The organism is Bradyrhizobium sp. MI1.11 (genome assembly GCF_055811255.1).
Genome location: NZ_JBVVPM010000008.1, coordinates 167566 through 224066, shown reverse-complemented (window position 1 = coordinate 224066; position 56501 = coordinate 167566). Strand labels below are relative to the sequence as shown.

53 protein-coding genes and 1 tRNA gene (2 of these 54 only partly in view) are annotated in these 56501 nt (G+C 63.6%); 18 read left to right on the top strand and 36 right to left on the bottom strand.

Annotated elements, in window-relative coordinates; genetic code table 11:
* From AC0L30_RS11420 to AC0L30_RS11370, 11 genes are all read right to left on the bottom strand, one after another.
* A protein-coding gene (locus AC0L30_RS11420) for a thiolase family protein (protein ID WP_219684653.1) crosses the window boundary here: on the bottom strand, positions 1–991 show its 5' portion. It extends 146 nt beyond the left edge of the window; the window shows 991 of its 1137 coding nt (coding positions 1–991); it begins with the start codon at positions 989–991; its stop codon lies beyond the left edge, outside the window.
* Positions 988–2211, bottom strand: a complete 1224-nt coding sequence (locus AC0L30_RS11415) for a CaiB/BaiF CoA transferase family protein (protein WP_007592310.1) — start codon at positions 2209–2211, stop codon at positions 988–990. The genes AC0L30_RS11420 and AC0L30_RS11415 overlap by 4 nt, the downstream gene beginning before the upstream one ends.
* Before the next feature lie 118 nt (positions 2212–2329).
* Complete coding sequence (locus tag AC0L30_RS11410; RefSeq protein WP_007592312.1) at positions 2330–2536, bottom strand: hypothetical protein; 207 nt, start codon at positions 2534–2536, stop codon at positions 2330–2332.
* Positions 2537–2665: 129 nt separating this feature from the next.
* Positions 2666–3835: an acetyl-CoA acetyltransferase gene (locus tag AC0L30_RS11405; RefSeq protein ID WP_007592314.1), complete on the bottom strand. Its 1170-nt coding sequence runs from the start codon at positions 3833–3835 to the stop codon at positions 2666–2668.
* A 59-nt stretch (positions 3836–3894) separates the two neighbouring features.
* Positions 3895–4545 carry a bifunctional 4-hydroxy-2-oxoglutarate aldolase/2-dehydro-3-deoxy-phosphogluconate aldolase gene (gene eda / locus AC0L30_RS11400; protein WP_007592316.1) on the bottom strand — a complete coding sequence of 217 codons (651 nt, stop codon included), beginning with the start codon at positions 4543–4545 and terminating at the stop codon, positions 3895–3897.
* A 13-nt stretch (positions 4546–4558) separates the two neighbouring features.
* Entirely contained in the window at positions 4559–5527 is a 969-nt protein-coding gene (locus AC0L30_RS11395; RefSeq protein ID WP_473404317.1) for a sugar kinase, read from the bottom strand.
* A 23-nt stretch (positions 5528–5550) separates the two neighbouring features.
* A complete protein-coding gene (gene denD / locus AC0L30_RS11390) occupies positions 5551–6537 on the bottom strand; it encodes a D-erythronate dehydrogenase (RefSeq protein ID WP_007592320.1) in 987 nt (328 codons plus the stop codon).
* 79 nt (positions 6538–6616) lie between these two features.
* On the bottom strand, positions 6617–7492 hold the full coding sequence (locus AC0L30_RS11385) for a carbohydrate ABC transporter permease (protein WP_007592322.1): 876 nt from the start codon (positions 7490–7492) through the stop codon (positions 6617–6619).
* 2 nt (positions 7493–7494) lie between these two features.
* Positions 7495–8442 carry a carbohydrate ABC transporter permease gene (locus tag AC0L30_RS11380; RefSeq protein ID WP_007592324.1) on the bottom strand — a complete coding sequence of 316 codons (948 nt, stop codon included), beginning with the start codon at positions 8440–8442 and terminating at the stop codon, positions 7495–7497.
* 66 nt (positions 8443–8508) lie between these two features.
* A complete protein-coding gene (locus tag AC0L30_RS11375) occupies positions 8509–9822 on the bottom strand; it encodes an ABC transporter substrate-binding protein (RefSeq protein ID WP_007592326.1) in 1314 nt (437 codons plus the stop codon).
* A gap of 64 nt (positions 9823–9886) precedes the next feature.
* Complete coding sequence (locus AC0L30_RS11370; RefSeq protein WP_007592328.1) at positions 9887–10948, bottom strand: ABC transporter ATP-binding protein; 1062 nt, start codon at positions 10946–10948, stop codon at positions 9887–9889.
* 202 nt (positions 10949–11150) lie between these two features.
* Here AC0L30_RS11370 and gntR point away from each other — a divergent pair, with 202 nt between their 5' ends.
* The 8 genes from gntR to AC0L30_RS11330 all read left to right on the top strand — a co-directional run bounded on the left by gntR (position 11151) and on the right by AC0L30_RS11330 (position 18817).
* Positions 11151–12251, top strand: coding sequence for an HTH-type transcriptional regulator GntR (gene gntR / locus AC0L30_RS11365; protein ID WP_007592329.1), 1101 nt, complete (start codon positions 11151–11153; stop codon positions 12249–12251).
* A 122-nt stretch (positions 12252–12373) separates the two neighbouring features.
* Positions 12374–14203 carry an IlvD/Edd family dehydratase gene (locus AC0L30_RS11360; RefSeq protein ID WP_473365598.1) on the top strand — a complete coding sequence of 610 codons (1830 nt, stop codon included), beginning with the start codon at positions 12374–12376 and terminating at the stop codon, positions 14201–14203.
* 116 nt (positions 14204–14319) lie between these two features.
* Positions 14320–15051, top strand: coding sequence for an SDR family oxidoreductase (locus tag AC0L30_RS11355; RefSeq protein WP_007592333.1), 732 nt, complete (start codon positions 14320–14322; stop codon positions 15049–15051).
* A 121-nt stretch (positions 15052–15172) separates the two neighbouring features.
* Entirely contained in the window at positions 15173–15919 is a 747-nt protein-coding gene (locus AC0L30_RS11350) for an SDR family NAD(P)-dependent oxidoreductase (protein ID WP_007592336.1), read from the top strand.
* A 27-nt stretch (positions 15920–15946) separates the two neighbouring features.
* Entirely contained in the window at positions 15947–17098 is a 1152-nt protein-coding gene (locus tag AC0L30_RS11345) for a serine hydrolase domain-containing protein (RefSeq protein WP_473404316.1), read from the top strand.
* Complete coding sequence (locus AC0L30_RS11340; RefSeq protein WP_473404315.1) at positions 17095–17487, top strand: GFA family protein; 393 nt, start codon at positions 17095–17097, stop codon at positions 17485–17487. The genes AC0L30_RS11345 and AC0L30_RS11340 overlap by 4 nt, the downstream gene beginning before the upstream one ends.
* Positions 17488–17648: 161 nt before the next feature.
* Entirely contained in the window at positions 17649–18329 is a 681-nt protein-coding gene (locus tag AC0L30_RS11335; protein WP_354127898.1) for a site-2 protease family protein, read from the top strand.
* A gap of 65 nt (positions 18330–18394) precedes the next feature.
* The gene (locus AC0L30_RS11330) at positions 18395–18817 is read left to right on the top strand and encodes a hypothetical protein (RefSeq protein WP_219684657.1); all 423 of its coding nucleotides are present in this window, start codon (positions 18395–18397) and stop codon (positions 18815–18817) included.
* Here AC0L30_RS11330 and AC0L30_RS11325 read toward each other — a convergent pair.
* The 6 genes from AC0L30_RS11325 to AC0L30_RS11300 all read right to left on the bottom strand — a co-directional run bounded on the left by AC0L30_RS11325 (position 18805) and on the right by AC0L30_RS11300 (position 24561).
* Positions 18805–19620 carry an energy transducer TonB gene (locus tag AC0L30_RS11325; RefSeq protein WP_007592345.1) on the bottom strand — a complete coding sequence of 272 codons (816 nt, stop codon included), beginning with the start codon at positions 19618–19620 and terminating at the stop codon, positions 18805–18807. The two genes, AC0L30_RS11330 and AC0L30_RS11325, sit on opposite strands and share 13 nt — an antisense overlap.
* Before the next feature lie 9 nt (positions 19621–19629).
* Complete coding sequence (gene exbD, locus AC0L30_RS11320; RefSeq protein ID WP_018459254.1) at positions 19630–20085, bottom strand: TonB system transport protein ExbD; 456 nt, start codon at positions 20083–20085, stop codon at positions 19630–19632.
* Between the two features lie 3 nt (positions 20086–20088).
* A complete protein-coding gene (gene exbB, locus AC0L30_RS11315; RefSeq protein WP_473404314.1) occupies positions 20089–21009 on the bottom strand; it encodes a tonB-system energizer ExbB in 921 nt (306 codons plus the stop codon).
* Positions 21006–21695, bottom strand: a complete 690-nt coding sequence (locus AC0L30_RS11310; RefSeq protein ID WP_473404313.1) for a Fe2+-dependent dioxygenase — start codon at positions 21693–21695, stop codon at positions 21006–21008. The genes exbB and AC0L30_RS11310 overlap by 4 nt, the downstream gene beginning before the upstream one ends.
* Positions 21696–21697: 2 nt before the next feature.
* Complete coding sequence (locus AC0L30_RS11305; RefSeq protein ID WP_035992874.1) at positions 21698–24094, bottom strand: TonB-dependent receptor; 2397 nt, start codon at positions 24092–24094, stop codon at positions 21698–21700.
* Positions 24095–24321: 227 nt separating this feature from the next.
* Entirely contained in the window at positions 24322–24561 is a 240-nt protein-coding gene (locus AC0L30_RS11300) for a hypothetical protein (RefSeq protein ID WP_007592354.1), read from the bottom strand.
* A gap of 364 nt (positions 24562–24925) precedes the next feature.
* On the opposite strand from AC0L30_RS11300, the gene AC0L30_RS11295 reads away from it, so the two are divergent.
* From AC0L30_RS11295 to AC0L30_RS11285, 3 genes are all read left to right on the top strand, one after another.
* Positions 24926–26098, top strand: a complete 1173-nt coding sequence (locus AC0L30_RS11295; RefSeq protein ID WP_007592356.1) for an efflux RND transporter periplasmic adaptor subunit — start codon at positions 24926–24928, stop codon at positions 26096–26098.
* Positions 26095–29241, top strand: a complete 3147-nt coding sequence (locus AC0L30_RS11290; RefSeq protein ID WP_007592357.1) for a multidrug efflux RND transporter permease subunit — start codon at positions 26095–26097, stop codon at positions 29239–29241. Before AC0L30_RS11295 ends, AC0L30_RS11290 begins: the two co-directional genes overlap by 4 nt.
* 66 nt (positions 29242–29307) lie before the next feature.
* Positions 29308–29880, top strand: coding sequence for an invasion associated locus B family protein (locus tag AC0L30_RS11285; protein ID WP_035992875.1), 573 nt, complete (start codon positions 29308–29310; stop codon positions 29878–29880).
* A 315-nt stretch (positions 29881–30195) separates the two neighbouring features.
* On the opposite strand, the gene AC0L30_RS11280 is transcribed toward AC0L30_RS11285, so the two are convergent.
* Positions 30196–30558, bottom strand: coding sequence for a DUF1428 domain-containing protein (locus tag AC0L30_RS11280; RefSeq protein WP_007592362.1), 363 nt, complete (start codon positions 30556–30558; stop codon positions 30196–30198).
* Between the two features lie 299 nt (positions 30559–30857).
* Between AC0L30_RS11280 and AC0L30_RS11275 the strand changes: the two genes are divergently transcribed.
* Positions 30858–30931: transfer RNA gene (locus AC0L30_RS11275), tRNA-Gln, on the top strand.
* A 58-nt stretch (positions 30932–30989) separates the two neighbouring features.
* On the opposite strand, the gene rnz is transcribed toward AC0L30_RS11275, so the two are convergent.
* Positions 30990–31892 (bottom strand): ribonuclease Z, encoded by a 903-nt coding sequence (gene rnz / locus AC0L30_RS11270; RefSeq protein ID WP_007592364.1) that lies wholly within the window; start codon positions 31890–31892, stop codon positions 30990–30992.
* Between the two features lie 253 nt (positions 31893–32145).
* On the opposite strand from rnz, the gene AC0L30_RS11265 reads away from it, so the two are divergent.
* Entirely contained in the window at positions 32146–33636 is a 1491-nt protein-coding gene (locus tag AC0L30_RS11265; protein ID WP_473404312.1) for an amidase, read from the top strand.
* A 21-nt stretch (positions 33637–33657) separates the two neighbouring features.
* Here the strand turns inward: AC0L30_RS11265 and AC0L30_RS11260 are convergent, their stop codons facing one another.
* Positions 33658–34263 (bottom strand): TetR/AcrR family transcriptional regulator, encoded by a 606-nt coding sequence (locus AC0L30_RS11260; RefSeq protein ID WP_007592368.1) that lies wholly within the window; start codon positions 34261–34263, stop codon positions 33658–33660.
* A 200-nt stretch (positions 34264–34463) separates the two neighbouring features.
* Between AC0L30_RS11260 and AC0L30_RS11255 the strand changes: the two genes are divergently transcribed.
* The gene (locus tag AC0L30_RS11255; protein ID WP_473404311.1) at positions 34464–35705 is read left to right on the top strand and encodes an efflux RND transporter periplasmic adaptor subunit; all 1242 of its coding nucleotides are present in this window, start codon (positions 34464–34466) and stop codon (positions 35703–35705) included.
* A 151-nt stretch (positions 35706–35856) separates the two neighbouring features.
* Positions 35857–39045 carry an efflux RND transporter permease subunit gene (locus AC0L30_RS11250; protein ID WP_007592372.1) on the top strand — a complete coding sequence of 1063 codons (3189 nt, stop codon included), beginning with the start codon at positions 35857–35859 and terminating at the stop codon, positions 39043–39045.
* Here the strand turns inward: AC0L30_RS11250 and AC0L30_RS11245 are convergent.
* From AC0L30_RS11245 to AC0L30_RS11180, 14 genes are all read right to left on the bottom strand, one after another.
* Positions 39042–39770 carry a sulfite exporter TauE/SafE family protein gene (locus AC0L30_RS11245; RefSeq protein ID WP_473404310.1) on the bottom strand — a complete coding sequence of 243 codons (729 nt, stop codon included), beginning with the start codon at positions 39768–39770 and terminating at the stop codon, positions 39042–39044. The two genes, AC0L30_RS11250 and AC0L30_RS11245, sit on opposite strands and share 4 nt — an antisense overlap.
* A gap of 14 nt (positions 39771–39784) precedes the next feature.
* A complete protein-coding gene (locus tag AC0L30_RS11240) occupies positions 39785–39961 on the bottom strand; it encodes a hypothetical protein (protein ID WP_354127888.1) in 177 nt (58 codons plus the stop codon).
* Positions 39954–40211 (bottom strand): hypothetical protein, encoded by a 258-nt coding sequence (locus AC0L30_RS11235; protein ID WP_007592378.1) that lies wholly within the window; start codon positions 40209–40211, stop codon positions 39954–39956. The genes AC0L30_RS11240 and AC0L30_RS11235 overlap by 8 nt, the downstream gene beginning before the upstream one ends.
* A 230-nt stretch (positions 40212–40441) precedes the next feature.
* Positions 40442–41560 (bottom strand): helix-turn-helix transcriptional regulator, encoded by a 1119-nt coding sequence (locus AC0L30_RS11230; protein ID WP_007592380.1) that lies wholly within the window; start codon positions 41558–41560, stop codon positions 40442–40444.
* Between the two features lie 111 nt (positions 41561–41671).
* Positions 41672–42790, bottom strand: coding sequence for a helix-turn-helix transcriptional regulator (locus AC0L30_RS11225; RefSeq protein WP_473404309.1), 1119 nt, complete (start codon positions 42788–42790; stop codon positions 41672–41674).
* A 151-nt stretch (positions 42791–42941) separates the two neighbouring features.
* Positions 42942–43190 (bottom strand): DUF6894 family protein, encoded by a 249-nt coding sequence (locus tag AC0L30_RS11220; protein WP_354127885.1) that lies wholly within the window; start codon positions 43188–43190, stop codon positions 42942–42944.
* 76 nt (positions 43191–43266) lie between these two features.
* Positions 43267–44238 (bottom strand): helix-turn-helix transcriptional regulator, encoded by a 972-nt coding sequence (locus tag AC0L30_RS11215; protein WP_219684629.1) that lies wholly within the window; start codon positions 44236–44238, stop codon positions 43267–43269.
* Positions 44239–44469: 231 nt separating this feature from the next.
* Positions 44470–45627: a helix-turn-helix transcriptional regulator gene (locus tag AC0L30_RS11210; protein WP_473404308.1), complete on the bottom strand. Its 1158-nt coding sequence runs from the start codon at positions 45625–45627 to the stop codon at positions 44470–44472.
* 320 nt (positions 45628–45947) lie between these two features.
* Positions 45948–46460, bottom strand: a complete 513-nt coding sequence (locus AC0L30_RS11205) for a hypothetical protein (protein ID WP_473404307.1) — start codon at positions 46458–46460, stop codon at positions 45948–45950.
* A gap of 93 nt (positions 46461–46553) precedes the next feature.
* Entirely contained in the window at positions 46554–47000 is a 447-nt protein-coding gene (locus AC0L30_RS11200) for a MaoC family dehydratase (protein WP_007592393.1), read from the bottom strand.
* Between the two features lie 381 nt (positions 47001–47381).
* Positions 47382–47804 (bottom strand): hypothetical protein, encoded by a 423-nt coding sequence (locus tag AC0L30_RS11195; RefSeq protein WP_007592397.1) that lies wholly within the window; start codon positions 47802–47804, stop codon positions 47382–47384.
* Positions 47805–47816: 12 nt separating this feature from the next.
* A complete protein-coding gene (locus AC0L30_RS11190; protein WP_007592399.1) occupies positions 47817–48038 on the bottom strand; it encodes a hypothetical protein in 222 nt (73 codons plus the stop codon).
* Between the two features lie 196 nt (positions 48039–48234).
* Positions 48235–49053 (bottom strand): lytic murein transglycosylase, encoded by an 819-nt coding sequence (locus AC0L30_RS11185; protein WP_007592401.1) that lies wholly within the window; start codon positions 49051–49053, stop codon positions 48235–48237.
* Between the two features lie 39 nt (positions 49054–49092).
* Positions 49093–50946 (bottom strand): flavin-containing monooxygenase, encoded by a 1854-nt coding sequence (locus AC0L30_RS11180; RefSeq protein ID WP_007592403.1) that lies wholly within the window; start codon positions 50944–50946, stop codon positions 49093–49095.
* A gap of 177 nt (positions 50947–51123) precedes the next feature.
* Between AC0L30_RS11180 and AC0L30_RS11175 the strand changes: the two genes are divergently transcribed.
* Complete coding sequence (locus tag AC0L30_RS11175; RefSeq protein ID WP_007592405.1) at positions 51124–52749, top strand: long-chain fatty acid--CoA ligase; 1626 nt, start codon at positions 51124–51126, stop codon at positions 52747–52749.
* 43 nt (positions 52750–52792) lie between these two features.
* Positions 52793–54004, top strand: a complete 1212-nt coding sequence (locus AC0L30_RS11170; RefSeq protein ID WP_354127877.1) for an acyl-CoA dehydrogenase family protein — start codon at positions 52793–52795, stop codon at positions 54002–54004.
* A 211-nt stretch (positions 54005–54215) separates the two neighbouring features.
* On the opposite strand, the gene AC0L30_RS11165 is transcribed toward AC0L30_RS11170, so the two are convergent.
* Both AC0L30_RS11165 and AC0L30_RS11160 read right to left on the bottom strand, forming a co-directional pair.
* Complete coding sequence (locus tag AC0L30_RS11165) at positions 54216–55124, bottom strand: amino acid ABC transporter substrate-binding protein (protein ID WP_473404306.1); 909 nt, start codon at positions 55122–55124, stop codon at positions 54216–54218.
* A 178-nt stretch (positions 55125–55302) separates the two neighbouring features.
* Positions 55303–55722: a nuclear transport factor 2 family protein gene (locus AC0L30_RS11160; protein ID WP_007592408.1), complete on the bottom strand. Its 420-nt coding sequence runs from the start codon at positions 55720–55722 to the stop codon at positions 55303–55305.
* 142 nt (positions 55723–55864) lie between these two features.
* Between AC0L30_RS11160 and AC0L30_RS11155 the strand changes: the two genes are divergently transcribed.
* Positions 55865–56501 carry the 5' portion of an amidohydrolase family protein gene (locus AC0L30_RS11155; RefSeq protein WP_007592410.1) on the top strand. 605 nt of this gene lie beyond the right edge of the window, so the window shows 637 of its 1242 coding nt (coding positions 1–637); it begins with the start codon at positions 55865–55867; its stop codon lies off the right edge, out of view.

The following is a 56501-nucleotide window of genomic DNA, read 5'->3' as shown; positions in this document are numbered from 1 at the left end:
CGCCACCGACGCCGCAATGACCGTAGCTGAGCAGGCCGCCATGGGTGTTCAGCGGCATCGCGCCGTCGCGGCTGAAATGGCCTGCGCGCACGCGCGCGGCTGCCTCGCCCCGGCCAGCAAGGCCAAGGTCTTCCAGCAGCATCGCGAGCGTGATCGTAAAGCTGTCATAGATCGCGGCGTAGCGCACGTCGGAGATCGCAAGGCCGGTCGCCTCCTTGGCGCGGCCGACGGAGATCTCCGCGCCGAGCTCGCTCAGGGCGGGCGCTGCAGTGACGTGCTGATGGGTATGGGCCTGGGCACAGCCGCGAATGCGCACGCCGGCCTCTCCGGTCCGCTCGCGGCTAACGACGAAGGCTGCGCCGCCGTCGGACACCGGGCAGCAATCGAGCAGCTTCAGCGGCATCGCCACCGGCTTCGAGGCCATGACGTCGGCGACCTCGATGCGATCTTGGAATTGCGCACCGGGATGAGTGCAGGCGTGGGTGCGCATCAGCACCGCGAATTCGGCAAGGTCTTCTTCCGTCACGCCGTATTCGTGCATGTACCTGTTCGCGACCAGGCCGTAATAGGCGGGAATCGTCGGTCCGAGCGGCACTTCGTAATCGGGATGGCCGACCTGCGCCAGCGCCTGGATCGAGGCATCGCGGCTCTGCCCGGTGAGACGGTTCTCGCCTGCGACGACGAGCACATTGCGGGCGACGCCTGCTTCGACGAGATGATGGGCGAGCATGGTCATCGCGAGCCCGGTCGCGCCGCCGACCTGGACGGCATGGGCGTAACTGGGGCGGATGCCAAAATGCTCGGCAAAGACGGTCGCCAGCATGATGTGCGGCGAAACGGTGGAGTAGCCGCAGAGGATGCCGTCGATCTCGGCGCGCTCGAGCCCGGCATCGTCGAGCGCGGCCTGCGCGGCCTTACTCATCAGGTCCAGCGAGGACGAGCCTTCGTGCTTGCCGAAAGGCGTGAGGCCGACGCCGGTGATAAAGCTCATGGGCGCACCAGTGCATCGTCATTCCGGGGCGGCGAACGGGTGACGCCATCGCGGACCATGGCGTCGATCTCGTCGGCGGAATAGCCGATCTCACGCAGGATTTCCGCGCCGTGCTCGTTGAGCTGCGGCGCGAGCCGCACCGGTTCGGCCCCGGTCTCGGACCAGGTCGCCGTCACCCTCATGCTCCGGATCGGCCCTTCAGTTGGATGGTTCACCACCGGGAAAAAGTTGGTCGCCTCCAGATGCTCATCATGCAGCATCGACGCGAGGTCGTGCATCGGCATCACGGGCACATCGGCCTTGGTCAGCAGGTCGATCCATTCCTCGGTGCTGCGCGTCTCGAAGATGCGCGCGAGCTCGGCATAGACGACGTCGATATTGGCGGCGCGGCCGGCGAATGTCGCGAACATCGCGTCGGCCCGCAGGTCGTCGCGTCCCGTCGCCTTGAAGAAGTTCTCCCACTGCTTGTCGTTGTAGACGATGACGCTGAGATAACCGTCCGAGGTCTTGTAGGGCCGGCGATCGCGCGAGAGGTGGCGGGCGTAACCGCCCTTGTCGAGCGGGGGCTCGTAGGTGAGCCCGCCCATGTGGTCGCCCATGACGAAGCCGGCCATGGTCTCGAACATCGGGATGTCGACGCGCTGGCCGCGTCCGGTGCGGTCGCGATGCACGAGGCTGGCGCAGATCGCGCCCACGGCGGTGAGGCCGACGATGCGATCGACCAGTGCGTTCGGCACATAGCGCGGCACGCCGTCGCCCGTCTGCGCCATCAAGGCCGGCAGCGCGGTGGCGCCCTGGATCAGGTCGTCATAGGCGGGTTTTGCAGCATACGGCCCGTCCTGGCCGAAGCCGAACACGCCGGCATAGACCAGACGCGGATTGATCTTGGAAACAACGTCATAGCCCAGTTGAAGCCGCGCCATCGCCTGCGGGCGGACGTTGTAGACGAGAACGTCGGCGTCTTTCAGCAAGCGCAGCACGGCCTCGCGGCCGGCGGGCTTCTTCAGGTCGAGGCAGATCGAGCGTTTGCTGCGGTTGGTGTTGAGGAACACCGGGCCCATGCCGGCGTGCCGCATCGGACCGATCAGGCGGGTGACGTCACCGTCCAGAGACTCCACCTTGATGACGTCTGCGCCATAGTCGCCGAGCATCTGGGTCGCATAGGGACCCATCAACACGGTGGTCATGTCGACGACCTTGATGCCCTTCAGCGGCCCCATCGTTCACTCCCGATTGCGCGGGCTCAAGCGAGCCCTGCGATTTCGGTCCAGCTAACGGCAGCGGCGGCGCATGCGCAAGGGCGGCCGGCGTATGGCCGCATGCGCCGGCCGCTAAGGGCTATTTCTTCTGACGGGATTCGCGAACCTTGAGGAGACGGTCGAGCTCCTCGTTCTGCTGGTTGATGCGGTCTGCGATCCGCGACTCGTTCTGCTCACCCGAGGCGGCCGCGGCCTGCTCGATGAGCTGGCGGATATTGTCCTCGAGAATCGCGATGCGATCGTTGAGTGCGTCCATCGACAGCGAATCTTCGTAGTCATTGCTCATGATGCATGTCCCGCGAATCAATCAGTGCCGTAGGGTGGGCAAAGCGAAGCGTGCCCACCATGATCTAGCGCAAACAAGATGGTGGGCACGGCGCTGGCTGCGCCTTTGCCCACCCTACAAGGTCGGAGCTTACTTCAGCGGCTCCAGCACGGAGACGTAGTTGGCAACCGCCGCACCGCCCATGTTGAAGATGCCGCCGAGTTTTGCATTCTTGAGCTGCATGCCCTCGGGCGCTTGGCCGGCGAGCTGCATCGCGGTCATCACGTGCATGGAGACGCCGGTGGCGCCGATCGGATGGCCCTTGGCCTTCAGGCCGCCGGACGGATTGACCGGGAGCTTACCGTCCTTGAGCGTCCAGCCTTCCTTGATGGCGCGGGCGCCCTGCCCCCTCGGCGTCAGCCCCATCGCTTCGTACTCGATCAGCTCGGCGACGGTGAAGCAGTCATGGGTCTCGACGAAGGAGAGATCCGACAGTGTAACGCCCGCCTTCTCCAGCGCGCGCTGCCAGGCGACCGTGCAGCCCTCGAACTGGAGGATGTCGCGCTTGGACATCGGCAGGAAATCCTGGGCGTGCGCGGTGGCGCGGAAGCCGATCGACTTGCTCATGCCCTTGGCGGTTTCCGCGTCGGCCAGCACCAGGGCAGCGGCACCGTCCGAGACCAGCGAGCAATCGGTGCGCTTCAGGGGACCGGCAACGTAGGGGTTCTTCTCGCTCTCGGCGCGGCAGAACTCGAAGCCAAAGTCCTTGCGCATCTGGGCGAAGGGATTGGCGACACCGTTCTTGTGGTTCTTGGCCGCGATCAGCGCCAGTGCGTCGGACTGGTCGCCGTATTTCTGGAAATAGGAGCTGGCGATCTTGCCGAACACGCCGGCGAAGCCGCCGACGGTGTCGCCGTCCTCGGGCAGATAGGACGCCTTGAGCAGATTCTTGCCGATCTCCGGCCCCGGCGTGCGCGTCATCTGTTCGACGCCGACAACGAGGACAATCCTGGCCGCGCCGGCCGCGATCGCGCGCACGCCCTGATGGACGGCGGCGGAGCCGGTGGCGCAGGCGTTCTCGACCCGGGTCGCCGGCTTGAAACGCAGCTGCGGGTCGGCCTGGAGCACCAGCGAGGCGGTAAAATCCTGGGGCGAGAAGCCGGCGTTGAAATGGCCGAGCACGATCTCGTCGACATCGCCAGCCGAAATGCCGGCATCCGCCAGCGCCTCATTGGCGACCTTCACCACGAGGCTTTCCACGGTCTCGGTGTCGAACTTGCCGAACGGCGTATGCGCCCATCCGACGATGCTGGCGGTCATGGTCTTTCTCCCTGGCGGTCTCTTGCTGACCTAAGTCTTAGCTCAGGGATGGCAAGACTTCACGCGGGTTTAAGCGCCTGGAGGGTGCGCTGGCAGATGGCAGTTATGCCGGCCCAGTTCCCGGCCCTGATCTCCGCCGTCGGGCACAGCCAGGAACCGCCGACAGCGACCACATTGGGCTCCGCGAGCCAGGTTGCCGCATTGGCCTCGCCGACCCCGCCAGTGGGGCAGAACCGCACGTTCGGGAACGGCCCACCCAGAGAGCGCAGCCCCTTGATGCCGCCAGCCTGCTCGGCCGGGAAAAATTTTGCGATGTCGAAGCCGTAGGACAGCGCCATCATCAGCTCGGACGCCGTGGCGATACCGGGCGCAAACGGCAAGGAGCTATGGGTGGCGGCCTTCAACAGGTCCGGGGTCAAGCCGGGGCTGATGCCGAACGCAACACCGAGCTTCTCGACACGCGTGAAGTCGGCCGGATTGAGAATCGTGCCGATGCCGACGATCGCCTCGGGCACCTCGGCCATCATCGCCCTCGCCGCCTCGATCGCAACGGGGGTACGCATGGTCACCTCCAGCGTGCGGACGCCGCCGGCGACCAGCGCACGCGCCAGCGGCACAGCATCCTGGATACGCTCGATGGTGAGGACGGGAATGACGGTCGCGGCCTTGAACAGCGCGGCGAGGTGGTTCTGTTGGGCAGTCGTGGTCATCTTGGCTTTCGTTTCACTTGGTCGCTTGACGCGTGGTCGCCGGCCGGTGCCGTTTCTTCGGTGGCATGGCATAACCCGGAATGATGGCGCCGGAATAGCAGATCACGAGGCTGGCGAGGCGGTGCCCGGCCTGGGCGGCCTCGACCGGGTCGGAACCGGCGAGCCGTGCAGCGATATAGGCCGCCGCAAAGCTGTCGCCGGCCGCGGTGGTGTCGACCACGGGCTTGGTCATGGGCTCGGCGCGGATCTCGTAGGGGCCCCCGGGAAAGCGCAGCAGGCTGACCGGCTCCGCGAGCCGGAACACCAGCTCGGGGGTCGGGATGCGCGCCATCAACTGCTCGTGGCTCTCGCCGGGATAGAGAGCGAGCAGATCCTCGGTCGAGGTCAGCACGATGTCGGCAGCCGCGAAAGCAGCCGAAAACACCTCGCGCGCGACATCGCGATCCGGCCATCCCCGCGCGCGGAAATTGGTGTCGAACACGAAGCGGGTGCCGAGCAGGCGCGCACGCTTGATCGCCGCGAACAGGCGCTCGCGCCCGGCCGCGTCGTAGATCGAGAGCGTGATCGCAGAGAGATAGACGATGTCGTAGCTCATCAGGGAGTTGAGGAGATCGTCCGTCTCCGGCAGATTCATCAGCTGGCGCGCCGCCGCACTGTCGCGCCAGTGGAAGAACTGGCGCTCGCCCTTCGCGTCCAGCTGGATCATGTAGAGGCCGGGCAGCTTGCCCGGCAGCCACGCGACGCGCCTCGTGCCGACGCCCTCGGCTGTCCAGGCCGCGATCATCTCATCGCTCAGGGCATCGTCGCCAAGCGCGGTGAAATAGTCGACCTTGACCTCGAGCCGCGCGAGGTACACGGCCGTGTTGAGAGTGTCGCCGCCGAATCCACGCGAGTAGAGGCCCCCGCCCTGCCCGCCGGATTGTCCACCCTGGGCCTGCCGGAGCTCGACCATGCATTCGCCGATGCAAGCAACGCTCGCCATCACTTTACCCGCTCAGTCAGAGATCACGCGACGAAATTGCCGCCGAGCTCGTCTTCGATGTGAATGCGGATGATGTCGTCGAAAGTCTTTTCGGCGGTGGTGAAGCCGAGCTCGAGCGACCGCTTTGCATTGAAGTTGCGCGGCCAGCCGCCGACGATGCCGACGATGAAGGGATCGGGCTCCCGCTTGATGCGGGCGGCGACCTTGTCGCCGGCGACGCGTTTCAGCGCAGCGATCTGCTCGCCAACCGTCGCCGACAGGCCCGGCATGGTCAAATTACGGCGCGGCCCCACCGCGGCGAGGTCCATGGTGCCGGCATGCAGCAGGAAGCCGACGGCTGAGCGCGGCGTGGCATGCCAATGGCGGACGTCCTCGGACACGGGAAGGACCGCTTCCTTGCCGGCCAGCGGCTCGCGCAGAATATTGGAGAAGAACCCCGATGCCGCCTTGTTGGGCAGGCCGGGCCGAATGCAGATGGTCGGCAGGCGGATGCCGATGCCGTCGAGGAAGCCGCGGCGGGAATAGTCGGCCAGCAGCAGTTCGCCAATCGCCTTCTGCGTGCCGTAGCTCAGAAGCGGCGTGTGGAAGAACTCGTCGCCGATCGCATCGGGGAACGGCGCGCCGAACACCGCAATCGAGGACGTGAAGACCACGCGCGGCTTGTAGCTGCCGCCTGCGAGCCTGACGGCATCGAGCAGCATCCGCGTGCCGTCGAGATTGATGCGGTAGCCCTTGTCGAAATCGAGCTCGGCTTCGCCCGAGACGATCGCGGCGAGATGAAAGATCACGTCCGGACGGCCGGCGATCAGCTTTTCGGCCGCACCCGGCATGGCGAAATCGCTCGACACCGTCTCGATGGCAAAACCGGCTTTTTCCGGCGCCTTCGGCTCGACCACGTCATGCATGGTCAGCTTGGTGATGTCGCTCTTGCCAAGCCGGCCGTCGCGCAACAACCGTTCGCACAATTTGCGGCCGACCATGCCGGCGGCGCCCAGAACCAGAATGTGCAAGAGCCTACTCCTTTTTATTGGCCGGAACGCGCCGATTTCGGCGATTCGTCCTGGCGCGCTCTCAAGGCAGGCCCCGCGATCATTCCTTCACGGCGCCGGTCATCGCCGACACATAATACTCCACGAAGAAGGAATAAAGGATAACTACGGGAACCGAGCCGGTCAGGGCCGCCGCCATCAGCGCGCCCCAATGGTAGACGTCGCCATTGACGAGCTCGGTGATCGCGCCGACGGGGATCGTCTTGTTCTCGGACGACGAGATGAAGGTCAGCGCGTAGATGAACTCGTTCCAGGATAGCGTGAAGGCGAAGATGCCCGCCGAGATCACGCCCGGCAGCGACAGCGGCAGCGTGATCTTCATCAGAATCTGCAGCCGCGTCGCCCCGTCGATCAGCGCACACTCCTCCAGCTCATAGGGAATGGTGCGGAAATAACCCATCAGGAGCCAGGTGCAGAACGGGATCAGGAAGGTCGGATAGGTCAGGATCAGCGCCAGGTTGCCGTCGAACAGCCCGAGCTGAAACACGATCGCCGCCAGCGGAATGAACAGGATCGAGGGCGGCACGAGATAGCCGAGGAAGATCGCAAGGCCGACATAGCGCGAGCCTTTGTAGCGCAGGCGTTCGATCGCGTACGCGGCGCAGACGCTGGCGAACAGCGAGATGAAGGTCGAGGACACCGAGACGATCACGGTGTTCCACATCCAGAGCGGATAGTCGGTGTCGAAGAACAGCTTCTTGATGTGCTCCAGCGTCGGATGCACAATCCAGAACGGATTGTACTTTTCATAGTCGTACATCTCCGCGTCCGGCTTGAACGTCGCGACCGCCATCCAGTAGAACGGGAATAGCAGGAAGAAGATGATCAGGCCGAGCGGAAGGTAGACGCGAAAAAACTTCCGCGGAAAACTTTCCAGATAGTCCATTCCGACGCTTTGGTCGTCCGCTGTGGTCATGGTCAGTCCCTCCCGCCCTGCTGCCAGCGGGAACGCTGAAGCCCGAAAAAGCTGAGCAGGATCGCCGCGACCAGGAACGGAATCATCGCGTTCGAGATCGCCGCGCCCTCGCCCAGATTGCCGCCGGTGATGGCGCGCTGGAATGACAGCGTCGCCATCAGATGGGTGGAGTTGATCGGCCCGCCCCGCGTGATGGTGTAGATGAGCTGGAAGTCCGTGAAGGTCATCAGCACCGAGAACGTCATCACGACCGCGATGATCGGCGACAGCATCGGCAGCGTGATGTGGCGGAAGCGCTGCAGATTGGTGGCGCCGTCGAGATTGGCGGCCTCATAGAGCGAGGGCGAGATGGTCTGAAGTCCCGCCAGCAGCGTGATCGCCACGAAAGGAACGCCGCGCCAGATATTGGCGGCGACCACCGACCAGCGCGCATTCCAGGGATCGCCAAGGAAATCGATATAGCGTGTGATCAGGCCGGCCTTGATCAACACCCAGGAGATGATCGAGAACTGGCTGTCATAGATCCACCAGAACGCGATCGCAGAGAGCACCGTGGGCACGACGAAGGGCAACAGCACGATTGCCCGGATCATCGACTTCATCGGCAGCCGCTCGTTCAGCAGAAGCGCCAGGTAAAGGCCGATGGCGAATTTCACCGCGCTGGCGGCGACCGTGTAGAAGATGGTGTTGAACACCGACAGCCAGAACACCGAGTCCTTCGCCAGCGAGACGAAATTCTGGAAGCCGATGTAGCGTCCGGCACCGCCGATCTTGGTGTCGGTCATGCCGAGCCAGAAGCCGAGCGCCAGCGGGTAAGCCAGAAACAGAATGAGGATGGCGATCGCCGGCACCATGAACATCGCGCCGAGGAAATGCCGGCTCTCGAATGCTCTGGTCCACAAGCTGCTGCGCTTGGCCTGCGCGACAGTGGACTCGGCCATAACTGCCATGTCGGATTCCCCTCGACGAAAAGTCGCGGCGTCCGGCGAACCGGACGCCGTGCAGATTGGAGCTGATCAGACCTGGTAGTAGCGCTTGGCGCGCTCGGCTGCGCGTGCGGCTGCCGCCTTCGGCGTCACGGAGCCCGACGCCGCCTCGGCGAACATGTCGACGACGACGAAGTCGCCCATCACGGCGGCGGAGGCATAGCCGAGATCGCCGGCATAGCCGTTGTCGCGGCAGCGCTTCAGGCAGTCGCGATACGGCGTGATCTTCGGATCCGACGTCCACACCGGGTTGTCGTTGTAGGCCGGAAGCGGCGGCGACACGTAGCCGTTGGAGGAGACCTCCCAGGCGTCGTAGTTCGGCTTGTCCATCATGAACTTGATGTATTCCTTGACCGCCTTCGGATACTTCGAGTGCTTGTAGCCGTAATAGACGAGTACGTTCTGCTGCTCGGTCGACACGCCCACGGGCCCGATCGGCATCGGCGCGTGGTTCATGTCCTTGGCGATCTCCTGCTGCTTCGGATCGGTCGAGTTCTTTCCGACGGTCCAGATCGAAATGCCGTTCAGCGTCAGGCTGAGCTCGCCGTTGAGGAACGCCTTGTTGTTGTTCGAGTCATTCCACGACAGCACGCCGGGGATGAAGGTCTCGTAGAGCTGCTTGACGTATTCGAGCGCGGCGATCGTCTCCGGCGAGTCGATCACGACCTCGTTCTTCTCGTTGACGACCTTGCCGCCGAAGGCCCACAGCGCCCACTGGCACCAACCGTTGGCGTCACCCGTGGCGTGGCCGAGCGCGAAGCCGGCCGGCGTGTTGTTCTTCTTCAGCGCCTGGCAGAGCTTGAGGAAGCCGGCGGTGTCCTTGGGAAATTCATCGAAGCCGGCGGCCTTCACGTGACTGACGCGGTAGTTGAGGCAGCCGCCGGTCGCGCCCTGGGGAATGGCGATCCAGCTGTTGCCCTTCTTGCCGTAGCGTTCAGCAACCGGATACCAGCCGCCATATTGCGCGCCGAGATAGTCGGCGACGTCAGTCATGTCGATCAGCTTTTCCGGGAACTTGTGGGGATCATCGAGCGTGCCGATGATCAGGTCGGGACCGGCGCCGACATTGGCGGCGACCGCGGCTTTCGGGCGGATGTCCTCCCAGCTCTCGGCCTCGAGCTTGACCTTGACGCCGGTCTTCTCGGAAAACGCCTTGGTCTGCTCGGCGAATTTGTCGAACTCGGCCTGAATGAACTGCTTCCAGCGCAGCACGCGGATGGAGGCGTTCGCCTCGGGCGTGTTGGTCCACTCCGCCGCGCGCACCGGGACGATGCCCGGGCCGGCCAGCAGCGCCGCGCCGCCCAGACCGACTTTAAGCACACTTCGCCTGTCGAAATCGCTCATCGTTCTCTCCCTAAATTTTATATTTGTATTGGGTCGTCTTGTATTGGGCAGTTCTTCGGCGTCGCTACACGCGTTTGCCCGTCGCCTCGTCGAACAGATGAATTACGGAAGGATCGGGCTTCAGCTTGACCTTGTCACCCGGGTTGAACTGGTGACGTTCGCGGAAGACCGCGACGACCTGCTCACCGCCGAGCTTCGCAAACACCTGCGTTTCCGAGCCGGTCGGCTCGACCACGACGATCTCGGCATCGGCGCCGTCGTCAGCGATGGTGAAATGCTCTGGGCGTACGCCGTAAACGACAGGACGCCCGTCGGACGCCGCCGGCGCGTTCCTGAGCGGCAGCTTCACGCCATTCGGCCCCTCGAAGGTCGCAACGCCGTTGACGCGCACATGCCCCTTCAGGAAGTTCATGGACGGCGAGCCGATAAAGCCGGCGACGAACTGGTTCTCGGGCTTGTCGTAGAGCTCGAGCGGCGTACCCATCTGCTCGACGATGCCGTCATGCATGACGACGATCTTGTCGGCCATGGTCATGGCCTCGATCTGATCGTGGGTGACGTAGACCGTCGTGGTCTTCAGCCGCTGGTGCAGCTCCTTGATCTCGGTGCGCATCGCGACGCGCAGCTTGGCGTCGAGGTTCGACAAGGGCTCGTCGAACAGGAAGACCTGCGGGTCGCGCACGATGGCGCGGCCCATGGCGACGCGCTGGCGCTGGCCGCCGGAGAGCTGGCGCGGATAGCGTTCGAGCAGCGGCGACAGTGCCAGGATCTCGGCGGCGCGCTTGACGCGCTTGTTGATCTCTTCGGTGCTCTCGCCCCGCAGCTTCATCGAGAAGCCCATGTTCTCGCCGACCGTCATGTGCGGATAGAGCGCGTAGTTCTGGAACACCATCGCAATGTCCCGCTCCTTCGGCTGGACATTGTTGACGACGCGGTCGCCGATCGAGATCGTGCCTGAGGTGATATTCTCGAGACCGGCGAGCATGCGCAGAAGCGTCGACTTGCCGCAGCCGGAGGGACCAACCAGGACAACGAACTGGCCGTCCTCGATCGGAATCGAAACGCCGTGCAGGACTTCAAAATTGCCGAACGATTTCCGCACGTCGCGGATTTGCACAGACGACATCTAGCTCCCTCCTCGAAAGTCCACGACGCATCTCGCGCCGCGACCGTCTTGTTTTTTCAGACTTCACCGAACGAAGCCCAACCTTAGCGGGCGACATTGTCGGCAGTTTGTGCGGTTTTGGCAATTTGTCTTTGGTTAGTCCGTGCTGGTAGCGCTGTCAACGTTCCTTTGTTTGCGACAGTGAGTGTGTTAAGAGCAGCAAATGGGTCGAAACCGCACCAAGTCAGGCAAAATCCGGCTGGCGGAAGTCGCCGAGCTCGCCGGCGTAAGCCCGATCACAGCGTCCCGCTTCTTCCGCAATCCCGAGGCGCTGTCGCTCGCCAAACGGACACGGGTCGAGAGCGCGGCCAGGGAGCTCGGCTATGTGCCGAACCTGGCGGCGCGCGCGTTGGCTTCGCAGCGCACCGAGGTGATCGGTGTCTTGATTCCGTCACTGACCAATAACGTGTTCTCCGACGTGCTGCGCGGCATCTACGACGCCTCCGAAAACAGCCGTTACTCGATCCAGCTGTCCAACACACGCTACAGTATTCTCCAGGAGGAGAAGCTGCTGCGCCTGTTTCTCGCGCAGAAGCCGGCCGGGCTGATCGTCACCGGCATCGACCAGACCACGGAATCGCGCGCGATGCTCGATGCCGCCGACTGCCCGATCGTGCAAATCATGGAGATCGGGCCCCATCCGGTCGACATGATGATCGGCTTTTCGCACTATGACGCAGCCCGTGCGGCGGTTGCACATCTGTTCGCGCAAGGTCACCGCAAGATCGGCTTCGTCGGCGCGCGGATGGATCCGCGGGTACAGCGGCGGCTCGACGGATACGTCTCGGCCATGAAGGACGCAGGACTATTCGAGCAACGCCTCGTCGTCACGACGGCGACTCCGACCTCGGTGACGCTCGGAGGCGCCCTGTTCACCGATCTCCTGGCGCGGGAGCCAGGCATGGATGCGGTGTTCTGCGCCAATGACGACCTCGCGCTGGGTGTGCTGTTCGAATGCAGGCGCCGCGAGATCGCCATCCCCGAACAGATCGCGATCGTCGGCTTCAACGATCTGGAATTCATGGCCTCCGCGGTCCCGACTCTGACGAGCGTGCGCACCAACCGCTACGAGATGGGCAACACGGCCGCCAGCATGCTGATCGACGCGATCGACGGACGGCGCCCGGAACATCCGGTGCTCGATCTTGGCTTCAAGGTGATCGAGCGGCAAAGCTCGTCGGCCCGGCGGTCGGACAACCGGCCAGCCGCTTCAGGCACAGGCGCTGCGAACAAAATGGTAGCGTTACCAAGCGGCCATGACTAGTATCGGATTTGTGAGGAAACGACCCGCCAGCGGGCAGGCAAATCGTCGCTCGCGCCGTTGGGCATCGCACAAGCCGATACCATAAAACGGACGCCAGTGCGTTTGCATTGCAGGAGAAACCAATGACAAAAAGACCAACCAATGGGCATGCCCCCGCCGGCAACGGCGCTCGCCGCCACCTCCGCTCGCAGGAATGGTTCAACAATCCGCATAATCCGGGCATGACCGCGCTCTATATGGAGCGCTATCTGAACTATGGTCTCACCCGCACCGAGCTCCAGTCCGGCAAACCGATCATCGGCATCGCGCAGACCGGCAACGACCTCTCCCCTTGCAACCGACACCATATCGAGCTTGCCCACCGCGTCCGCGAAGGCATCCGCGAGGCCGGCGGCATTGCGATGGAATTCCCGACCCATCCGATCCAGGAGACCGGCAAGCGCCCGACCGCGGCGCTCGACCGCAACCTCGCTTATCTCGGCCTCGTCGAAATCCTCTACGGCTATCCGCTTGACGGCGTGGTGCTAACCACCGGCTGCGACAAGACTACGCCAGCCTGCATGATGGCGGCGGCGACCGTCAACCTGCCTGCGATCGTGCTGTCGGGCGGGCCGATGCTGAACGGCTGGCACAATGGCGAACGCACCGGCTCTGGCACCATCGTCTGGAAATCGCGCGAGCGGCTCGCCGCCGGCGAGATCGACTATGAAGAATTCATGGAGATCGTGGCGTCATCGGCGCCCTCAGTCGGCCATTGCAACACCATGGGCACCGCCTCCACCATGAACGGGCTCGCCGAAGCGCTCGGCTTCTCGCTTCCGGGCTGTGCGGCGATCCCCGCCCCCTATCGCGAGCGCGGCCAGATCGCCTACGAGACGGGAAAACGCATCGTCGACATGGTCTGGGAAGACCTCAAGCCTTCGGACATCCTGACCCGCAAGGCGTTCGAGAACTGTATCGTGATCAATTCGGCGATCGGCGGCTCGACCAACGCACCGATCCACATCAACGCGCTGGCGCGCCACATCGGCGTTGAGCTCTCCATCGACGATTGGCAGAAGGTCGGTCACGACGTGCCGCTGCTGGTCAACATGCAGCCGGCCGGCTTCTATCTCGGCGAGGAATTCCACCGCGCCGGCGGCGTGCCGGCCGTGGTGCGCGAGTTGATGAAGCACAAGCGCATCCACGAGGACGCGGTCACGGTCAACGGACGCGGCATCGGCGAGAATTGCGCCAATGCACCAAAGCCCGACAACGACGTGATCTGGGCTTACGACAAGCCGCTGGTGAAGGACGCCGGCTTCCTGGTGCTGAAGGGCAATCTGTTCGATTCCGCGATCATGAAGACCAGCGTGATCTCCAAGGAATTCCGCGATCGCTACCTCAGCAATCCGACCGATCTCAATGCCTTCGAGGGCCGCGCCGTCGTGTTCGAGGGGCCTGAGGACTATCACGAGCGGATCGACGATCCCTCGCTCGAGATCGACGAGCGCTGCGTGCTGTTCATCCGCGGCACCGGCCCGATCGGCTATCCCGGCGGCGCCGAGGTCGTGAACATGCAGCCGCCTGCGGCGCTGATCAAGCGCGGCATCATGTCCCTGCCCTGCATCGGCGACGGCCGGCAGTCAGGCACCTCGGGCTCACCTTCGATTCTCAATGCTTCGCCGGAAGCCGCCGCCAATGGCGGGCTCGCGATCCTCAGGAACGGCGACAAGGTGCGCGTCGATCTGAACAAGGGCAGCGCCAACATTCTCATCTCGGACGACGAGGTGAAGAAGCGCCACGCCGAGCTCAAGGCCAATGGCGGCTTCAAGCATCCGCCGAACCAGACGCCGTGGCAGGAGCTTTATCGCAACACCGTCGGCCAGCACGCGACCGGCGCCTGCATGGAGCTCGCCACGCGCTACCAGAACGTCGCCGGCAGCTTTGGTGTGGCGCGGGATAATCACTGAATTAGGAACACGTAGCCCGGGTGAGCGAAGCGACACCCGGGACATCGGCTCCCGGATATCGCGCTCGCGCGCTCATCCGGGCTACGGCACTGAGCACATCGAGGAGAAAGAAGAAAATGGCAGACCGCCTCAAGGGAAAGCGCGCCGTCGTCACGGCTGCAGCGGCAGGCATCGGACGCGCATGCGCCGTCGCCTTCGCGCGTGAAGGCGCAACCGTCATCGCCACCGACATCAACGAGAGCGGCATCGCGAGCCTGACCAAGGAAGGCATCGCCGAGGTCGCCAAGCTCGACGTGCGCAGCACCGCCGACGTCAACGCCTTCGCCAAGCGCGTCGGCAAGGTCGACATCCTGCTCAACGCGGCCGGCTTCGTGCACCACGGCACCATCCTCGAATGCTCGGAAGAGGATTTTGATTTCTCGTTCGACCTCAACGTCAAGTCGATGCACCGGACCATCAGGGCCTTCCTGCCGGACATGCTCGCGGGCGGCGGCGGCAGCATCGTCAACATCTCCTCCTGCGCGGCGCTGCGGCCGCCGGCCAACCGCTACGTCTACAGCGCCTCGAAGGCGGCCGTGTCGCTGCTGACGCGCGCGGTCGCGCTCGACTTCATCACCAAGGGCATCCGCTGCAACAGCATCTGCCCCGGCACCGTCGAGACGCCTTCGATGCTCGACCGCGCCGCGGCGCAAGGACCGCAGGGCAAGGAGATGTTCGTCTCCCGCCAGAAGATGGGCCGGCTCGGCACCGCCGACGAGATCGCGTCCATGGCGGTCTATCTCGGCAGTGACGAGAGCGCCTTCACTACCGGCGTCGACCTCGTGGTCGACGGCGGCTACATGCTCTGATCACTCCTCATCCCGAGCAAGCGCGTCAGCGCCGTCTCGAGGGATAGGCCACGGGCTCTATGGTTCGAGACGCGCGCAAGTGCGCGCTCCTCACCATGAGGGACAGATAAGGGGATTTGGCATGAACAAGATCGATCTCAACGGCCGTGTCGCCATCGTCACCGGCGGCGCGCAGGGCTTCGGCCGCGCCATCGTTCAGCGCTTCGTCGCCTCCGGCGCCAAGGTCGCGATCTGGGATTTCGACGCCGCGCTGGCCGAGAAGACGGCAAAGGAAATTGGCGGCGAAACAAAAGTCTTCAAGGTCGACGTCACCGATACCGCGGCCGTCGAGCAGGCCCGCGACGCGACGCTTGCCGCCTTCGGCAAGATCGACATCCTCGTCAACAATGCCGGCATTGCCGGGGTCAACAAGCCGGTCTGGGAGACCGACCTCGAGGAATGGCGCAAAGTTCTACGCATCAACCTCGACGGTCCTTTCATCGTCTGCAAGGCGATCGTGCCCGCGATGCTCAAGCAGAAATACGGGCGCATCGTCAACATCGCCTCGATCGCCGGCAAGGAAGGCAATCCGAACGCCTCGCACTATTCGGCCTCCAAGGCCGGCCTGATCGCGCTGACCAAGTCGCTCGGCAAGGAATTGGCCGCACATGACATCCTCGTCAATGCGGTCACGCCCGCGGCTGCGAAGACCGCGATCTTCGACCAGATGACGCAGCAGCATATCGACTTCATGCTGTCGAAGATTCCGAAAGCGCGCTTTGTGCTGGTGGAAGAGCTAGCCGCGATGGTGAGCTGGCTCGCATCCGAAGATTGCGCCTTCTCCACCGGCGCGGTGTTTGATATCTCCGGCGGACGGGCGACGTACTGAGGCAACGGCCGTCCGAAGGGGCGCACCATGCGGTTTGGGCGGCGTGATTTTGTGAAGCTCGCGGCGAGCGCGCTGCCGTTGCTTTCGCACGATGCGCTTGCGCAACTCACGCCCAACCCGGCGAGCATCCGCCCGCCGTCGCCGGCCGAGCGCGACGCCATGGCACGGCTCGCGCACGGCTTCATGGACAGATATGGCGTGTCGGCGCTGTCCTTTGCGATCGGCTATGCCGGCACTGTTATCCACGAGGACGCCTTCGGTGTTGCCGATATCGAGCGGAACGAGGCCCTGACGCCGCGGCATCTGTTCCGGATTGCCAGCGTCAGCAAGATGATCACGTCGGTCACGATCTTCCGCCTGATCGAGGCGGGCCGCCTCAAGCTGACGGACCGGGTGTTCGGCCCCGGCGCGCTGCTCGGCACCGAATACGGGCCGCCACCCTACTCTGCCGGTATCGACCAGATCACGCTCGAGCATCTCCTGACGCACACCGCCGGCGGCTGGAGCAACGACAACCGCGATCCCATGTTCACGCATACCCGGATGGATCATGCCGGGCTGATCACCTGGACGCTCGCCAACCGGCCGCTGGACCTCTTGCCGGGCCAACGCTACGCCTACTCGAATTTCGGCTATTGCGTGCTGGGGCGCGTCATCGAGAAGCTCACTGGCCAATCCTATGCCGAGCATGTCCGCAGCGAGGTGCTCGCACGCTGCGGCGTCACCGACATGACCATCGCGCGCGACACGCGCGAGCAGCGCCAGGACGGCGAAGTCGTCTATTACGGCCAGGGCGAAAATCCCTACGGCATGAACGTCCCGCGGATGGATTCCCACGGCGGCTGGATCGCGACGCCGGCGGACCTGGTTCAGTTTCTGATGCATGTCGACGGCTACACGAAGCCCGTGAACATCCTACGGCTGCGCACCATAGAGATCATGACCACCGCACCCGCTGACAGCCCCAACTACGCCAAAGGCTTCTGCGTCAACAAGTCAGACAATTGGTGGCACAATGGCAGCCTGCCGGGCACCAGCACGATTGCGGTACGGACCCATGGCGGCTTCTGCTGGGCCGCCTTCACCAACACCAGACGCAGGAGTTCCGACATGGATGGCGAACTCGACAAGCTAAACTGGAGCATGGCGCGTCAGGTCGCCGAGTGGCGGGTCGCATGATCCGGGAAGGCGGATGCCTGTGCGGCGCGGTGCGATTCAAGGCCGAGGGCGAGCCGCTCAACGTCCGCATCTGCCATTGCCGCCTCTGCCAGAAGGCGATGGGCTCGCCCTATTTCGCCCGTGCGCAATTCGACCAGCGCGCGTTGACCGTCGAGGGCGACACCGACCGCTATGCGTCGTCCGAGCACATCGACCGGGTGTTCTGCAAGCGCTGCGGCACGCGCCTGTTCGCCTGGCGGCGCAATGGCACACTGGCGGGCGTCGCGCTGGCGACCTTCGACGATCGCAACGTGTTTGTGCCGACCGAGCATATCTGGGTCAGCGAAAAGATGGGCTGGGTGACGATCGAGGACGGCATGATCCGATATGAGGGGACGATCCCGACGTAGCTCATCCGGCGCCAAGGCTCGACGTCATGGCCGCCGGTCTCGCCGATTATTTGCGGCGTGGCATTTCGGAACCGCCCACCCTATGTTGAGGTGAAGCGTTGCTGCACCACCGGTTGGCTGGGTCGGCTGCAAGACCGCAGGCAAATCGGGACGGACGAGCCGTGAACATTTCTTTGTATGACCTCTCGGTGTGGGTGCTGCCGCTGGTGCTCGCCATCACCTTCCACGAGGCTGCGCACGCCTTCGTCGCATATCGTCTCGGTGACGACACGGCATGGCAGCTCGGCCGTGTCAGCTTCAACCCTATCAGGCACATCGACCCGTTCGGCACGCTGATATTGCCGGCGATGCTGCTGTTCGCGCATTCGCCGTTCCTGTTCGGCTATGCCAAGCCTGTGCCGGTGAATTTCCGCAAGCTCAACGCCCCCAGGCTCGGCATGGTGTGGGTGGCGCTGGCCGGGCCCGCCACCAACATCCTGCTGGCGCTGGCCGCAGCTCTTGCCCTGCACGCCCTGCCCTGGGCTCCAGCCAACTCGGCGCAATGGATCTTCGACAATCTCAAGAACGCACTGCTGATCAACGCGGTGCTGGCGGTGTTCAACATGATGCCGATCCCGCCGCTCGACGGCGGACGCGTCGCGGTCGGGCTGCTGCCCCGGCCGCTCGCCCTGCCCCTGGCGCGGCTCGAGCCGTTCGGGATGCTGATCCTGATCGGTCTGCTGATCCTGCTACCGCTGGCGGGCTCCCAGTTCGGTCTAAATCTTGATGTTATTTCAGCAATACTGCGAACGTTGACCGGTTATGTGATTCAGGGTGTTCTCATTCTGACCGGCAATGCGTAGTTGAACAGCGACACACCCGAACACAAGCCGAAGGGCTCGAGGCCGACTTGGTCAAAGCTGCCGATATGCTGATCGCGCGACGCGCCGATACCCGCGCCCGCGCGGATTTCGCCACCTGGAAGATGATGGCCAAGCTCAACGGGTCGTCCGCGCTGCCTCCTGGGGCGCAGGAGTTCCTGGTGAGCTACAAGAACCTGCAGGCGCAGATGAACGAGGGTGAGGCGACCGAGGCCACCATCGGCGCCATCTACAAGGCCTACTATGCCGAGATGGGCGGCGCGGGAACCCCGCCTGACGTCCGCCCCCGTCCGGCCGAACCGGCGGCGGACAATGTTACCGCTTTCCGTCGCCCAGACCCGAAACCGAAGAAGGCCAGTTTCTTCGGGGCAGCGACCGCGGGCGCAAGCCAGAAACGGCCGCTCCCGGTGGCGCTGATCTTCGCCTGCCTGGTCGTGGTCTATGTCGGGATCAGGTTCTACTGGCGCTGAGCCGTCTTCTTCTTTTTCTTTGCGTCCGGCGGCGTGAAGATGATGTCGACGGTGCGCTCGAACCGGTCGTCGGTCAGGCTGGCAGGCGGCTGCGGGATGGGATCGGACTTGCGGACAATCGAGATCGCAGCCGCATCGTAAGCTGCATCCCCGGACGACTCGACAACGTCGACTGAAAGCACGTTACCCCGTCGGTTGATCGCGAAGCTGACCTTGACCTTCTGATTGTTGGGCTCCTTGCCCTCCGGGTTGACCTTGTGGGCCGTGAGATGCGCGCTGATCTTGCGATTCCAGTCTGCCGTGAGCTTCAGAATATCCTTACCGATGCCGAGCACAGGCGCCAGCGCCTTCTCGGCCTCGCGCGCGTCCTCGTCGAGCGTCTGCCGCGCCGTCGCAACGGACTTCGGCGAAGCTTCCGCAGCGGGCGTTTCGACCGCCGCAATCTTCGGATCCTCGTCCTGCGGCTTCTTCGAGATGTTCTCGGTGACGACCCGATCGGGATCGTCGACCTGTTGCGACTGATCCTTTGGAAGCTCGGTTTCCTTGGTCTCGGCCTTTTGCTCGGGAAGCGCCTGCTGCTCCTGCATCGCCTCACTATCCGGTCCCGGCGGAAGGTCGGTGTCAGGCGCCTTCGGCGAGGCCATCTCGACAGCGAACTCCGCGCCGGCCGCGCCGAGGCCATCGTCGCCGTCGTCGGCCCGCAGGTGCGCCAGCGCGAGCGCGGCACCACCGAGATGCAGCGCGAGCGCCGCCAGCGCTGCCAAAATCCAAAGCGTCCGGGCTGGTCTGGACTCATCCGACATCGCGGGCCTCTAAGGCTGAGCGGCGCCTGCCGCAGGCGCTCCCGGAGCGCCTTCCAGCGCAACCAGCTTCACCCGCGAATAGCCGCCGGAGCGCAACAGCTCCATGACGCCCATTAACTCGCCATACGGCACCGAGCGATCGGCGCGCAGGAAGACGTACTTGTCCTTGCTCATGTCGGACAGACCATCGAGCGTGCCGATCAACTCGGCGCGGTGGACCGGGTTCTCTCCGATGGCAAGCGTCAAATCGGGCTTGATGCTGAGATAGGTCGGCTTGTCCGGCTTCTTCTGCGGCGTCGCGCTCGACGTCGGCAGATCGATCGGCAGGTCGACGGTCGAGAGCGGCGCTGCGACCATGAAGATGATCAGCAGCACCAGGATGACGTCGATGAACGGCGTGACGTTGATTTCATGCGTTTCGCCGAAATCGTCGTCGTCATCATTGTCTGCGAGCGAAACGCCCATGGTTCACTCCGCCGCGCGCGAATGCACGCTGCCGTGGCTGCGGTCGAGATCGCGCGAGAGCAACCGCCCCGCAGCGCCCGAGGCACGGCTGACGAGCTCGAGATAGCTCTTCGTCACGCGCGAGAAGTAATTGTAGATGATGACGGCGGGAATGGCGGCGACCAGACCGATGGCTGTGGCGAGCAGCGCCTCGGCGATACCGGGCGCGACGACGGCGAGGTTCGTGGTCTGCGACTTCGAGATGCCGATGAAGCTGTTCATGATGCCCCACACGGTGCCGAACAGACCGACGAAGGGCGAGGTCGAGCCGATGGTCGCGAGCACGCCCATGCCGACGCGGATGCGCCGCGCCTCCGCGCGCATGATCTCGGAGAAGCTCGAAGCGGCCCGCTCCTTGATGCCGGTATCGCTGGACAGGCCGGCCGACATCCGCGCCTCGCGCAGCGCCGCCGCCAGGAAGGACGGCAGGATGCCCGCCTTGGCGCCGAGCGCCATCTGCGCTTCCGCGAGCGAGCGCGCCTCTGCGATCCTCTTCAGCGCCGAACGAAGCTTGGTCGCGGCGATCGACAATTCGATCGACTTGGCGATCAGCACCGTCCAGGTCATCAGCGATGCAAAAGCGAGCCCGATCATCACCGCCTTCACGATGATGTCCGCCGACATGAACATCACCCAGGGCGACAATTCCTTCATGGCGGGCGCGATACCGGCTGCCGTATCGGACTTTGCAGCCGCCGGCACGGCAGCTTGGGGCGCCGCAGGCGGAGCAACAACCGGGGCCGGGCTGACCGCTGACGGCTGAGCCGTCGATTGAACCGGTGCCGCGGGCGCGGCTTGCGTCTGGGCAGAAACAGGGGATGCAAGCCAGGCGGCCGCCAGCACCAGAGCTGCGGCAAGGCTTGCTTGGAAGGACATGATCTTCATACTTCGGCCCAGTAGCGAATGAGGTTGTGATAGATACCCGTCAATTTGACCGTTTCGGGATCGTCACGCCCGAGCCGTTCCACCAGCGCCTGTATCGCGGTGTCGAGGTCAAAGATCATGCTCCGGGCTTGATCGTCCCGTATCATGCTCTGAAGCCAGAAGAAAGATGCAACCCGCGTTCCCCTGGTCACCGGGGTCACGAGATGGAGGCTGGTCGAGGGATAGAGCACGCAGTCCCCGGCTTGCAACTTGACTTCGTGCGAACCGTAGCTGTCCTCGATCACAAGTTCGCCACCGTCGTACTCCTCCGGCTCGGCCAGGAACAGCGTCACCGAGAGGTCTGTGCGGATGCGAAGGCCGGTCAGGCGGTCGCCGCGGATGGCATTGTCGACATGCAGGCCGAAATGGTGGCCGCTGCTGGCTGCATAGCGGTTGAACAGCGGCGGGAAGATCTGAAGCGGGATCGCCGCCGCGACGAAGCGCGGATTCGACGTCAGCGCCGAGATGATGCGGTTGCCGAGTTTTCGCGCGATCTCGCTATCGGGCGGCAGTTGCTCGTTGCGCTTGACCATGGCCGATTGCGAGCCGGCGGTGGAGCGCCCGTCTTCCCAATTGCTGGCGTCCATGATGCGGCGGAAATCCGCCACATCATCTTTGCTCAGGACGCCAGGAAGGCAGGTCAACATGATCAGAACTTCGCCGTCGTGATGAGGTAGAACGCCCGCCCCGGCGCGACCGCGACGAAGGGAACCGCGCTGCGATAGAGCGTGTCGTAGTAGAGCTTGTTGGTGAGATTCTGGGCGTAGAACTTCATCGTCCAGTTCTTGTCGATCTTCTTCTCGACGAACGCGTCGAAGCGCCAGTAGCTCGGCAGCTCGTTGCCGGTGTTGGCGGCGAACGTGCCGCCATACACCTTCGAACGGTACACCGCCTGACCGCCCAGCTCCCAGCCGTCGTCGAACTTGTACTTGGTCAGCATGCTGAACGATTGATGAGCCACGTTGGCAAGCTGCAGGCCGAGATTTGAGGCGACACCGCTCTGCGTGACCTTCGATTGCATCAACACCAGGCCGCCGAAGATGCTCCAGCGATCGGTGATCTTGCCTTCGGCCTCGATATCGATGCCCTGGATCCTGTAGGCAGCGCCCGAAGTCAGCAGGCCGCTGACGGTTTCGCGCGCATTGTCCTTCGTGGTCTGGAACAGCGCGGCGCTGACCAGCAAATGGCGATCAGCTAGCTCCCATTTGGTGCCGAGCTCGGCTGCCTTATTGCGCTCCGGCCCGAGCAAGATAGCCGTGTTGGCAGGAATGCCGCCGTAATCGGTGGCGGTCGCATCAAGCTCCGATCCGAACGGATTGGCGGAGGTCGCATAGGCCGCATAGAGGCTGCCGATCGACATCGGCTTGTAGACCAGGCCGACGTTGTAATTGACGAGATCGGCGTTCTGCTTGAGATGGTCCGCGTTGGTCGACGAACTCTGGCTGTAGCCATCGTAGCGCACGCCACCATTGACGATGATCGTGTCCTGCCAGTTCGCGGTGTCCATGACGTAGACGCTGCTGGTGTTGACGCCATAGCGCGTCGGATTTCCAACCAGCGACGGCGTGTTGCTGAAGGGAATGTAGGTGTACTGCGGCGAGTAAAGGTTCACCCCCGTGACCGCCCCGCTGCTGGTCGAGCCGCCGCCGAACAGTTCCGACGAGAGGCCGGTGTAACGGTCGATCGAGATATTCTCGTTCGAATATTCGACGCCGAACACCGCCGTGTGCTTGACCCCGCCGGTGTCGAGCTTGAAGGTGGCCTCGTTCTGGTTGGCCCACACGTCCACGTTCTGGTAGCGGCTCTGCGCGCTCGCCGTCGTCGTCCAGAGCAGCGGATTGGGGCTCGTCGTAACCGGGTTCTGCGGCAGCGTGCCGATATAATTCAGCAGCGAGTGCTCGCCGCGCACCTTGCTGCTCAGCGTGATGGCCTCGTTGACCTTGTACTCGATCGTGCCGGTGCCGAAATCTTGCCGCGCGGTCTGGAAGTCGCGGTTGAGGAAGCCGTACCAGTTGCCACGCGGAATGCCCGCCGACGTCACTGGGACGTTGCCCTGCTTGTAGTAGGGCACGCCGAAATCAGGATAGCCGCTGAGGTCGGTGTGGACGTAGTTCGTCGTGATCTTGATGTCGTTGGTCGGGGTATACCTGGTCGAGATGAACGAACCCCAGCGATTGTCGGTGACGTAATCGCGGCCGGCGACGTTGGCGTCCTGGAACAGGCCGCCGGCGCGCACCGAGAACGTGGGATCGATGACCTGGTTGACGTCGAGCGTGACCCGCTTGGTCCGGTCGGTGCCGAACTCGGTGTCCATTCGCTTGAAATTGACGTCGCCAGCCTGCTTGGTAACGATGTTGATGGCACCGCCGGCGGTGCCGCGGCCGGCGTAGGACGAGGCCGGCCCACGCAGAATCTCAATCTGCTCGGTGAAGAAGTTCTCGCGGATCGAGACCGCGGGATCGCGGATACCGTCGATGAAGACGTCGTTGCGCGCATCGAAGCCGCGGATGAAGAAGCGATCCCCGAACGCGTTGCCGCCTTCCCCAGATCCCAGCGTCACGCCGGCGGTCGAGCGCCCGATCTCCTTCAGCGTCGTGGCGTTCTTGTCCTCGAGCACTTCCTTGCTGAGCACGGTGATGGTCTTCGGCGTGTTCAGCATCGGCTCCGGAAACTTGCCGGAGGCCTGGACGTGGTCAACCTTGTAGGGCGCCGCCGGATCGGAATACGGATTACGGTCGACTTCGCCGGACGGCGTGGTGGGAGCGGTCTGCTGCGCCGCCTGCTGACGCTGCGCGGCGCGGCGAAGCGCATTGCGCGCGCGGACCTGGTCCGCCGTCGGCTTCGAAGCCGCCGGGCGCGGACGCGCGACCGGCGCATCGACCGTTACCGGCGGCAGGTTCGACTGCTGCGCCTCCGCACCGCTCGACACCGATGCTGCTGCGATCAGGCCGGCGACTGCGGAGACCTTCTTGCCGGAAACGCTCGTAAACTTCTCATCGAATGCTGCGACCGAACGCAACGACTTCGGTGCGACCACCTGCCCCATTACCAACACGCCCCATATTCCTGTTCGCCCATTCACTTCGACGAGCGATTGGAGTGTTGGTATCGACCGCAAAATAGCGGGTCAATGCGAGTAAGCCGCGAGAACCCTTGAATAAGTCCAGATCAAAGCGATTCTAAACTGCAGTTTGAAATCGTTCTAAAGCACGATTGGATTCGTTCTAAAGAGCGCACGAAAATGCCGCGAGATCGGCGATCGCGCGCGCATCGTCAATCGCTACTTGGCGGCTTCATCAGCGAGAACAATTCGTCGACGGTCTTCTGCGCCACGGCGCGCACGCGATCGCTGTTGTCCATGCCGGCAATGTTGACGCCGCCGACGACGGCTCTGATCTCGTCGCGGAAGTCGGTGAGAAAGCGCAAGGGATCACGCTGCTCGTTGGCGACGCGTGCGATCAGTCCCGTGATCAGGATCTGACACGCGATCAGCTTGCCGTTCAGTTCGTCCATCCTGCGCTCCCGTTGTGGCGCGCCGATATGACTGATGCCGGTTTGCCTGACAACCGAAACGGCCTCCGCGCGACTTAGAACCGTTCTTGCGAGCCGCCCCGCGCAGCGCATCCCTATCCCGCGCACACCGCTTCCGAGCATTGCACAAGATTTACTCGCGGATCGTTCGTCGCGGGGGAATGCAGCACTGCACACCGTAGTGACACGGAGCTGCCTAAGCAGTGCAAAGCTTTCCAATTGTTTAGGATTCTCAGCCGATAGTGCTGTTTACACTGGAACTTGGCGTGTATTATACAAGCGCGCTGGAACCCTATGATTGCCCCAAAATTCGTAACTAAGGGCATACCAGCCGACACGAGACGAAATGAAAAAGTCCCGGCCGATCCTCTGGATTCTGATCGTCGCGGCCGTGGCCTCCGCGGGTTACTATGGTTGGCAGAAATTCGGCTCGCCCGACGCCGGAAAAACCCAGACCGCACAGAAGGGGCCGCAGCGCCCGCCCGCCGTCCCCGTGAGCGTTTCGCCGGTCCAGAAGGTGGACTTTCCGGTTTACCTGACCGGTCTCGGCACGGTTGCGGGCTTCAACACCGTCCAAGTCCGGACCAGGGTGGACGGCCAGATCGACAAGATCGCCTTCACCGAAGGCCAGATCGTCAAGGAGGGCGAGCTCCTCGCCTCGATCGATCCCCGCCCCTATCAGGCCACGCTCGACCAGGCCAAGGCCAAGAAGGCCCAGGACGAGGCAAATCTGGCCAACGCCAATCTCGAGCTCCAGCGCGCCATGAAACTCGGCGAATTCGCCACCGCACAGCGGGTCGACACCCAGCGCTCCACGGTCGCCCAGCTCACCGCGCAGATCGCCGCCGACGAAGCTTCGATCTCCAACGCGCAGACGCAGCTCGACTACACCCAGGTCAAGGCGCCGATCACCGGCGTCGCGGGCCTGCGCCAGGTCGACGTCGGCAACATCGTCAATTCCTCGACGCAGACCGGCATCGTCACGATCTCGCAGGTCGAGCCGATCTCGGTGATCTTCACCGCGCCGGAAGATCAGTTGCCCTATATCAGCGAGGGCCAGAAAACTGGCGCGCTCAGGGTGATCGCCTTCACCACCGACGGCAAGAAGACGCTGGCCGAGGGCAAGCTCGCGGTCATCAACAACCAGGTCGACACGAGCAGCGGCACGATCCGGCTCAAGGCGGTGTTCGAGAACAAGGACCACGCGCTTTGGCCCGGTCAATCGGTGTCGACGCGCCTGCTGGTGCGCACCCTGAAGGATGCGACCGTTGTCCCGGATGACGCGGTCCAGCACTCCACCAACGGCCTCTACGCTTATACTGTCAATCAGGACAACAAGGCTGAGGTGCACAAGATCAAGGTCAGCTACGCCATCGACGGACGTTCGGTCGTCGACGAAGGGCTCACGCCCGGACAGCAGGTGATCACCGGCGGCCAATTCAAAGTCCAGCCCGGAAGCCTCGTCTCCACGGCCGTGGCGAGTACGGATCCGGCCCAGAACAAGGTTCGACGGGAATGAACGCGGGCGGGATTTCGGCACCTTTCATCCGTTATCCCATCGGCACCTCGCTGCTGATGGCCGGCATTCTCTTCGTCGGTCTCGTCGCCTATCCCCTGCTGCCCGTCGCGCCCCTGCCGCAGGTGGACTTCCCGACCATCCAGATCACCGCCAATCTGCCGGGCGGCAGCCCGGAGACCATGGCCTCGTCGGTGGCCCAGCCGCTCGAACGGCAATTCGCCCAGATTCCCGGCATCGCCCAGATGACCTCGACGAGCTATCTGGGCACCGCGTCGATCACCATCCAGTTCGACCTCAACCGCAGCATCGACGGCGCCGCCAACGACGTGCAGGGCGCCATCAACGCCGCGAGCGGTCAGCTGCCGAAGAACCTGCCCTCGCCGCCGACCTACCGCAAGGTCAACCCGGCCGACGCGCCGATCCTGCTGTTGTCGGCAACCTCCGAGACAATGCCGCTGACCAGCGTCAGCGACGCGGTCGATGCCCAGCTCGCCCAGCAGATCAGCCAGCTTTCCGGCGTGGCGCAGGTCTTCATCGGCGGCCAGCAGAAGCCGTCTATCCGCATCCAGATCGACCCGGCGAAACTCGTCGCCAAGGGCCTGTCGATGGAGGACGTGCGCAGCCAGATCGCGATCACCACGGTCGACAGTCCGAAGGGCAACATCGACGGCGACAAACGCGCCTACACGATCTACGCCAACGACCAGCTGACCCAGTCCAAGGACTGGAACGACGTCATCATCGCCTATCGCAACGGCGGTCCGTTGCGGATCCGCGACATCGGCCAGGCGGTCAGCGGCCCCGAGGACGCCAAGCAGGCGGCCTGGGCCAACGGCAAACGCGGCGTGTTCCTGGTGGTGTTCAAGCAGCCCGGCGCCAACGTCATCGAGACCGTCGACCGGATCAAGGCGACATTGCCTCGCCTCGTCGCAGCGATCCCTCCCGCGATCAAGATCGAGGTCATCAGCGACCGCACCACGACAATCCGCGCCGCGGTCGAAGACGTCCAGTTCACGCTGCTGCTGACCATTGCGCTGGTGGTCATGGTCATCTTCATCTTCCTGCGCAGCTTCTGGGCGACCGTCATTCCCACCATCACGGTGCCGCTAGCGCTGCTGGGCGCCTGCGCGCTGATGTGGGTGTTCGGCTATTCGCTCGACAATCTGTCGCTGATGGCGCTCACCATCGCGGTCGGATTCGTCGTCGACGACGCCATCGTGATGCTGGAGAACATCACGCGCTACATCGAGGAAGGCGAATCGCCGATGGCGGCGGCCTTCAAGGGCTCGAAGGAAATCGGCTTCACCATCGTGTCGATCAGCATCTCGCTGGTTGCGGTGCTGATTCCGCTGCTGCTGATGGGCGGGATCATCGGACGCCTGTTCCGCGAATTCGCCGTCGTGCTGGCGATGACGATCTTCGTCTCGATGTTCGTGTCGCTGACCCTGACGCCGATGATGGCCTCACGCTTCCTACGCGCCCATGGCGAGGTCACCCACGGCAAATTCTACCAGTGGAGCGAGCGCGGCTTCGATGCGATGTTGCGCGGCTACGAATGGGTGCTCGACCATGCCCTGGCCTGGCGCCGCACCACGCTCACGATCTTCTTCGCGACTCTCGCCCTGTCGGTCTATCTGTTCGTGCTGATCCCGAAAGGGTTCTTCCCGCAACAGGACGTCGGCCTGATCACCGCGACCTCGGAAGCCTCCCAGGACATCTCGTTCGCGGAGATGCAGCGCCGCCAGGTCGAGCTCGGCAAGATCGTGATGGACGATCCCGACATCGCATCCATCGCGATGAACATCGGCGGCAGCGGCCGCGCCGGCAACAACGGCAACATGTTCATCACGCTGAAGCCGCGCAACGAACGCGAAGCCTCCGCGCAGCAGATCATCGCCCGGCTGCGTCCCAAGCTCGAGAAGGTGTCCGGCGCCCGCCTCTACATGCAGGCGGCTCAGGACGTTCGGCTCGGCGGCCGCCCGACGCGTACGCAGTTCGAGTTCACTCTACAGGACGCCGATCTCACTGAGCTCAACGACTGGGCGCCGAAGATCCTCGCCAAGATGCAGACCTTGCCGCAACTGCGCGACGTCGCGACAGACCAGCAAACCCAGGGCACCACGGTTCAGCTCAAGATCAATCGTGATACCGCAGCGCGTTATGGAATCCAGCCGCAGCTGATCGACGACACGCTGTACGACGCCTTCGGACAGCGTCAGGTCACGCAGTATTTTACCCAGCTCAACACCTACAAGGTGATCCTCGAGATCCTGCCGGAGATGCAGGGCAGCCTCGAGAGCCTGAACAAGCTCTACCTGAAATCTCCGCTGACCGGCGACCAGGTGCCGCTGTCGACATTTGCGACCTGGAGCACCGATCCGGTCCGCCCGCTCTCGATCAGCCACCAGGGCCAGTTCCCGGCGATCACGATCAGCTTCAACCTCGCCCAGGGCGTCGCGCTCGGTCAGGCCACGGAGGCCGTGCAGAAGGCGATGGCCGATCTCGGCGCGCCGCCGACGCTCAATTCGAGCTTCCAGGGCACGGCACAGGCGTTCCAGCAGTCGCTGGGCACCGTGCCGCTCCTCATCCTCGCCGCGCTGGTCGTGGTCTATCTGATCCTCGGCATCCTCTACGAGAGCTACATCCATCCGATCACGATTCTGTCGACCCTGCCCTCGGCCGGTGTCGGCGCGCTCGCGATCCTGATGGCGGCGGGCTTCGAGTTCAGCCTCATTGCTTTGATCGGAGTCATTCTGCTGATCGGCATCGTGAAGAAGAACGGCATCATGATGGTGGACTTCGCCATCGCTGCGGAGCGCGACGAGCACAAGACACCGGCGGAATCGATCCGGCAGGCGGCGCTGTTGCGCTTCCGTCCGATCATGATGACGACGATGGCTGCCCTGCTCGGCGGCGTGCCGCTGATGCTCGGCCACGGTACCGGCGCCGAGATTCGCCAGCCGCTCGGCTACGCCATGGTCGGCGGTCTGATCGTCAGCCAGGCGCTGACGTTGTTCACCACCCCGGTCGTCTATCTCTATCTCGACGAGCTCAACAACTGGTTCTCGGGCTGGGGCCGTAAGGGTGACGGCGAAGGCGACGAGACAGTCGAGCACGGCACCGTTAAGGAAGCTGCCGAGTAGCAGCTTGCACCGCGCGCCTCACGACGTTACAGCGAGGCCCTCGCTTCACGTCAACGCGGTTTTGCCATGCCCATGCAATCCAGACTTGTCGCCCTTATCGCCGCTGTCCTGTTGTCGGCGGGTGCCGCGCATGCCCAGCAAGGCGCCAAGAAGAACGCGGCTCCCTCTGCCCCGGCGGCACAGCCCGCACCGGCTCCGGCGCAACCGCAGGCTGACGGCGCTCCGGCGCAGCAGCCCGGCTGGGTCGTGCGCTGCACCAGCGTCAGCCGCGACGCACCGCTCGAATGCGCGATGGAGCAGAACGCGGTCCTGACCAAGACCGGCCAGACCATCGTCCTGATCAACATCCGCATCGCGCCCGACACCCGCACACCGGTGGCGCTGCTGCAATTGCCGCTCGGCCTCAACCTTCCCATCGGCGCCAAGCTCCAGGTCGACGACGGCAAGACGATCGATCTCCAGATCCAGACCTGCGAGAACCGCGGCTGCTACGCCTCGACGCCGATCGCACCGGACCTGCTTGCGACCTTGCGGTCTGGCAAACAGCTCAAGGTCTCCTTCCAGAACATGGCCAAGGAAACGATCGCGATCCCGATGCCGCTCGGCGATTTCGCGGCGGCCTACGACAAGATCAAGTAGCTCTTTCGCGCGTTCACTGCCGCGCCATCTGCGCGTTGCCGACGGCGTCGCCGTCGAGCTTCTGGTCGTCGTGCATGGTGACGGTGACGCGCGAGAGCCGTCCTTCGAATTCGAACGGCGTCACGCAATGCGACACCGGGCTGCCTCGGTCGCGGCCGACGGCATCTTGCGCTCCGAGCGGACGATCTGATGACTGCCGCCGATGTTGAGGTCGTGCACGAGATGGCCGGCCTTGACGTAAAGGCTATATCGGCAAGTGACGGCTTGCCACGAGGCTGCATTGACAAGCAGCGACGTGTGGGCTGGTCAGCGCCCTCACCACACGGGGTCGCTCGCCCTCAGCAGCGTCGTGAAGCCGCCATAGATCATGCGTTTGCCGTCGAACGGCATGCCGTCCAACTTCAGCCGCGGGTCCGCCATCACCTTCTTGTTGACGGCGTCGCGAGTCTCCCGGTCGCGATAGACGATCCAGGAAAACACCACGATCTCGTTCTCCTTCGCCATCACGGCACGCGGAAACGAGGTGAGCTCGCCATAGGGCACGTCGTCGCCGATGCATTCGACGTAATCGAGCGCACCGTGCTCCATCCAGATCGCGCAGGCCGTTTTCGCCAGCGCCTTGTAAGCCTCGATCTTGTCCTTCGGCACGGCCAGCACGAAACCATCGACATAGGGCATCACGGATCTCCTTGGTGTGTGTGTCCGAAGGACGATGCGGCGCCTGACGATCCGACCAGGAAGCGTGATTTTCGGATGAGGCAAACGGTCGCGCGCCGCCGGGGCGCGCCGCCGGAGTCCGCGATCCCACGGCCCGCACGCCCCAAGTGGACCGCAAAACACCCTGCCTCGCAGCGCTTGCCAGCCCACAGCCGAGCGGGTAGAAACCCTCCCACGCCTGAGCCGTGATTTGCGCGATAAGTGCCATCGGCCACAGCCGGACAAATCAACAAGTCATTGAATTTGTTCGGCTATTCCGTTGGGGAATGGTGTAACGGTAGCACAACAGACTCTGACTCTGTTTGTCTAGGTTCGAATCCTAGTTCCCCAGCCACTCCAGATAGGCAGCTCACAATCAGATCGTCAGAGGTTGCGCTCTATTTGAGCGGCCGCTAAATCACGATGCGATCGAAGTCGGCGGCGATCCGCGTGTTCGGAAAAATCATGGTCGCTTCGGCCAAAATCTCTTCGTCCCGATAACGCCCCGACATGTGATTCAGCACGAGTTGCCCGACATTGTTCGCAGCGGCAAATGAAGCCGCCTCGCGTGCGGTGAGGTGGCCATAATCCCGTGCGGTCGCGGCGTCTCGATCGAGGAAGGTCGCCTCGATCACCAGCAGATCGGCGTTGGCGACATGTTCGGACAGCCCGTCGGTAGTTTCGGTGTCGCCGATGACCACGAGCTTCCTGCCGCCGCTCGGTGGCCTCAGAACGTCTTCCGAATCGATCGTACGGCCGGCGATCACGACTGGTCGTCCCGCGGCCAGTTCTCCACGTAGCGGCCCATCGGGAACACCGAGTTCGGCGAGGCGCTCCCGCTCAAGATGGCGACGTGCGGGACTCTGGAAGCAAAAACCAAAGCTGTCGGTGTCGCGGTGGCGAACCGGAAAGCAGTCGATGGTGAAGTCGCCGGCGTCGATAACCTGTCCTTCGGCTAGCGGTGCGAACTCCACAGGGATCGGCGCCCTGCCCGCGCCCCACAGGCCGGCAAGCATGCGGGTGACGATGTCGAGCGTGCCCTGGCCTCCATGGACGGTCATCACGTCCGATTGCTGGCGCAACCCCAGCGTCGAGAAGAGACCGGGGATGCCGAGCACGTGATCGAGATGGGCATGCGTCAGCAGGATGCGGCCAAGCCGTCGAAAGCCCGCGCCGCTGCGCAGCAACTGGCGCTGCGTACCCTCGCCGCAATCGATGAGGACGCGCTTGCCCGCCGCCTCCACCAGGAGAGCCGGATGGTTGCGCTCCGCCGACGGAACGCTGGCGGAGGTCCCAAGGAATGTCAGGGCGAACATGCTCGTCAGTATCCAGGCTTCACCGCCCCCAATGCCACGTGAGTAGCAGCGCGTACAGAGCCCATAGAGCGCCGCAAGAGTGCGTATCCCGCGATCTGATGGCCGGGCGCCGCCTTCGGCCCCCGACCGGCGGACAGATCTGGTTCCCGTTGCGCGGCCTCCTCATCCCATCTGCCAAATTGCATGCTCGATACTCGGATCGATTTGCAGCCGAGCGACATCGACGCGGCGATGCAAGACAATGGAGATCGTGATGCCGCCCGGATCGACCGCCACTGACTGGGACTATGGTTCGATCAGCACATTGCTGAGCGCCCTACACGCGCGCAACATTTCTGCGTCGGAGTTGATCGAGCATACGATCGCGCGCATCGAGGCGCTGGACGGGCGGATCAATGCCGTCATCGTTCGCGATTTCGATCACGCACGAGACGCCGCGCGCGCCGCCGATGCCGCGCTTGGCCGCGGCGAGCGGCAGCCATTGCTCGGCATCCCCGTGACGTTGAAAGAACCATTCAACGTCGCCGGCCTGCCGACGACATGGGGCTTTCCGCAGTTCAGGGATTTCCAACCGGCGGAAGACGCCCTTGTCGTCTCGCGGTTGAAGGCGGCGGGCGCTGTCATCATCGGCAAGACCAATATCCCGATCGGTCTGCGGGATTTTCAGAGCTACAATGAGATCTACGGGACGACGAACAATCCGTGGGATCTCGGCCGATCGCCCGGCGGCTCCTCAGGCGGATCGGGCGCGGCGCTGGCCGCAGGGTTCGGTCCGCTCTCGATCGGCTCGGATATCGGCGGCTCGATCCGGGTGCCGGCACATTTCTGCGGTGTGTTCGGACACAAGCCGAGCCACGGCCTGGTCCCGCTGCGCGGATACAACCTGCCGCCGGCGCCGCCCGTGCCTGGCCAGGGCGATCTGGCTGTCGTCGGGCCGATGACGCGCACCGCCTCGGATCTCGCACTCGCGCTCGACGTGATCGCGGGGCCGGATGAGACGCGCGACGGGATCGGCTATCGTCTTGCGCTGCCGGCCCCGCGACACGACCAGCTCAGGGATTTCAGGATCCTCGTGATCGATACGCATCCGTTGATGCCGACGGGCGATGCCGTGCGTTCCGCCATCGGGCGGCTGTCGGAACGGCTCGAACGATCAGGCGGACGGGTCGCGCGCTCGAGTGCGTCACTGCCCGATCTCGCCGAATCCGCGCGGCTCTACATGAAGCTGTTGAACGCGGCGCGAAGTCCGCGCCTGACACCGGCCGCCCTCGCAGAGGCGCAAGGCGTTGCCGCGGCACTCTCGCCCGACGACCGCAGCCTGCAGGCCGAGCGCGCGCGCGGCTGGGGCATGATCCATCGCGAATGGCTCGCGACCGATGCGGCGCGCTTGCGGCTGCAACAACGGTGGCAGGAGCTGTTCCGCGATTTCGACGCAGTGATCTACCCGGCCGCCGCCGTGCCGGCCTTTCCACAGGACCAGTCCGAGCCGTTCGACGCGCGGCAACTCGATATCGATAGACAGCTGTATCCCTATGCCGATGCGTGCTTCATCTGGGCAGACCCCGCTTCGACCTGCGGACTGCCTGCGACGGCCGTTCCGATCGAGCGCACGCCATCGGGCCTGCCAATCGGCGTCCAGATCATCGGGCCTTATCTCGAGGATCGCACTACGATTGCGCTCGCCGGATTGATCGAACGCGCGTTCGGCGGCTTCGTCCCGCCACCGTTGTTGGCTGCAAAGTAATCGCGAGCTGATCGAGGGCGATTAAGTTCTGTCGGCCGACTGGGCCTCGACCGCCTGCACGGCCACGCTCGCGACCTGCTGCAATGCCTCGCGATCAGAGCCTGAGGACGCCATCACGCCCATGCCGACCGAGACGGCCGAGACGTAGCGCGCGAGTGCCGCGGGATCCGAGGTCGGCTTGAGATCGCCTTCGGCCTTGGCGCGGATGAAACGGTCGCGAAGCTGGTCCTCGTTCTCCGCGCGGCGGGCGGCGAGCTCGAAGGGGACGCTCTCTGATCCGGTGCCGCACGCAATGCCGCCCTGCACGAGCAGGCAGCCGGGCGGGTTGGCCGGATCGGTCTGCTTGTCGGCGATGCCCATCAGCATCCGTTCGGCGACGTCGCGGGCTGTGGGCGCGGCCACCACCTCGTCCATCCAGACGTTGCGCAGTTTTGTATAGCGGTCGAGCGCGGCCTTCAGCAGCCCTTCCTTGTTGCCGAAACAGGCATAGAGGCTGGGCGGATTGATGCCCATAGCCTCGGTCAACTGAGCGATCGTGGCACCCTCATAGCCATGGCGCCAAAACACTTCCATCGCCTGATCCAACGCCGTCTCGGCGTCGAATTCGCGGGGGCGTCCCATGCCCATGTGCCTGTTCTCCTCGAAATCGGCGTCGTCCCTGACCTAACGCCTGATCCTATCTATTTGTTCTCGCTTTATTTTCTCTTCCACTTGCCAACTCTTGCGGTAAGCGGCTACAATTTTCTTAGCGGACGGTACATAAGTATCTTGCGCTGCGGTATCCAGCTCCACATCTGTAGTGAACACTACATATCTGGAGCGCGCAAATGCCCCCCTCCCAAAATACCTCTCGCCCTGGCCGTGTCCGCCGCCTTCTCGGCGGTGTCGCCATCGTGGGCGCTCTCGTCGTAGCCGGCTCGATCGCGACCGGCCATTACTTTCGTGCCGCGCAGGCGACCGCGACCGCCGCGGCCGAGCAAGCCGTCCCCGTCACTGTCGCGCTGATCGAACCAAAGCAGACGGTGCTCTGGGACGATTTCTCCGGCCGGCTCGAGGCGATCCAACGCGTCGAGCTTCGCCCGCGCGTGGCTGGCGCGATCCTGTCGGCCAACTTCACCGAAGGCGCGCTGGTGAAGGCCGGTGACGTTCTGTTCAAGATCGATCCGGCGCCTTACGCGGCCGAGGTCGACAAGGCCGCCGCCCAGGTCGAAGCGGCGAAAGCGCGCGTGGTGTTCACGCAGAGCGAGCTCGAGCGCGGCGCGCAGCTGGTCGGCAACGCCGTGGTGACGCGGCGCGACTACGACCAGCGCGACAATGCCTACCGCGAGGCCATCGCCAACGTGAAGGCGGCCGAGGCGACGCTCCAGACCGCAAAGCTCAATCTCGACTACACCGAGGTGCGCGCGCCCGTGGACGGCCGCGTCGGCAAGATCGAGATCACCGTCGGCAATCTCGTCGCCGCCGGCACCGCCTCCCCCGTGCTGACCTCGCTGGTCTCGGTCAATCCGATCTACGCGTCGTTCGATGCGGATGAGGAGGTGGTGCTGCGGGCGCTGAACTCGATCGCAGATAGCACCGGCAAGCGCGGCAATCTCGACCAGATCCCGGTGGAGATGGCGACCTCGGGCGGCCTCTCGGCGAAGGGCCACATCCAGCTCATCGACAACCAGGTCAACGGCCAGAGCGGCACCATCCGTGTCCGCGCGGTGTTCAGAAACGAGGACGGGCGTCTCATCCCCGGTCAGTTCGCCCGCGTGCGCATGGGCCAGCCAAAGCAGCAGGCGCTGGTCATGATCGACGAGCGCGCGATCGGCACCGACCAGGACAAGAAGTTCGTGATGGCGGTCGGCGACGACAGCCGCGCGGTCTATCGGCCGATCACGCTCGGGGGCGCGGTCGATGGCTTGCGCATCGTCACCGCGGGCCTGAAGTCCGGCGACCGCATCGTCGTTAACGGCCTCCAGCGCGTGCGCCCGGGCGCCCTGCTTAAGACGGAGATCGCGGCAATGGGCGCGCGCGGGCCGCAGCAGGCCTCCAACCACAGTAATCAGGACGTCGTGCAGCGTTAGCGTCTCCGCCATGCCGGAACGCGCGGGCAGCGCGAGCCGGATTGTCGAATTGGTTGAACTACCAAGACATCACTTCTGGATTTCCAGGTTTGCGGGCTTTGCCCGCGCCCGGGAATGACGGGAGAGCTGTCTCTCGCGCAGGGGCAAAGCCATGAATCTCTCGAAGTTCTTCATTGATCGTCCGATTTTTGCCGGCGTCTTGTCGGTCCTGATCTTCCTCGCCGGCCTGATCTCGCTGTTCGCGATGCCGATCTCGGAATATCCCGACGTCGTGCCGCCCTCCGTCCTCGTGCGCGCGACCTATCCCGGCGCCAATCCCAAGGTGATCGCCGAGACGGTGGCGACTCCCATCGAGGAGCAGATCAACGGCGTCGAAGGCATGCTCTACATGTCGAGCCAGGCCACCACCGACGGCGCGATGACGCTGACGGTGACGTTCCGGCTCGGCACCGACCCCGATAAGGCGACGCAGCTGGTGCAGAACCGCGTGCAGCAGGCCGAGCCGCGCCTGCCCGCTGTGGTGCGCCAGCTCGGCATCATCACCAAGAAGTCGTCGCCCGACCTCACTATGGTCGTGCATCTGTTGTCGCCCAACGGGCGCTACGACATGACCTATTTGCGCAATTACGCCGTGCTCAACGTCAAGGACCGCCTTGCACGGATCGACGGCGTCGGCGATGTCCAGCTCTATGGCGCCGGCGACTATTCGATGCGGGTCTGGGTCGACCCGCAGAAGGCCGCCGAACACGGACTGACTGCGAGCGACATCGTCAAGGCAATCCAGGCGCAGAACGTCGAGGCGGCCGCCGGCGTGGTCGGCTCCTCCCCGAACGTCAAGGGCATCGACCTGCAGCTGTCCGTCAATGCGGAAGGGCGGCTCGCGAACGAAGAGCAATTCGGCGACATCGTGGTCAAGACCGGTACGCGTGGCGAAGTCGTGCGCTTGCGCGACGTCGCCCGCATCGAGCTCGGCGCGTCCGAATACGGCCTGCGCTCGCTGCTCGACAACAAGCAGGCGGTGGCGATCCCGATCTTCCAGGCGCCCGGTTCCAACGCGCTGGAGATATCCGATCACGTCCGTGCCACCATGGCCGAGATCAAGAAGAACATGCCGGAAGGCGTGTCCTACCAGATCGTCTACGATCCCACCCAGTTCGTGCGCTCCTCGATCGAGGCCGTCATCCACACGCTGCTGGAGGCGATCGCGCTGGTGGTGCTGGTGGTGATCCTGTTCCTGCAGACCTGGCGCGCTTCGATCATTCCCCTGCTCGCGGTGCCGGTATCGATCGTCGGCACTTTCGCGGTGATGCACGTGTTCGGCTTCTCGATCAACGCGCTCAGCCTGTTCGGGCTCGTGCTCGCGATCGGTATCGTGGTCGACGACGCCATCGTCGTGGTCGAGAACGTCGAGCGCAATATCGAGGGCGGGCTGTCGCCGCGCGATGCGACCTATCAGGCGATGCGTGAAGTTTCCGGCCCGATCATCGCGATCGCGATGGTGCTGATCGCGGTCTTCGTGCCCCTCGCCTTCATCTCCGGCCTCACCGGGCAGTTCTACAAGCAGTTCGCGCTGACGATCGCGATCTCAACCGTGATCTCCGCCATCAATTCGCTGACGCTGTCGCCGGCGCTGTCGGCGCTGCTGCTCAAGGGACACAATGAGCCTAAGGACCGGCTGACGATCATCATGGAAAAGGGCCTCGGCTGGTTCTTCCGCGGATTCAACAAGGTGTTCACACGCTCGTCAGAGAATTACAGCGGCACCGTCACCAAGGTGATCTCGGGCAAGGCTGCGGTGATGGGGCTCTATGTGGTGTTGGTCGGCGTGACCGCGCTCCTGTTCCAGCAGGTGCCGAGTGGCTTCGTGCCGGGCCAGGACAAGCAATATCTGGTCGGCTTCTCGCGGCTGCCTGACGGTGCAGCGCTCGATCGCACTGAAGAGGTGATCCGCAAGATGAGCGACATCGCGCTGACCCAGCCCGGTGTCGAGAGTTCGGTCGCCTTTCCGGGCCTGTCGATCGCCGGCTTCACCAACTCCTCCAATGCTGGCATCGTGTTCTCCACGCTCAAGCCGTTCGACGAGCGCAAGGATCCTTCGCTCAGCGGCCCCGCGCTCGCGGCCGAGCTGAACAAGAAATATGCCGGCATCCAGGAAGCCTTCATCGCCATGTTCCCGCCGCCGCCGGTCAACGGCCTCGGCACCATCGGCGGCTTCAAGCTGCAGATCGAGGACCGTGCCGGTCTCGGCTATGAGGCGCTGAACGAGGCGACCAAGGCGTTCATGGCGGCGATGCAGAAGGCGCCGGAGATCGCCGGCGTGTTCTCGAGCTTCCAGGTCAACGTGCCCCAGCTGTTCGCCGACATCGACCGCACCAAGGCGCTCCAATTGGGCGTGCCCGTGACGGAGGTGTTCAACACGCTGCAGATCTACCTGGGCTCCTACTACGTCAACGACTTCAACAAGTTTGGCCGCACCTATTCGGTCCGGGTGCAGGCCGACGCGCCGTTCCGCGCCCGCGCCGACGACATCCGGCAGTTGAAGGTGCGCTCGTCCTCGGGCGACATGGTGCCGCTCTCGGCGCTGTTGAGCGTTCGCCAGAGCGCAGGTCCCGAGCGCGCGATCCGCTACAACGGCTTCCTGTCCTCCGACATCAACGCGGCGGCTGCGCCCGGCTTCTCCTCCGGTCAGGCGCAGGAGGTCGCGACGCGGATCGCGGCGGAGACGCTGCCGCCCGGCTTTGCCTTCGAATGGACCGACTTGACCTATCAGGAGTTCATCGCCGGCAATTCCGGACTGTGGGTGTTCCCGCTGGCGATCCTCCTGGTGTTCCTGGTGCTGGCCGCGCTCTATGAGAGCCTGACCCTGCCGCTCTCGATCATCATGATCGTGCCGATGGGCCTGCTGGCTGCGATGTTCGGCGTCTGGATCTCCAAGGGCGACAACAACGTCTTCACCCAGATCGGCTTGATCGTGCTGGTGGGCCTCTCGGCCAAGAACGCGATCCTGATCGTCGAATTCGCGCGCGAGCTCGAATTTGCGGGACGCACGCCGATCCGGGCTGCGATCGAGGCGAGCCGCTTACGGCTTCGTCCAATCCTGATGACGTCGATGGCGTTCATCATGGGCGTGCTGCCGCTGGTGCTCTCGACCGGTGCAGGCTCGGAGATGCGGCGCGCCATGGGCGTTGCCGTGTTCTCCGGCATGATCGGCGTCACCGTGTTCGGCCTGTTCCTGACGCCGGTGTTCTATGTGCTGCTGCGGACCGTTACCGGCATGAAGCCGCTGGTCCATCACGGCAGCGACATCAGCGCGGCACCGGTTCAGGGCGCCGGGCACTAGATCAGGGAAATCCCCGACAGCAACAACAGAACGAGCACGGTCTTGCGGAAGACCGTCTCGTTGACCCTGTGGAAGGCGATCACGCCGAGCGCGGCTCCTGCGAACAGCGCCGGCAGGCTGACCGCGAGATCGACGAAGACTTTCGACGACAGATCCTGATGTCCGACCAGCAGCGCGATCGCGAACACCTGCATCGCGGCGATGAACGGCTGCACCAGGCCGCGCTGCTCGCTCTTGGGCATGCCGCGCATGTCGCACCAAATCGTCGGGATCGCGCCGGGCATCGCGGTCAGCCCGCCGACCAGCCCTCCCCCGAACCCGATCAACGCGACCCAGTGCCGCCCGACCGCCTCGCCGGCCGTCACCAGCGTCGGCCGCAGCAGCATGTAGGCCGCATAGAGTGCAACGATAATGCCGAAGCCGCGCCGGAGCAGATGCGTATCAGTGCTCTGGAGCAGCGATACCGCGATGGGAACGCCGATCAAGCCACCGACGATCAGCAGCAGACTGCCTTCCCAGCGGATATTGCGCCGAAGCGCCCACAGATTGGTGGCCTGCACGCCGATGCTGCACGCCATCATCAGCGGCACGGCTTCGAGCGGCTGAAACACCCGGAGCAGGATGGCGCCCGCCACTGCGGAAAAGGCAAAACCTGAGAGCCCGGAGACGAAGGCACCGGCGAACACGGCAACGCTGAGCAGCATCAGAGTCGTGACATCAGGCACAATCCGCCCTCCGGTCAGTCGTAGGGAATTTGCGAGACAGGGATATCGGCGCTCTCGGTGCAAACGACCGGCACGAGTGGAACCGACGGATGCGCGTAAGCGTGCGATCGCTCCAGCATCGCGAGGCCGACCAGTTGGAGAGCAACGAGCGCCGCGGTCAGCGCAATGGCGACGATGCTGACGTTACGCACGCTCGAATTTGGGATGGCCGGTCGTGCGCTCGCGCGGATCAACTCCGTTGGCATTTTCAAAAGTATCCTCTTCGCGGGAGACGGGAATAATTTCATTCAAACACGGCGCTTCGTGCGGCTGGTCCAGCAGGTGGCGATAGCGTTGCAACACGCGCTGCGCGTCGATTTCCCGCTGCGCGCGGAGTATCGCGCCTATGCGGGCGACGATATCGCGGAACCTGCCTGTCAGAACCGGTGACGTCGTTCGCATGACAATCTCCTCTCAACCTGTTCGAGAGATTGACGGGATCCACTTCCGCCTACAGTGAGTTGCTTCACACAAATGCCTGACGCGTCGAACAACAGACCGTGTGATGTTCAGTAGAATAGCGCGTGGAAAATCGCGTCATTCGATCGAACGACGTGCGATAACTTTCTAATGATGCTTCTGATTGAACCTATTGCGAGCTGCAGCGACTCGCGTGTGTTTTTGAAGGCGTCTCAGTGCACGAGCGGATTGGAGAATCCAGCTGCGAGCTTGACGAGATCGGCCTGACGAGAAACGCCGGTCTTGGCGAACACGCGATGCAGATGCGTCTTCACCGTCGTCTCCGCGATACCGAGCGCAACCGCCGTCTCCGGCACGCCGCCGACATCGACGATCGACTGCAAGACCCTCAGTTCCGCAGGCGTGAGTTCGAAGGTGCGGTCAATGAGACCGGCACACGAGCGGCCGTCGAGCTCCGCTTTCCAGATGAACAAGGCTCCGACGGCCGAACTGCGCTCGGCCCTACCCTCGCGCAGCAGTGATGGCAGCGCGATGATTTGCGCGACGTAGTAAGAACCGTCATGCGACATCAGCGGAATTTTCCGTCCCGAAGATGCCGCCAACGCGACCTCGCTTGTGTCACGGAAAATATCGCGCAGGGCCGAATTAGCAGCGGAGGATCTTGCCACCAGCCGGCCCGAGACAGACCGCAGGACATCGTCGACGGCCAGGATCGTCGCCGCGGCCGGATTGCTGTGGACGATATGACAGGTCGAATCGAGCAGGATGACACCGGCATTCAGTTGGTCCACGACGTCGGCGAGCGCGATCGCGCGCTGCTGCTTCCGCTCGATTGCCCGGTTGATCAGCAACGCCCGGCTCGCATGCGGAGCCAGGAACTGCATCCGCGCCCGTTGCTCGGCATCGAGCATCTCCCTGCCCGGGATCACGGTCATCAGCATCGGAGACGGCGACTTCGACTGCTCCAGCACCACGTTGGCGACGTCGACGCAGCCCTGGGGGCGCAGCCATTCCTGGTAGAAGCGGCCGCGGCGATATTCGTCGAAATCCACGAGATCGGGGATGTTGCGCACCTCGCCATAGCGCGGAAGCCGAGCAAGCGGGTCGTACCGGGAGTAGGTCTCCGCATAGAGCTGAATGTAGTGCGGATCGACCCCGCAATAATAATGCGTCGCGCCTGATTTGCTGACCGGGTCCTTCGAAATCAGACCACAGGCCTGGCTGCCGATGAAGGCATTGAGCTTGACAACGACCTCGCTCCACAACTCCGGGTGGAGACCTGCGTCATAGATAGTCTCAATCAACTCGGACGGTTTTGGAAGTCGGGGCATCGGAAGAGCCAGTAGTGACACATGGAGATGGCGACATGTTCTTCATGCCCGGCGGCTTCTTGAGTCTGGCGAGGGACGGAAAGGTTCAATCCTGAGGGCGCAATGAGCCGCCTAGTTGACCAGCGGATTGGAGAATCCTGCCGCGAGCTTGACGAGATCGGCCTGACGCGAAACGCCCGTCTTGGCGAACACGCGATGCAGATGCGTCTTCGCCGTCGTTTCTGCGATACCGAGCGCGACCGCCGTCTCCGGGACGCCGCCAACCTCGACGATCGACAAGAACACGCGCAACTCGGCCGGTGTAAGGTCGAAAGTCCGCGCGATCAATTCGCCGTAGGACTGTCCGCCGAGCGATACCTTGCGCAGGAGCAGCGCACCGACGGCATCGACCACCCGCTCGCTGCCGTGCCGCAGGACCGAGGAGAGCGGCAGGATGTGCGCGACGTAGCGCTCGCCCGAGGGCGAAAGCAGCGAAAACGCCTGCCCCTTCGCGGCAAGCTGGGCAATTTCATTGCGGGTCGCGAACGCTTCCCGCAGCGTCTGATTGGCCTCCGCACTGCTGGTCACCAGTTGCCCGGCAACGGACCGAACCAGATCGTCGGCCGCAAGCAAGTCGTGCCCCGCGGAATTCGCGTGCACCAGCCGGCAGAAGCCATCAAGCAGGAAGATGCCGCAGGCAAGATTGTCCAGGACCTCCGCCAACGCCGTCGCCAACGTCAGTTGCGAGGTCATGGCACGGTTGATCAGCAACGCACGGCTGGCGTGCGGCACGATCAGCGAGAGGCGGTGCTTCATCACCGGATCCACCATCCGGCGGCCCGACAGCACCGTCATCATCACGGGGCAGCTCGCATTCGAATTCTCGAGCACGACGTTGGCCGCATCGCTGCAACCCTGCGGCCGCATCCATTCCTGGTAAAAGCGTCCACCCCGGTATTCATCGAAATTGACGAGATCCGGAATGCTGACGATCTGGCCGTGCGGCGGCAGGACTGTCAGCGGGTCGAACTTCGAATGCGTCGCGGAATAGAGCTGGATGTAGTGCGGGTCAGCCCCGCAATAATAGTGCGTGACGCCGAATTTGCTGATGGAATCCTTGGAAAACAGTCCGCAGGCCTGGCCGCCGACGAAGTCACGAATGCCGGTGACGACATTGTTCCACAGCGAAGGATCGAGTCCGGCATCGTAGATGGCTTCGACGAGATCGGGCAGCTTCCGCGGTCCGTGCATGGCTATAAATGGCCTATGTGATCAATATCACCAAGCATACCACAACCGCACTATGCGGCATCCTCCGATCGGAGGAGGCGCCGGCCGGGCAACGAACGGACATCCGTTTCGGGCGCTACTGATGCAGAGTCGCGATACAGCACCGCGGCGCTCACGCCTGATCCCAACCGACCTTGTCCGCATTCTCCGACCACACCGCGGCACGATAGATCTCGCGCCCGACGGCGTCTCTGACCCGGATGCAGGCATCGCGGTCGCGCAAATCGTCGCGCCAGACGAACAGGTGGCTTGCCATCTCGTTGGCCACCACGAGCGTCGCTTCGGGGCATTCGAACACCATGCCGCCCGGATCGATCTTCACGATATTGCCGACGATAAGATCAAAGAAAAAACGACGCATGCAATACTCCAACTGCGGGCGGCGCACGCCCGTGCCATCTCCATCGGCATTTGACCTGAAATTCAGCCGCGCGCGGTCACGACATCTCGCCGCTCCTGACGTCACTGGGCGTGGCGCCATAAGTCCGCCGGAAGCAGCGGTTGAAATAGGAGAGATCGCCGAAGCCGACATCGTAGGCGATCGAGCTCACCGTCCGCTCGGCGTATCCGGGTTCGCGCAACATGCGATGCGCACGCTTGACGCGTTGTTCGATCAGGAACGACGAGAACGTCTTGCCGTCGGCCTCGAACAGGCGTTGGAGATAACGCGGCGTCACGCCGAGCTCCTGGGCGACCGTGGCAACCGACAGGTCCTGCCGCCAGCAATTGTTGGCGATGGAGACTTTGGCCTTCTGCAGCCGTGCCGCCTTTAGGCCGCGCCGACCGGCCATCTCCCGCGGCTCATTGGTGGCACCGAGGACGATTGCCAGAAGATCGTGCAGATGCCCGACCCCGAGCTTGCGCAAATTGGGCATCGCGAATGCCTTCTCCCGCACCAGCGTCACCGCGTAATCGACCAGCAGCCGAAGTCCCGTTGAACTCTCCGGCATGACCCGCATCACGGCGTCATCGACATCCACGATCATCGGCGCCAGCACGCGTCTCGGCACACGCAGCGAGAAACAGCTACCCAGCGACAATCGCTCGAACGTCGTGACGTCCTCCGCGCTCGTCAGGACAGCCTCTCCGGCACGGAGGCTCAGATCGTGCCCTCGCTCGGATATCCCAAGCACGCCGGATCGATTCACGATCAGGGCCAGACTATCATCGCCATCGGCAATCAGGTGCTTGGTGCGAATGATCCGCGCTCCGCACAATCCTCCGATCAGCAATTGGGCTTCCGGCAAGACGTGGGACGTGAAGCTCGCCGCGAACGGCTTTCCTTCCCTCACCTCGACCTCCGCCTTTAACACCCCGCGACAGTAGAAATCGCGAAGCAGCGGGATACGCTCGTTTTCGGGAATTTCGTTCGTTGAAACATTGATAACGGAAAAATCAAACTGGGTCACTGCAATCCTCCAACCGACGAGCAGGTCCGGCCGCGCGCTGTCGTTTCCTCACACTCGCGTTCGACGCCGTCGCGGCATCTCTTCGCCGGCGCTCGCTGCTCTTCACTTTTCTAGAACGCGATATACGAAAGTCTCAAATGACTCGCGTCCTGCATTCGGAGGACACCGGAGCTCGGCTCATCACAATGGATTGAGATTGCGGCACATAGCCGGCGAACCATGTGAAATAAATCACAAGGCATCGTCACCGTCGTTCGTGCGACGCGCGAATGGAACGGCAAAGCCGGTGGCAATCTTGACCAAGTCGGCCTGCCTGCCGGCGCCAGTCTTCTCGAACAGGCGGCCGAGATGCGTCTTCACGGTCGTTTCGGCGATGCCGAGCTTTGCCGCAATGTCGGGAACGCCGCCAATCTCGATAATTGCCATCAATACGCGCAATTCGGACGGTGTCAGCCTGAAGGCCGCAGCGATCGCATCGGCTGCGAGCCATGTCGCCGCCGATGCCTTCTGAACGAACAGCACCGTGGCTGCAGCATCTCGCGATGGAGTGCGATCGCGCTTCAAGGGAAAAGCGTGGAGCAGATAGTGCTGCCCATCAACTGATGTCGCAAGCTCGATCTGACGGGGGGCAGCGGAACGAGTTTCGTTGCCCGCATCGATTTCGCACAGGCCGCGGAATATTTTGTCCGTCTGGGTGTTGCGGGCCACGATCCGTTCACCGACCATTGCGAGCAGGCTGGCATCGGCGAACAGCCCGCGGGATGCTGCGTTGGCATGCACGACCCGGCCATCTGCGTCGAGCAGGCAGATCGCCGTGCTCAGCCCATCGAGGACATCGGCAAGGTCGTCCACGGTATGCGAGCGTGCCCTGATCTGCCGGCCCATGATTCTGGAACGCTGGAGGTGCGGAGCGAGCAGCCGCATGCGCTCGCGCATCGGCTCGTCAACGAGTCCGCGCGAGCGGTGGCGCAACACCTGCAGGATCGTGGTGCGTGTCTCCGACTTCTCGAGCGCGACGGTTGCAAGGTCAATCGCTCCTTGTGGTTCCACCCACTCGCGATAGAAGCTCGTTGCCAGGAAATCCGCCTGAGGCATGATGTCGGCTACGCCGATCGTCTGCTCCGCCGCGAGCGAGAGATGACGATCGAGCAGAGGGTCCAGCTCCACGTATCGGTCGCGATAAAGCTGGCGGAAGCGGGATTCGGTGCCAAAATGCTCGTGGATCTCGATCGAGAGCCGGGCTCTGTCCCTGGACAGGATGGTCGCGGCACATCCACCGACGAAATGCGAAACCTGTTCCAGCACCCCGCTGCGCAACGCGGGATCGACCGCCGCGTCGTAGATCTCGCCGACGAGGGACGAAAATCGATTTGCGTGGAGGATTGTCATCGGCCGGACGATGCAATCTGCCTATGGCTCGCGCGCGAGAGAGAGATCGCGATCCGGGGCCAGGCGGAGGAGACGGGCCGGTCAATCGCCGCCTTCGACGCGGAGAAAACGTTGGAACGAAATGCGGGAATATCGAACATCGTCCTTGCGTAACGTCAACCGCAGGATGCGGCTTGGACGTTTTCGCCAAAGACTAGGATAAATGCGAACAGCGCGCGGACTGTGTGCGATGAGTCACGTGTGCGATGCGTCAGGCGCCGGTCGCGCCGCAGAACCCTGTCGCCACCGATCCCGCCGGCCTCGCATCCGGCTCCGGCAACCTACTTGCGATTCTCCTCGCAGAATTTCAGCGCCGCCAGCGCTTCACCGGCACGCGGCACCTGTATCTCGATGCTGTCGTCGTCATCGTCCTCGAAATCGAGCGAGAGACGCTTGGCCCTGGACAGCCGGTCCATCATGGACTGATCGTATTCGAAAATGCCGCGCACGGTGGTCTTGTCCATGACCTCCCACTTGGCCTTCTTCATGATATCGGCGTCATCGGTTCCGACATCGGCTCGGAGGATCTCGCCCACCTTGTCCCAGTCCCAGCCGTCATAGATCATGACGATGACGATCGCCTTCTCGGAATAGGTGATGACGATGACGTAGTCCCGGTTCTCGTCTTCCTTGTCCTTGTAGCCGCGGCTCGCATTGCAATGTGCGTCCTGCGTGCGCTTCTCGATGGTCCAGTCGCCGACTTTGGATTGTTGCGCCTGCACCGGTCTTGCGGTCAAAGCGACTGCGCTCAAGGCGCCGGTCAGCAACCCGGCGGCGAGAAGAGATCGTTTCATGTCAGCCTCCAGCGTGTTCCCCGGACCGAGATGACCACCTCTGCCGGTGACCCGCAAGGGCTTCTGGCGGCTGCGTAGGGCGCCGACCCTGCCCTACTCCCGCCGCGGCACGATCGCGATCGGGGTGAAGGTGTAAACCTCCTCGCCGTTCTGGTTGAACATGGTCCATTTCACCAGCGCGATGCCCTGCGGCTTCGACTTCGACGGCGTGAGGCTGATGACCTCCCCGACCAGATGCAGGCGGTCATCGGGCCGTACCGGGATGGTCCAGCGCAGCCCGTCGACGCCGGCGCCGATCAGCGGATGCGGGCCGAAGGGGCGGGTCTGGATCGCGAGGCTCATGGCAATCGCGGCGGTGTGCCATCCCGAGGCAGCGAGACCCCTGAACAGGCTCCGCTTGGCGGCTTCATGGTCGAGATGCATCGGCTGCGGATCGAACTCGGCCGCGAACCGCTTGATGTCGGCCTCGGTGACGTGAACTTCGGGGGATTTGAACTGCATTCCAATGGTGAGATCGTCGAACCACTCGACCTGCGCCATGATTTCGCCTCGCAATGTGATGCGCCGCCTCGCGGCTAACAGGGTTGAGCAAGAGCGGGATGTAGCGGCTCCGCAGCGCACAAACTAGCCTGGGACTCCCCCAAGAAACCCGTTTCCAGATGCGACGAAACACGCCTGAAACAGATGGTCGGTTATCTAGTTGTCAAAATCATACAGGGACGGCCATCATGCAATTCTTCCTCGACCTGATCTGGGATTACTCCTGCTGTCAGCACCTCGTCGCCCTACCGCTGCAGGAGGACGAGCTATGATCGAACTGATCTCGGCCTTGCTTGCGCTTTGCAGCGTCGGCGTTTTTGCAGCGCACGCGGTAGATGCCTATCGCACCACACATTACTGATGGGCACTGATAGGCCCACCCTAGAACGGCCGCCGGTAGAAGTGCTCCGAATGTGTTGCCGGCGGAAACCTGTTGGCGAGCGCGAGAGCTCCCCTTTCGTCGGTCTCGAGCGCGATCTTCTGTGCGAGCATGACGTCGCCGGGGACGAGAAAGCCTGACGGGACGAAGCACCACCCCATCGTCGCATTTCCGGCCGCGTCGATCTCATGGACATTTGCGGCGGTGCCATAATGGATGCGATACGTCTTGCCGGTATCGCAGCCGACGACATCGAAATGCCGGTACTGCTCGAATTGCGCGCGCTGCGCCGGTGACAGCCATTCGGCCAGGAGCCGGCGACCCCGGGCATCCGGCGTGTTCTCGCCGAAGAAGCGCCGATAGAGTTCGCGTAGCGCATGCAAACGCGCACGCGCCGGCGCGCGGAGCCAGACTGCCGCGATCATGAGCAGCTCAGATCAACCGCCGACCAGGCGGGGATAGAACAGCGTTTCCTGCGCGGTCGGGTCAAACGATCGGATCCGGGTGACTTCGCCAGGTCCGGTTCGCAGCGCGGCGGTGAAGCCCGCTCCGGTCAGCTCCCGAAAGCGCCGTTCGGCCCGCGCCAGCGCTTCGGCATTGCCAGGATCAAACTCGTGGCGCGTGTCGCCAGTCTGGTCCATCACGATCTGGGTTGCCATGTTGAGTCTCCTCATGCCCAGCCCTGTTCGATCAAAGCAAACCTCGTGCCGTCGGTTCCAGTTGGCAACAACTTTCTCTTGCCCGCGCATCACGCCTTGCTGAGCAGGAGCGTGTCCAAGCGAAGTGGATGCCGGTTCGCCTGAGGAAAACGCGCCAAAACAAGGAGCCAGAGCCCCGTTGGAAACGGGGCTCTGGTCAGCGCGAGGCGGCCGTACCTCCGCCCTCATCGATCTGCCGTCCCATCAGGGCGATCGCCTTCTGATAAACGCCGGCGGCATTCCAGGCTTCGATGGCGGCGAAATTCGGCTCGCCCGGCTGGTAACCCGCTCCGGCACGCCAGCCATGGGCTTTCAGGAAATTCGCTGTCGAGTTCAGCGCATTGGCGGCAACTTCGAGATTGCCGGTGCCGTAGGCCAGGATGTTCTTGGGCATGAACTGGGTCTGACCGACTTCGCCGTGCATCGAGCCGCGGGTTGCCCCCGACAGCGTGCCGCGATCGATCAGCTTCAGCGCCGCATAGAGCTGCTCGGTGAAGAATTCGGGACGGCGGCAGTCATAGGCGAGCGTCGCAATCGAGGAGAGCATGTTCTGGTTGCCGCGCTGGCTGCCGAATCCGGTCTCCATGCCCCAGATCGCGATCAGCGGCCCCGGCGGGACGCCATAGCGCTGCTGGATCGAGGCGAACAAGGCGGCCTGCGAGTTCTTGAGCTGACGCCCCTTGGCGACGATGGTGGTGGCGCCGCGCTTGGCGAGGAACTGGTCGAGCGACAGCGAGAAGCTGCGCTGGCCGCGGTCGGCCGCGATGGTGGCACTCGCGTAATTGGTCTGCATCAGCGCCGCGAGCGCGGTCTGGCCGATGCCCTTGCCCTGCGCTTCCGCACTGAACTCGCGCTTCCAGGTCTCGAAGCCGGCCGACGAACTGCCGCATTGCGCGGCTTGGGCGGCGGGCGCCAGGCAGCCGAGCAGCGTCATCGCCCCGAAAACCGCCGCAGCTACAGTTCTGCCCCTGATCATGTCTAATGTCCTCTCTCTGGCGCGATCCAATGCCCGAGTTTACCCGGACGAAGGCGCCGACTCCATGGCGTGATCATACGACAGTTCCAGTCCATCCAAATTGCCCTCCTTGCGCCACTTGTCGAGCAGCCGCAGGAATGCCACCGGCCCGCGCCAATACTGGCTGTTTCTCGCCGCGATCGGATCGAACACGCCTTCATTGTTGTAGTAGCCGGGCGTGCATTCAGCGAGATAGGTCTGGCGGCCGAGCGCGGCTTTGACCACCTCCTCGACCCAGGCGTTCTCGGCATCGAGCGTCGGCTCCAGCGTCCGCGCTTTGCGCTTGCGCGCCTCGGCGATCACATAGGCGATGTGCTGCGACTGCTCGTCGATGATGTGCGGAAAGTTGGCGCTCTGGCCGGCCTGCACCATGACGATCAGGAAGCAGTTCGGGAAGCCGCGGCTGTAGAAGCCATGCATCGTCTTGACGCCGTCGCGCCAGCGCTCGGACAGGCGCGTGCCATCGCGTCCATAAATCTCGAAGCCCATACGACGGGCGTAATCGGTACCGACTTCGAAACCGCTGGCATAGATCAGGCAGTCGAGTTCGTAGGCGTGGCCGTCGACCACGACGGCATTCTCGGTGATGCGATCGACGCCCTGTCCCCTGGTATCGACGAGATGCACATTGGGACGATTGAACGTGTCGAGATATTCGTCGTGGAAACACGGCCGCTTGCAGAAGGCCTTGTACCAGGGCTTTAACGCCGAAGCAGTCATCTCATCCTTGACGATCGCATCGACGCGCGCCCGGATCTCTTCCATCTTGCGATAATCAGCCTGCTCGATGACCTTGAGCGCCTCCTCGATCGAGGTCACCGGCTGGGGCTGGCGGCGCGGCGCCAGCAGGATCTCGCCGAGCAGGCCGGTCCAGCCGTCCTGCACCAGATCCTGTTCGAATGGCTCGCCCGAGATCACGGCGGTGAAATTGTCCATGCGTTCGCGCTGCCAGCCAGGCCTGAGCCCCTGCGCCCAGCTCTGATCCGTCGGGCGGTCGTCGCGCACGCCGATCGCCGACGGCGTACGTTGGAAGACGTAGAGCTCCTTGGCCGAGCGGCCGAGATGCGGCACGCATTGCACGGCGGTGGCGCCGGTGCCAATGATCCCGACGCGCTTGTCGCCAAGACCGGTCAGACCACCTTCGGCCGTGCCTCCGGTGTAGGCGTAATCCCAGCGGCTGGTGTGGAAGCTGTGTCCTCTGAAGCTTTCGATGCCGGGAATACCCGGCAGCTTCGGACGGCTCAACGGGCCGCCAGCGAGGATGACGAAGCGCGCGCGGATGCAATCACCGCGATCGGTCTCGACCAGCCAGCGTGCCTCGTACTCCTGCCATTCCATGCGCGTGATGACGGTCTGAAACAGAGCGCGCTCATAGAGGCCGAAGTGACGGCCGATGCGGCGCGAATGTTCGTAGATCTCGGGTGCTCGCGCATATTTGCGCACCGGCATGTAGCCGGTCTCTTCCAGCAACGGCAGGTAAATGTAGCTCTCGGTATCGCAGGCCGCACCAGGGTAGCGATTCCAGTACCAGGTGCCGCCGAAATCGGCGGCCTTTTCCACGACCCGGAAATCATCGATGCCGGCTTCGCGCAGTCGCGCGCCACACAGAAGGCCGCCGAAGCCGCCGCCGACGATGAGCACCTCGTTCTGTTCGCTGACGGCCTCGCGCGCGAATCCGGAATTGGCCCAGGGATCGTCGAGATAGCGCCCGAACTCGCCGGTCATCTCGACATATTGCGCCTTGCCTTCGGCGCGCAGGCGCCGATCGCGCTCGTCGCGATAGCGCGCACGGAGTGCGTCAATGTCGAGTGTAGATTCGCCGGCTGCACCGGTCTTGTGTCTTTCCGCTGACATTCATTTCCTCCCGGGCGGAAACTGCTTCGCCGGCAGCTCGCATCACTTAGCCCTGAAAAAGAGACGCATGCAATCACGTCCCTCGCTTTTTACGTGAACGTCGCGTGGCGTTCCGCTAACCTCAAGCGCACATCACAAGCGCACGCCATGCAACGACATGGCGGTCCGGAGGAGACGATGCAGGGATTGATGATGGACATGCCGCTCCTGATCAGCGGCCTGATCCAGTATGCGGCCGATTATCACGGCGAGGCCGAGGTCGTCGCCCGCGAGATCGAGGGCGACATCCATCGCTACACCTATGCCGACGCCCATCCGCGCATCAAGCGCATGGCATTGGCCCTCAAGAGGCTCGGCATGATGCCCGGCGACAGGGTCGGCACGCTGGCCTGGAATACGCACCGTCACTTCGAGATGTTCTATGCCGCGCCGGGCATGGGCTACGTGTTGCACACCGTCAACCCGCGGCTGTTTCCCGAACAACTCGTCTACATCGTCAATCACGCCGAGGACCGCCTGCTGTTCATCGACCGCGCCACGCTGCCGATCGTGGAGGCAATCGCGCCGCAGCTCACATCGATCGAAGCCTATGTCGTGATGTCCTCGCGCGAGCGGATGCCGGAGACCAGGCTTGCCAACGTCCATTGCTACGAGGACCTGCTGGAGAACGAGCACGACGCCGGCTTCGTCTGGCCGGAGTTCGACGAAAAGTCGGCGTCCACGATCTGCTACACCTCCGGCACCACCGGCAATCCGAAGGGCGTAATCTATTCGCACCGCGCCGCGATCCTGCAGACCATGGTCTCCTGCAATTTCGACTTCCTGCCCGGGCACCTGGAAGGCGTGCGCGAGGTGATGATGCCGATGGCGCCGCTGTTCCACGGCAACGGTTGGAACATGCCGTTCACCGCGCCCTATACCGGCTCGAAGCTGGTGCTGCCCGGCCGCAATTACGAGCCGGACAAGCTCTACGAATTGCTCGAAGGCGAGAAGGTGACGCTGTCGGCGGGCGTGCCAAGCTTCTGGCTGATCCTGCTCGACTGGCTCGGACGCACCAGCAACAGGTTCTCGACGCTTCGTGCAACATTGTCGTCTGGCTCGGCGCCGCCGCGCGCGATGGTCGAGAAGCTCAAGCGTGAGTATGACATCGACTACATCCAGGCGTGGGGCATGACCGAGGCGCTCGGCTGCTCAATGCCTGGCCTGCGGCCGGGCTCCGAGCATCTCGACGACAAGGAGAGGTTCGACCGCCGCCAGGTGTCCGGCCGCGCCTGTTTCGGCACCGCCTTGCGCATCGTCGACGACGGCGGCAACGAGCTGCCGCGCGACGGCAAGAGCGTCGGCCATCTGCGCGCGCGAGGACCGTGGGTTGCGTCCGGCTACATGAAACTCGAAGAAGGCCTGGACCGCGACGGCTGGCTGATCACCGGCGACATGGCCGTGATCGACCCCCAGGGCCACGTCACGCTGACCGACCGCTCCAAGGATGTCATCAAGTCCGGAGGCGAATGGATCTCCTCGATCCAGCTCGAGGACGTCGCCTTGTCTCACCCCGATGTGCTGCAAGCCGCCGTGGTCGCGATCAACCATGAGAAATGGCAGGAGCGGCCTCTGCTCCTCGTCGTCCGCAAGAAGGGCACGACCGTCGACGGCAAGACGCTGCTCGACCACATGCGCCCCAAGATCGCGAGCTGGTGGATGCCCGACGCCGTCGAATTCATGGACGAGTTCCCGATGACCGGCACCGGCAAGGTGCTCAAATCCGCGCTGCGCGAGAAATTCAAAGAGTATCGCGTCGCCTGAGCCGATTGCGCACCGGCCTGTCCATCGATTGAGGAGACCAAAGATGCTCTACTCGATGTCCCCCAAAATCGTTGAGCTCAAGCGCAGGCTCGAAAGTTTCATGGACCGGCACATCTATCCGAACGAGGAACGCTTTTATCGCGAGGCGGAGGAGCTGGGCCCCTGGAAGGTCTATCCGGTCGTCGAGGAGCTGAAGCCGCTGGCGCGCGCCGAAGGCCTCTGGAATCTGTTCCTGCCGGACTCCGGCTACGGTGCGGGCCTCACCAACCTCGAATATGCCCCGCTCTGCGAGGTCATGGGCCGCTCGCATCTCGCGCCCGAAGTCTTCAACTGTTCGGCGCCCGATACCGGCAACATGGAGGTGCTGGAGCGCTATGGCACGGAGAACGACAAGGAGCGCTGGCTGAAGCCGCTGCTCGCTGGCGAAATCCGCTCCTGCTTCGCCATGACCGAGCCCGCCGTCGCATCGTCCGATGCGACCAACATCGAAAGCTCGATCGTCCGCGACGGCGACCATTACGTCATCAACGGCCGCAAATGGTACACCACCAACGCGACCGACCCGCGCTGCAAGATCTGCATCTTCATGGGCAAGACCGATCCTGACAATGCGGACCGCCACAAGCAGCAATCCATGATCCTGGTGCCGATGGACACAGCGGGCGTCGAGGTCAAGCGTCCCCTGCCCGTGTTCGGCTTCTACGGCGTGCCCGACCGTGCCTCCGAGGTCGTCTTCACCGATGTGCGCGTGCCCAAGGAGAACATGCTGCTCGGCGAGGGCCGCGGTTTCGAAATCGCGCAGGGACGCCTCGGCCCCGGCCGCATCCACCATTGCATGCGGCTGATCGGGCTCTCCGAGCGCACACTGGAGAAGATGTGCCGCCGGGTGCGCAGCCGCGTCGCCTTCGGCAGGCCGGTTTCCGAGCAGACGGTGACGCAGGAGCGAATCGCTGAAGCCCGCATCATGATCGAGCAGGCCCGGTTGCTGACGCTCAACGCCGCCCACGCGATGGACACCGTCGGCAACAAGGTGGCGAAAGCCGAGATCGCGATGATCAAGGTCGCTGTGCCCAACATGGCCTGCCAGATCATCGACTGGGCGATCCAGGCCCATGGCGGCGGCGGCACGTCGAACGATTTCGGATTGACGCAGGCCTACGCGACCGCGCGCTTGCTGCGTCTCGCCGACGGCCCGGACGAGGTCCACAGGAACCAGATCGCGCGGTTCGAGCTGAAGAAATATTCGAACGCGTAAAACACTGCACTCGCCGGAAGCACAGTGCCATCTTCCCTTCTCCCCTTGCGGGAGAAGGTGGCGCGAAGCGCCGGACGAGAGGTATCTATCCGCGGAGACAGACCCCTCACCCGAGCGAGTCTGCGTCCACCAGCGGAGATGCCCTCTCCCGCAAGGGGCGAGGGCACAATGACACGCAGCCGATTGCAACCAGCGCCTTGGCGCCCTCGCCTCAGTTGACCACGTACACATCCGGATCGAAGCTGGAGCTCGGCTTCTTGAAGGCGTTGCGCAAGGCGCCCGACATCGGGACGTTGTAGTTGAGGCCGTTCGGCGGCGTCGGCGATTCCAGCCACTTCTTGTAGAGGACCTCGATCTCCTGGCTGGCGTACAGCTCTGCAGTCGCGCGGTCGGCGAGCGCCTTGAACGGCGCGTCCTCCCGCCGCAGCATGATCCCGTAAGGCTCGGGCTTCGAGAACGTCTCCTCGCTGATCATGAACAGCTGCGGCTCCTTCGAGCGCGCGATCGCGACCGCGAGCTGCACGTCGTCGAGCGCGTAGGCCTGGGCGCGGTCGGTTTCCAGCAACAGGAAGGCCTCGGCCTGGTCCTTGGCCGGCATCACGTTGATGCCGAGATTGCGCTCGGTGTTGACCTTGGCGAGCTGCGTCAAATTGACCGAGCCGGCCACCGCGGTCACCGCTTTGCCCTTGAGATCGTCGATGGTGTTGATCTTTGCGGCTTTCTTGGCCGCAAATCGCGTTGCGCTGAGGAAGTGCGTGTTGGTGAAGGCGACCTGCTTCTGGCGATCGGCATTGTTGGTGGTCGCCGAGCAATGCAGGTCGAGCGTCCCGTTGACCATCAGCGGAATCCGGTTCGACGACGTCACGGCGAGAGTGTCGACCGCGATGTCGGGCATGCCGAGCTGCTCCTTTACGGCATACACGATTCTAAGGCAGATATCCATGGCAAAGCCGACCGGCTTCTGGTTGCCATCGAGATAGCTGAACGGGACCGAAGCCTCCTGATAGCCCAGCGTGATCTTCTTGGTCTCTTTGACTTTCTGAAGCGTACCCGACAGGTCTTCGGCGGAGGCGGCAGTTGCAAGGCATGTGAAGGCCAGGACAACAGTGGGTAAACGCATTGGGAACTCCTCGAGGAGGCTCGCGCCTCCATGCCGGGCGCAGCAATCGCACCGTTGATAACGCAGGGGCGCGGCAGCCGCCAGACGAGCTTGCGTCTACCAGCTATCGCGGCTTGCGATATGGTGACCGGCCGTTTGTCTCTGTGGAGTCAGGGCAGCTCAAGCGCCAGGATGGCGCTTACGCATCGATACCGCGCTGGACCAGGATGCGCTCGGCGCTGTCGTTCCAGACATCCATCTTGGTGATCTGGCCATTCCGGACCACGAAGCGGTCGACGTAGCGGTTGCCCTCGAATGAGGTCCCATCTTTCCATTCGCCGTAGAGCGTGCCGACACTATAGACCACGGTCTCGCCGTCGCCGGGGCAGACGTCGAACCGATCCATCTTCTTCTTGACCCAGCGGTAGCGCTTGGCGTTGAACCCGGCCGGGCCCCGCGGATGATCGAACTCGCGCCCGCCGGTAAAGGTGATCACCGTGCCCGGCGCCATATAGGCCGCCGCGGCGTCCGGATCGGGGATCATCGACGCCGTGAGATAGGCTTCAACGATCTCGGCGTCGGACGACGGACCGGCTTCGGCTTTTGCGGTAGCGGACATGGTCATTCTCCCGGGGGTGCGGAATACTAACGCCGCTCTCGGGGAATACGTGCATATATTTTGAACATTTCCGTCGCTACACTGCCGACAATCTGGAGCCGCCAAACGCGGCCGAATGCACTAAATTCCTTCCCCAAGAGCCATGACAACGCAACCCGCCTTTGACCTCATCTTTCGCAACGCCTTGCTGCGTGGTGCCGCCGACCCGATGGACATCGGCGTCACGCGCGGCCGGATCACCGCCATCGAACCGACGCTCGCCTGCGAGGCCGTTGAGGTCGATGTCGGCGGGCGTCTCGCCCTGCCCGGCTTCGTCGACAGCCACATCCATCTCGATAAAGCCTGCCTGCTAGGCCGCTGCGGGCATGATCACGGCAGCGTCTCCGAAGCGATCCGCGCCGTCTCCGGGATGAAGAAGGATTTCTCGGTCGAGGACGTCTACGCGCGCGGCGCCCGGGTGCTCGAACGTGCCATCGTCCACGGCACCACGCGCATGCGAACCCACGTCGAGATCGATCCGCGCATCGGCTTGCGCGGCTTCGAGGCGGTGAAGGCGCTGAAGCGTGACTATGCCTGGGCGATCGACCTGTCGCTCTGTGTCTTTCCGCAGGAAGGCCTCACCAACGATCCCGGCAGCGAGGAGCTTCTGATCCAGGCGCTGCGCGACGGGGGCGCGGTGATCGGCGGCTGTCCTTACACGGACACCGATCCGAACGCCCATCTCGCACGCATCTTCGACCTCGCCGAGGCGTTCGACGTGGACGTCGATCTCCATCTCG

Excerpts from the sequence above, each read along its gene's own strand:
- AC0L30_RS11330 (WP_219684657.1), top strand. The coding sequence starts at position 18,395 with ATGCTGATCGCGCGACGCGCCGATACCCGCGCCCGCGCGGATTTCGCC.
- AC0L30_RS11170 (WP_354127877.1), top strand. The coding sequence starts at position 52,793 with ATGCTCTACTCGATGTCCCCCAAAATCGTTGAGCTCAAGCGCAGGCTC.
- AC0L30_RS11230 (WP_007592380.1), bottom strand. The coding sequence starts at position 41,560 with ATGCCCCGACTTCCAAAACCGTCCGAGTTGATTGAGACTATCTATGAC.
- AC0L30_RS11265 (WP_473404312.1), top strand. The coding sequence starts at position 32,146 with ATGCCGCCCGGATCGACCGCCACTGACTGGGACTATGGTTCGATCAGC.
- AC0L30_RS11290 (WP_007592357.1), top strand. The coding sequence starts at position 26,095 with ATGAACGCGGGCGGGATTTCGGCACCTTTCATCCGTTATCCCATCGGC.
- AC0L30_RS11235 (WP_007592378.1), bottom strand. The coding sequence starts at position 40,211 with ATGCGAACGACGTCACCGGTTCTGACAGGCAGGTTCCGCGATATCGTC.
- eda (WP_007592316.1), bottom strand. The coding sequence starts at position 4,545 with ATGACCACGACTGCCCAACAGAACCACCTCGCCGCGCTGTTCAAGGCC.
- AC0L30_RS11180 (WP_007592403.1), bottom strand. The coding sequence starts at position 50,946 with ATGTCAGCGGAAAGACACAAGACCGGTGCAGCCGGCGAATCTACACTC.
- AC0L30_RS11225 (WP_473404309.1), bottom strand. The coding sequence starts at position 42,790 with ATGCACGGACCGCGGAAGCTGCCCGATCTCGTCGAAGCCATCTACGAT.
- AC0L30_RS11405 (WP_007592314.1), bottom strand. The coding sequence starts at position 3,835 with ATGACCGCCAGCATCGTCGGATGGGCGCATACGCCGTTCGGCAAGTTC.
- AC0L30_RS11190 (WP_007592399.1), bottom strand. The coding sequence starts at position 48,038 with ATGGCAACCCAGATCGTGATGGACCAGACTGGCGACACGCGCCACGAG.
- AC0L30_RS11350 (WP_007592336.1), top strand. The coding sequence starts at position 15,173 with ATGAACAAGATCGATCTCAACGGCCGTGTCGCCATCGTCACCGGCGGC.
- AC0L30_RS11410 (WP_007592312.1), bottom strand. The coding sequence starts at position 2,536 with ATGAGCAATGACTACGAAGATTCGCTGTCGATGGACGCACTCAACGAT.
- AC0L30_RS11370 (WP_007592328.1), bottom strand. The coding sequence starts at position 10,948 with ATGTCGTCTGTGCAAATCCGCGACGTGCGGAAATCGTTCGGCAATTTT.
- AC0L30_RS11255 (WP_473404311.1), top strand. The coding sequence starts at position 34,464 with ATGCCCCCCTCCCAAAATACCTCTCGCCCTGGCCGTGTCCGCCGCCTT.
- AC0L30_RS11285 (WP_035992875.1), top strand. The coding sequence starts at position 29,308 with ATGCCCATGCAATCCAGACTTGTCGCCCTTATCGCCGCTGTCCTGTTG.
- AC0L30_RS11300 (WP_007592354.1), bottom strand. The coding sequence starts at position 24,561 with ATGGACGAACTGAACGGCAAGCTGATCGCGTGTCAGATCCTGATCACG.
- AC0L30_RS11310 (WP_473404313.1), bottom strand. The coding sequence starts at position 21,695 with ATGTTGACCTGCCTTCCTGGCGTCCTGAGCAAAGATGATGTGGCGGAT.
- AC0L30_RS11360 (WP_473365598.1), top strand. The coding sequence starts at position 12,374 with ATGACAAAAAGACCAACCAATGGGCATGCCCCCGCCGGCAACGGCGCT.
- AC0L30_RS11355 (WP_007592333.1), top strand. The coding sequence starts at position 14,320 with ATGGCAGACCGCCTCAAGGGAAAGCGCGCCGTCGTCACGGCTGCAGCG.
- AC0L30_RS11185 (WP_007592401.1), bottom strand. The coding sequence starts at position 49,053 with ATGATCAGGGGCAGAACTGTAGCTGCGGCGGTTTTCGGGGCGATGACG.
- AC0L30_RS11260 (WP_007592368.1), bottom strand. The coding sequence starts at position 34,263 with ATGGGCATGGGACGCCCCCGCGAATTCGACGCCGAGACGGCGTTGGAT.
- AC0L30_RS11375 (WP_007592326.1), bottom strand. The coding sequence starts at position 9,822 with ATGAGCGATTTCGACAGGCGAAGTGTGCTTAAAGTCGGTCTGGGCGGC.
- AC0L30_RS11415 (WP_007592310.1), bottom strand. The coding sequence starts at position 2,211 with ATGGGGCCGCTGAAGGGCATCAAGGTCGTCGACATGACCACCGTGTTG.
- AC0L30_RS11210 (WP_473404308.1), bottom strand. The coding sequence starts at position 45,627 with ATGACAATCCTCCACGCAAATCGATTTTCGTCCCTCGTCGGCGAGATC.
- AC0L30_RS11325 (WP_007592345.1), bottom strand. The coding sequence starts at position 19,620 with ATGTCGGATGAGTCCAGACCAGCCCGGACGCTTTGGATTTTGGCAGCG.
- AC0L30_RS11280 (WP_007592362.1), bottom strand. The coding sequence starts at position 30,558 with ATGCCCTATGTCGATGGTTTCGTGCTGGCCGTGCCGAAGGACAAGATC.
- AC0L30_RS11220 (WP_354127885.1), bottom strand. The coding sequence starts at position 43,190 with ATGCGTCGTTTTTTCTTTGATCTTATCGTCGGCAATATCGTGAAGATC.
- AC0L30_RS11345 (WP_473404316.1), top strand. The coding sequence starts at position 15,947 with ATGCGGTTTGGGCGGCGTGATTTTGTGAAGCTCGCGGCGAGCGCGCTG.
- AC0L30_RS11160 (WP_007592408.1), bottom strand. The coding sequence starts at position 55,722 with ATGTCCGCTACCGCAAAAGCCGAAGCCGGTCCGTCGTCCGACGCCGAG.
- AC0L30_RS11340 (WP_473404315.1), top strand. The coding sequence starts at position 17,095 with ATGATCCGGGAAGGCGGATGCCTGTGCGGCGCGGTGCGATTCAAGGCC.
- AC0L30_RS11395 (WP_473404317.1), bottom strand. The coding sequence starts at position 5,527 with ATGGCGAGCGTTGCTTGCATCGGCGAATGCATGGTCGAGCTCCGGCAG.
- AC0L30_RS11380 (WP_007592324.1), bottom strand. The coding sequence starts at position 8,442 with ATGGCAGTTATGGCCGAGTCCACTGTCGCGCAGGCCAAGCGCAGCAGC.
- exbD (WP_018459254.1), bottom strand. The coding sequence starts at position 20,085 with ATGGGCGTTTCGCTCGCAGACAATGATGACGACGACGATTTCGGCGAA.
- AC0L30_RS11195 (WP_007592397.1), bottom strand. The coding sequence starts at position 47,804 with ATGATCGCGGCAGTCTGGCTCCGCGCGCCGGCGCGTGCGCGTTTGCAT.
- exbB (WP_473404314.1), bottom strand. The coding sequence starts at position 21,009 with ATGAAGATCATGTCCTTCCAAGCAAGCCTTGCCGCAGCTCTGGTGCTG.
- gntR (WP_007592329.1), top strand. The coding sequence starts at position 11,151 with ATGGGTCGAAACCGCACCAAGTCAGGCAAAATCCGGCTGGCGGAAGTC.
- AC0L30_RS11165 (WP_473404306.1), bottom strand. The coding sequence starts at position 55,124 with ATGCGTTTACCCACTGTTGTCCTGGCCTTCACATGCCTTGCAACTGCC.
- AC0L30_RS11305 (WP_035992874.1), bottom strand. The coding sequence starts at position 24,094 with ATGGGGCAGGTGGTCGCACCGAAGTCGTTGCGTTCGGTCGCAGCATTC.
- AC0L30_RS11250 (WP_007592372.1), top strand. The coding sequence starts at position 35,857 with ATGAATCTCTCGAAGTTCTTCATTGATCGTCCGATTTTTGCCGGCGTC.
- rnz (WP_007592364.1), bottom strand. The coding sequence starts at position 31,892 with ATGTTCGCCCTGACATTCCTTGGGACCTCCGCCAGCGTTCCGTCGGCG.
- AC0L30_RS11200 (WP_007592393.1), bottom strand. The coding sequence starts at position 47,000 with ATGGCGCAGGTCGAGTGGTTCGACGATCTCACCATTGGAATGCAGTTC.
- AC0L30_RS11205 (WP_473404307.1), bottom strand. The coding sequence starts at position 46,460 with ATGAAACGATCTCTTCTCGCCGCCGGGTTGCTGACCGGCGCCTTGAGC.
- AC0L30_RS11295 (WP_007592356.1), top strand. The coding sequence starts at position 24,926 with ATGAAAAAGTCCCGGCCGATCCTCTGGATTCTGATCGTCGCGGCCGTG.
- AC0L30_RS11385 (WP_007592322.1), bottom strand. The coding sequence starts at position 7,492 with ATGACCACAGCGGACGACCAAAGCGTCGGAATGGACTATCTGGAAAGT.
- AC0L30_RS11175 (WP_007592405.1), top strand. The coding sequence starts at position 51,124 with ATGCAGGGATTGATGATGGACATGCCGCTCCTGATCAGCGGCCTGATC.